General features: G+C 40.0%; 51 protein-coding genes (1 of these 51 running past the window's edge). 45 read left to right on the top strand and 6 right to left on the bottom strand.

Translation table 11 applies throughout. The features are described 5' to 3' along the window. Positions 1 to 397 precede the first annotated feature (397 nt). The 17 genes from ACLTU0_RS00935 (at position 398) to asnB (ending at position 21,178) form a co-directional block, all read left to right on the top strand. A complete protein-coding gene (locus ACLTU0_RS00935; protein ID WP_022229841.1) occupies positions 398 to 2,734 on the top strand; it encodes an ATP-dependent Clp protease ATP-binding subunit in 2,337 nt (778 codons plus the stop codon). Positions 2,735 to 2,828: 94 nt separating this feature from the next. After that, positions 2,829 to 3,005, top strand: a complete 177-nt coding sequence (locus tag ACLTU0_RS00940; protein WP_022229840.1) for a DUF1540 domain-containing protein — start codon at positions 2,829 to 2,831, stop codon at positions 3,003 to 3,005. Positions 3,006 to 3,083: 78 nt separating this feature from the next. Then, the gene (locus ACLTU0_RS00945) at positions 3,084 to 4,025 is read left to right on the top strand and encodes a TIGR01212 family radical SAM protein (RefSeq protein ID WP_022229839.1); all 942 of its coding nucleotides are present in this window, start codon (positions 3,084 to 3,086) and stop codon (positions 4,023 to 4,025) included. 574 nt (positions 4,026 to 4,599) lie between these two features. Then, positions 4,600 to 5,370, top strand: coding sequence for a DeoR/GlpR family DNA-binding transcription regulator (locus ACLTU0_RS00950; RefSeq protein ID WP_022228749.1), 771 nt, complete (start codon positions 4,600 to 4,602; stop codon positions 5,368 to 5,370). A 230-nt stretch (positions 5,371 to 5,600) separates the two neighbouring features. Continuing rightward, the gene (locus ACLTU0_RS00955) at positions 5,601 to 6,083 is read left to right on the top strand and encodes an Lrp/AsnC family transcriptional regulator (RefSeq protein ID WP_022228748.1); all 483 of its coding nucleotides are present in this window, start codon (positions 5,601 to 5,603) and stop codon (positions 6,081 to 6,083) included. Beyond that, positions 6,083 to 7,255, top strand: a complete 1,173-nt coding sequence (locus ACLTU0_RS00960) for an aminotransferase class I/II-fold pyridoxal phosphate-dependent enzyme (RefSeq protein ID WP_308457056.1) — start codon at positions 6,083 to 6,085, stop codon at positions 7,253 to 7,255. Before ACLTU0_RS00955 ends, ACLTU0_RS00960 begins: the two co-directional genes overlap by 1 nt. Before the next feature lie 9 nt (positions 7,256 to 7,264). After that, a complete protein-coding gene (locus tag ACLTU0_RS00965; RefSeq protein ID WP_412321033.1) occupies positions 7,265 to 8,893 on the top strand; it encodes a CTP synthase in 1,629 nt (542 codons plus the stop codon). Positions 8,894 to 8,928: 35 nt separating this feature from the next. Further along, entirely contained in the window at positions 8,929 to 10,677 is a 1,749-nt protein-coding gene (locus ACLTU0_RS00970; protein WP_412321034.1) for an ABC transporter ATP-binding protein, read from the top strand. A gap of 69 nt (positions 10,678 to 10,746) precedes the next feature. Then, entirely contained in the window at positions 10,747 to 12,573 is a 1,827-nt protein-coding gene (locus tag ACLTU0_RS00975; protein WP_412321035.1) for an ABC transporter ATP-binding protein, read from the top strand. 38 nt (positions 12,574 to 12,611) lie between these two features. Next, on the top strand, positions 12,612 to 14,753 hold the full coding sequence (locus ACLTU0_RS00980) for a hypothetical protein (protein ID WP_412275375.1): 2,142 nt from the start codon (positions 12,612 to 12,614) through the stop codon (positions 14,751 to 14,753). Positions 14,754 to 14,761: 8 nt separating this feature from the next. Then, positions 14,762 to 15,604, top strand: coding sequence for a hypothetical protein (locus ACLTU0_RS00985; RefSeq protein WP_337599046.1), 843 nt, complete (start codon positions 14,762 to 14,764; stop codon positions 15,602 to 15,604). An 84-nt stretch (positions 15,605 to 15,688) separates the two neighbouring features. Next, complete coding sequence (locus tag ACLTU0_RS00990; RefSeq protein ID WP_412321037.1) at positions 15,689 to 16,678, top strand: polysaccharide biosynthesis protein; 990 nt, start codon at positions 15,689 to 15,691, stop codon at positions 16,676 to 16,678. A gap of 11 nt (positions 16,679 to 16,689) precedes the next feature. Then, on the top strand, positions 16,690 to 17,802 hold the full coding sequence (locus ACLTU0_RS00995; RefSeq protein ID WP_412321039.1) for an S-layer homology domain-containing protein: 1,113 nt from the start codon (positions 16,690 to 16,692) through the stop codon (positions 17,800 to 17,802). Between the two features lie 72 nt (positions 17,803 to 17,874). Further along, positions 17,875 to 18,330 (top strand): DUF1294 domain-containing protein, encoded by a 456-nt coding sequence (locus ACLTU0_RS01000; protein ID WP_022230913.1) that lies wholly within the window; start codon positions 17,875 to 17,877, stop codon positions 18,328 to 18,330. 69 nt (positions 18,331 to 18,399) lie between these two features. After that, positions 18,400 to 18,777, top strand: a complete 378-nt coding sequence (locus tag ACLTU0_RS01005; protein ID WP_022230914.1) for a BMC domain-containing protein — start codon at positions 18,400 to 18,402, stop codon at positions 18,775 to 18,777. Beyond that, positions 18,774 to 19,241: a EutP/PduV family microcompartment system protein gene (locus ACLTU0_RS01010; protein WP_412275371.1), complete on the top strand. Its 468-nt coding sequence runs from the start codon at positions 18,774 to 18,776 to the stop codon at positions 19,239 to 19,241. The genes ACLTU0_RS01005 and ACLTU0_RS01010 overlap by 4 nt, the downstream gene beginning before the upstream one ends. An 83-nt stretch (positions 19,242 to 19,324) precedes the next feature. Next, positions 19,325 to 21,178, top strand: coding sequence for an asparagine synthase (glutamine-hydrolyzing) (gene asnB / locus ACLTU0_RS01015; RefSeq protein ID WP_412321041.1), 1,854 nt, complete (start codon positions 19,325 to 19,327; stop codon positions 21,176 to 21,178). Positions 21,179 to 21,214: 36 nt separating this feature from the next. On the opposite strand, the gene ACLTU0_RS01020 is transcribed toward asnB, so the two are convergent. Further along, complete coding sequence (locus tag ACLTU0_RS01020; RefSeq protein ID WP_308457041.1) at positions 21,215 to 21,853, bottom strand: single-stranded DNA-binding protein; 639 nt, start codon at positions 21,851 to 21,853, stop codon at positions 21,215 to 21,217. Positions 21,854 to 22,064: 211 nt separating this feature from the next. Between ACLTU0_RS01020 and ACLTU0_RS01025 the strand changes: the two genes are divergently transcribed. Both ACLTU0_RS01025 and ACLTU0_RS01030 read left to right on the top strand, forming a co-directional pair. Continuing rightward, positions 22,065 to 22,250 (top strand): hypothetical protein, encoded by a 186-nt coding sequence (locus ACLTU0_RS01025; RefSeq protein WP_117968601.1) that lies wholly within the window; start codon positions 22,065 to 22,067, stop codon positions 22,248 to 22,250. Positions 22,251 to 22,271: 21 nt separating this feature from the next. After that, on the top strand, positions 22,272 to 24,914 hold the full coding sequence (locus tag ACLTU0_RS01030) for a valine--tRNA ligase (RefSeq protein ID WP_412321043.1): 2,643 nt from the start codon (positions 22,272 to 22,274) through the stop codon (positions 24,912 to 24,914). Between the two features lie 144 nt (positions 24,915 to 25,058). Here ACLTU0_RS01030 and ACLTU0_RS01035 read toward each other — a convergent pair whose 3' ends face one another. Continuing rightward, the gene (locus tag ACLTU0_RS01035; protein ID WP_412321045.1) at positions 25,059 to 26,282 is read right to left on the bottom strand and encodes a 6-phosphofructokinase; all 1,224 of its coding nucleotides are present in this window, start codon (positions 26,280 to 26,282) and stop codon (positions 25,059 to 25,061) included. Positions 26,283 to 26,529: 247 nt separating this feature from the next. Between ACLTU0_RS01035 and ACLTU0_RS01040 the strand changes: the two genes are divergently transcribed. Further along, positions 26,530 to 27,222 (top strand): iron-sulfur cluster assembly scaffold protein, encoded by a 693-nt coding sequence (locus ACLTU0_RS01040; RefSeq protein WP_022230920.1) that lies wholly within the window; start codon positions 26,530 to 26,532, stop codon positions 27,220 to 27,222. A gap of 24 nt (positions 27,223 to 27,246) precedes the next feature. Then, entirely contained in the window at positions 27,247 to 28,257 is a 1,011-nt protein-coding gene (locus tag ACLTU0_RS01045) for a GGGtGRT protein (RefSeq protein WP_022230921.1), read from the top strand. Between the two features lie 60 nt (positions 28,258 to 28,317). On the opposite strand, the gene ACLTU0_RS01050 is transcribed toward ACLTU0_RS01045, so the two are convergent. Next, a complete protein-coding gene (locus ACLTU0_RS01050) occupies positions 28,318 to 29,988 on the bottom strand; it encodes a rhamnogalacturonan lyase B N-terminal domain-containing protein (protein ID WP_412321047.1) in 1,671 nt (556 codons plus the stop codon). Positions 29,989 to 30,207: 219 nt separating this feature from the next. Then, positions 30,208 to 30,846: an S-layer homology domain-containing protein gene (locus ACLTU0_RS01055; protein WP_412321049.1), complete on the bottom strand. Its 639-nt coding sequence runs from the start codon at positions 30,844 to 30,846 to the stop codon at positions 30,208 to 30,210. Positions 30,847 to 31,076: 230 nt separating this feature from the next. On the opposite strand from ACLTU0_RS01055, the gene purE reads away from it, so the two are divergent. From purE to ACLTU0_RS01080, 5 genes are all read left to right on the top strand, one after another. Continuing rightward, entirely contained in the window at positions 31,077 to 31,574 is a 498-nt protein-coding gene (gene purE, locus ACLTU0_RS01060) for a 5-(carboxyamino)imidazole ribonucleotide mutase (RefSeq protein WP_022230924.1), read from the top strand. Positions 31,575 to 31,615: 41 nt separating this feature from the next. Next, positions 31,616 to 32,674 carry a phosphoribosylformylglycinamidine cyclo-ligase gene (gene purM / locus ACLTU0_RS01065; RefSeq protein WP_412321050.1) on the top strand — a complete coding sequence of 353 codons (1,059 nt, stop codon included), beginning with the start codon at positions 31,616 to 31,618 and terminating at the stop codon, positions 32,672 to 32,674. 110 nt (positions 32,675 to 32,784) lie between these two features. Further along, positions 32,785 to 33,381 carry a phosphoribosylglycinamide formyltransferase gene (gene purN / locus ACLTU0_RS01070; protein WP_412321051.1) on the top strand — a complete coding sequence of 199 codons (597 nt, stop codon included), beginning with the start codon at positions 32,785 to 32,787 and terminating at the stop codon, positions 33,379 to 33,381. A 501-nt stretch (positions 33,382 to 33,882) separates the two neighbouring features. Further along, positions 33,883 to 34,596 (top strand): IMP cyclohydrolase, encoded by a 714-nt coding sequence (locus tag ACLTU0_RS01075; RefSeq protein WP_022230928.1) that lies wholly within the window; start codon positions 33,883 to 33,885, stop codon positions 34,594 to 34,596. 37 nt (positions 34,597 to 34,633) lie between these two features. Then, complete coding sequence (locus ACLTU0_RS01080) at positions 34,634 to 35,806, top strand: phosphoribosylaminoimidazolecarboxamide formyltransferase (RefSeq protein ID WP_412321053.1); 1,173 nt, start codon at positions 34,634 to 34,636, stop codon at positions 35,804 to 35,806. Here the strand turns inward: ACLTU0_RS01080 and ACLTU0_RS01085 are convergent. Beyond that, positions 35,803 to 35,997: a hypothetical protein gene (locus tag ACLTU0_RS01085; protein WP_412321055.1), complete on the bottom strand. Its 195-nt coding sequence runs from the start codon at positions 35,995 to 35,997 to the stop codon at positions 35,803 to 35,805. The genes ACLTU0_RS01080 and ACLTU0_RS01085 overlap by 4 nt on opposite strands. 50 nt (positions 35,998 to 36,047) lie before the next feature. Between ACLTU0_RS01085 and purD the strand changes: the two genes are divergently transcribed. From purD to metG, 19 genes are all read left to right on the top strand, one after another. Next, a complete protein-coding gene (purD, locus tag ACLTU0_RS01090; protein WP_412321056.1) occupies positions 36,048 to 37,307 on the top strand; it encodes a phosphoribosylamine--glycine ligase in 1,260 nt (419 codons plus the stop codon). Positions 37,308 to 37,355: 48 nt separating this feature from the next. Then, complete coding sequence (locus tag ACLTU0_RS01095) at positions 37,356 to 37,829, top strand: hypothetical protein (protein WP_117968494.1); 474 nt, start codon at positions 37,356 to 37,358, stop codon at positions 37,827 to 37,829. Positions 37,830 to 37,948: 119 nt separating this feature from the next. Further along, the gene (locus ACLTU0_RS01100; protein WP_022230931.1) at positions 37,949 to 38,431 is read left to right on the top strand and encodes a deoxycytidylate deaminase; all 483 of its coding nucleotides are present in this window, start codon (positions 37,949 to 37,951) and stop codon (positions 38,429 to 38,431) included. A gap of 427 nt (positions 38,432 to 38,858) precedes the next feature. Further along, positions 38,859 to 39,350: a cell division protein ZapA gene (zapA, locus tag ACLTU0_RS01105; RefSeq protein WP_147513888.1), complete on the top strand. Its 492-nt coding sequence runs from the start codon at positions 38,859 to 38,861 to the stop codon at positions 39,348 to 39,350. A 2-nt stretch (positions 39,351 to 39,352) separates the two neighbouring features. Next, positions 39,353 to 41,410, top strand: a complete 2,058-nt coding sequence (locus ACLTU0_RS01110; protein WP_412321058.1) for a DUF3656 domain-containing U32 family peptidase — start codon at positions 39,353 to 39,355, stop codon at positions 41,408 to 41,410. A 16-nt stretch (positions 41,411 to 41,426) separates the two neighbouring features. After that, positions 41,427 to 42,050 (top strand): Maf family protein, encoded by a 624-nt coding sequence (locus ACLTU0_RS01115; RefSeq protein WP_412321059.1) that lies wholly within the window; start codon positions 41,427 to 41,429, stop codon positions 42,048 to 42,050. A 197-nt stretch (positions 42,051 to 42,247) separates the two neighbouring features. Then, positions 42,248 to 43,249, top strand: coding sequence for a rod shape-determining protein (locus ACLTU0_RS01120; RefSeq protein WP_412321061.1), 1,002 nt, complete (start codon positions 42,248 to 42,250; stop codon positions 43,247 to 43,249). Positions 43,250 to 43,280: 31 nt separating this feature from the next. Further along, positions 43,281 to 44,105 (top strand): rod shape-determining protein MreC, encoded by an 825-nt coding sequence (gene mreC / locus ACLTU0_RS01125; RefSeq protein WP_022230936.1) that lies wholly within the window; start codon positions 43,281 to 43,283, stop codon positions 44,103 to 44,105. Positions 44,106 to 44,118: 13 nt separating this feature from the next. Beyond that, entirely contained in the window at positions 44,119 to 44,619 is a 501-nt protein-coding gene (locus tag ACLTU0_RS01130; RefSeq protein ID WP_412321064.1) for a hypothetical protein, read from the top strand. 15 nt (positions 44,620 to 44,634) lie between these two features. After that, the gene (locus ACLTU0_RS01135; protein ID WP_412321065.1) at positions 44,635 to 46,740 is read left to right on the top strand and encodes a penicillin-binding transpeptidase domain-containing protein; all 2,106 of its coding nucleotides are present in this window, start codon (positions 44,635 to 44,637) and stop codon (positions 46,738 to 46,740) included. An 18-nt stretch (positions 46,741 to 46,758) separates the two neighbouring features. Next, positions 46,759 to 47,523, top strand: coding sequence for a septum site-determining protein MinC (minC, locus tag ACLTU0_RS01140; protein ID WP_308455869.1), 765 nt, complete (start codon positions 46,759 to 46,761; stop codon positions 47,521 to 47,523). Positions 47,524 to 47,612: 89 nt separating this feature from the next. After that, entirely contained in the window at positions 47,613 to 48,404 is a 792-nt protein-coding gene (gene minD / locus ACLTU0_RS01145; protein ID WP_412321066.1) for a septum site-determining protein MinD, read from the top strand. 21 nt (positions 48,405 to 48,425) lie between these two features. Continuing rightward, positions 48,426 to 48,830, top strand: coding sequence for a methylglyoxal synthase (gene mgsA, locus ACLTU0_RS01150; RefSeq protein ID WP_412321067.1), 405 nt, complete (start codon positions 48,426 to 48,428; stop codon positions 48,828 to 48,830). Between the two features lie 352 nt (positions 48,831 to 49,182). Beyond that, positions 49,183 to 50,334 carry a DUF362 domain-containing protein gene (locus ACLTU0_RS01155; protein ID WP_308455871.1) on the top strand — a complete coding sequence of 384 codons (1,152 nt, stop codon included), beginning with the start codon at positions 49,183 to 49,185 and terminating at the stop codon, positions 50,332 to 50,334. A 13-nt stretch (positions 50,335 to 50,347) separates the two neighbouring features. After that, positions 50,348 to 50,839: a tRNA (cytidine(34)-2'-O)-methyltransferase gene (locus ACLTU0_RS01160; RefSeq protein ID WP_022230943.1), complete on the top strand. Its 492-nt coding sequence runs from the start codon at positions 50,348 to 50,350 to the stop codon at positions 50,837 to 50,839. A 177-nt stretch (positions 50,840 to 51,016) separates the two neighbouring features. Then, a complete protein-coding gene (locus ACLTU0_RS01165) occupies positions 51,017 to 51,883 on the top strand; it encodes a DegV family protein (protein WP_412321069.1) in 867 nt (288 codons plus the stop codon). Between the two features lie 38 nt (positions 51,884 to 51,921). Beyond that, complete coding sequence (locus tag ACLTU0_RS01170; RefSeq protein ID WP_412321071.1) at positions 51,922 to 53,136, top strand: cofactor-independent phosphoglycerate mutase; 1,215 nt, start codon at positions 51,922 to 51,924, stop codon at positions 53,134 to 53,136. Between the two features lie 36 nt (positions 53,137 to 53,172). Next, on the top strand, positions 53,173 to 54,360 hold the full coding sequence (gene ytvI / locus ACLTU0_RS01175; protein WP_147513896.1) for a sporulation integral membrane protein YtvI: 1,188 nt from the start codon (positions 53,173 to 53,175) through the stop codon (positions 54,358 to 54,360). Then, on the top strand, positions 54,353 to 56,281 hold the full coding sequence (gene metG / locus ACLTU0_RS01180; protein WP_337599643.1) for a methionine--tRNA ligase: 1,929 nt from the start codon (positions 54,353 to 54,355) through the stop codon (positions 56,279 to 56,281). Before ytvI ends, metG begins: the two co-directional genes overlap by 8 nt. 555 nt (positions 56,282 to 56,836) lie before the next feature. Here metG and ilvC read toward each other — a convergent pair. After that, positions 56,837 to 57,671, bottom strand: partial view of a ketol-acid reductoisomerase gene (ilvC, locus tag ACLTU0_RS01185; RefSeq protein WP_022230948.1) — the 3' portion only. The gene runs 206 nt beyond the window's last position; 835 of the gene's 1,041 nt are visible here — the last part of the coding sequence; its start codon lies beyond the right edge, outside the window; its stop codon occupies positions 56,837 to 56,839.

Below are 57,671 nucleotides of genomic sequence, written 5' to 3' on the forward strand. Positions count from 1 at the left end.
AAATTATATATGGGTAATTTTTTAGTATGGCAGAGATGAAATTATAATATAAAGGCAGGTGCATATAATAGATAATACTGAAAAGAATGCTATAAGCTCGCCTTTCAGACGTGAAGATTTTTGACGGCGGGTATAGTTTGAAACCGCTATACATTTACTGTTTTTTAACTGTTGTGTATTCATAATAAAACTTGTCCTTTTTGTGAAATTTATTCTATATATAAAGTATATGAAATAAATTTACAATATATTCCAATTATTTTTGCGAAAAGTGAAATATTTGTAAACATACTTAAAAAGGGGTTTAAAATTTTAGATTGATATGGTATAATAACTTCAAAAATTGTGTATTTTCGGCGGTAAAACCGTTTTAAGATATATAGAAAGGAAAAAAGTGATGACATTATGTGCAAAATGTAAGAAAAACCCTGCGGTTTTCTTCATTACAAAAATGGAAAACGGAAAGACCACAAGCGAAGGACTTTGTCTGTCATGTGCAAAAGAGCTGGGGATTGCTCCGATTAATCAAATGATAGATAATTTCGGTGTGTCTGACGAAGAACTTGAAAATATAAATAATCAGATGTCCGAATTTATGGAGAGTATGGAAGGTATGCCTGGTATGGACGGCGATTTGTCGGAAATGCTCGGACAGATTTCGGGCGGTGAGGACGACGAAGGCGGTGCGGCTACCGCTCCTCTTGATGCGTTTAAAGATTTCTTTAATAATCTTGGCTCTAACTCAAACAGTGACGAAAGTACCGAGGAGAATAAAAAGGCGAAAGACAAAAAGCAGTCGAAGAAAAAACAGAAAAAGACCATGCTTGATACTTACGGCACAAATCTTACCGAAAAAGCCGCAAGAGGCGAGGTTGACAGAGTTGTAAATAGAGATGCGGAGATTGAACGTGTAATTCAGATTTTGAACAGACGTTCAAAGAATAATCCAGTTCTTTTGGGTGAGCCGGGTGTAGGTAAAACTGCCGTTGCAGAGGGCTTGGCTTGCAGAATATATGAAAAGAATGTTCCGCCTAAACTTTTTGAATATCAGCTTTATTTGCTTGATTTTACGGCACTTGTGGCAGGTACGCAGTTCAGAGGACAGTTTGAGGCAAGACTGAAAAGTCTTTTAAACGAGGCTGCCGAAAGAGGTAACGTTGTACTTGTAATTGATGAGATTCATAATATTGTTGCGGCAGGCGACGCAGAAGGGGCAATGAGTGCGGCGAATATTCTGAAGCCGGCACTTGCAAGAGGTGAAATTCAGATAATCGGTGCGACAACTCTTACAGAGTACAGAAAACATATAGAAAAGGATTCTGCGCTTGAAAGACGTTTCCAACCTGTTCTTATCGACGAGCCTTCTATTGACGAAAGTATCGAGATTTTGAAAGGTATTAAGGATTATTACGAAAATTACCATTCTGTAAAAATTTCTGACGATATAATCGAACAGGCGGTAAGGTTGTCGGAAAGATATATAACAGACAGATTTTTGCCTGACAAGGCTATTGACGTAATAGACGAAGCAGGTTCAAGAGTAAATCTTAAAAATAAGGCACTTTATGACGTTAAATTGTTGGAGGACAGACTTGATGTCATAGAGGAAGATATTGAAACGGCTACCGATGATGGCGATTTTGAAAAAATAGCCAACTTAAAAACAGAAAAACTTAAAGTTGAAAAAGATATTGAAACGGCTGAAAACGAGGCTAAAAAAGCAGAGATTACGTTTGACGATATTGCGGCTGTTATCGAGGGGTGGACTAAAATTCCCGTACATCGCTTGACGGAGGACGAATCTACAAAACTTCTTAATCTTGAATCGCGTATTCATGAGCGGGTTATCGGTCAGAATGAGGCTGTTGAGGCTGTTTCGCGTGCGATAAGACGCGGCAGAGCTGATATTACTACAAGAAAACGTCCTGTATCGTTTATATTTGCAGGCCCGACAGGTGTCGGAAAAACAGAACTTGTTAAGACGATTGCGGAAGTTATGTTTGATAACGAAGAATCGCTTATCAGAATTGATATGTCGGAATATATGGAGAAACATTCGGTTTCAAAATTAATCGGCTCACCTCCGGGATATGTCGGATATGATGATGCCGGTCAGCTTACAGAAAAGGTTAGAAGAAAGCCGTATTCCGTAATATTGCTTGACGAAATCGAAAAAGCACACCCTGAAGTGTTTAATTTGTTCTTGCAAATTCTTGATGACGGACGTGTTGCGGACAGTCACGGTAAAATAGTTAATTTTGAAAATACCATTATTATAATGACAACAAATGCAGGGTCTGAATTTAAGTCGGCGGCGGCAGGGTTTAACTCGAATGATGAAGTTAAACTTGACGATAACGTGGATAAGAGTTTAAAACAGTTCTTTAAGCCTGAATTCCTTAACAGAATTGACGAAATTGTAACATTCAAACCGCTTACAAAGGAAAATCTAAGACAGATTATTGACCTATTGCTAAAGGATATTCACGCAAAACTTGCGGAAAAAGACGCAAAACTTGTTGTTACCGATGAAGCGAAGGAACTTATCTTGGAAAAGGGTTACGATAAGCGATACGGTGCAAGACCGCTTAAGAGAGCAATCCAAAAACTTTTGGAGGATAAACTTTCAATCTTGTCGCTTACAGGTCAGATTACATCGGGCTGTGTGATCACCGCCGACAGAAAAGACAACGAAATCACACTTACGGCAGTTTCAAACTTGCTTGAAAATTAGTATGATTTTCCTGTGATATTTTAAACCTAACTGCAAATAATATTTATGTGCCGCAGGGGCGGTATTAAATATTATTTTATGGAGGTAAAATATCATGGCATGTTGTAACGGCGAAAAGAATGAAAGTATTAAATGTACTGTAACACAGTGTGCAAATCACTGTGATTCAGCAGATTATTGTTCACTTTCAAGTATTCAAGTGGGTACGCACGAGGCTAATCCTACAATGGTTGAATGTACAGACTGTAACTCATTTGAATTGAAGAAGTAATAAAAAATTTCAGAACCCTAAAAGGAACTGTAGAAAAATTATGTTTTTTCTACAGTCCCTTTGTTTATGGAGAAAATTATGGAGAATAAATTTAAGTATTCAAACGACAATAAAAGATATCATACATGGAACTATCATCTTCAGCGGAAATTCGGCGGTAAGGTGTTTAAGGTGGCGTTAAACGGCGGTTTTACGTGTCCGAATATCGACGGTAAAAAGGGCGTCGGAGGGTGTATATATTGTTCGTCAAGCGGCAGCGGTGATTTTGCCGGTGATCCGTCACATAATATTCTTACGCAGTTTGAGGAAGTCAAGGAGCGTATGCATAAAAAGTGGCACGAGGCTAAGTATATTCCGTATTTTCAGGCACATACAAATACATATGCACCTGCAAGCGTGTTGCGTGAAAGGTTTGAGCCTGTGCTGAAACAGGATAACGTGGTTGGGATAAGTATTGCGACGCGTGCGGATTGCCTTGAAGATGATGTGCTTGATTATTTGTCGGAATTGAATGAAAGAACATATCTTGTGACCGAACTCGGTTTGCAGACTGTTTTTGACGAAACCGGTGAAAAGATTAATCGCTGCCATACATATGCGGAGTTTTTGGACGGTTATAAAAAATTACAGGATAGAAATATAAATGTGTGCGTACATCTTATTGACGGCTTGCCGGGTGAAACGACAGATATGATGCTTGAAAGTGCAAAGGCGGTGGCGAAACTAAATCCGCATTGCGTGAAATTGCATTTACTGCACGTTTTGAAAAATACTCGCCTTGCAGATATGTACGCAAGAGGTGAGTTTGAACTTATGACTCTTGAAGATTACGTTGAAACGATAGTAAATCAGCTTGAAGTTTTTTCGGAAGAAACGGTTATACAACGACTTACCGGTGACGGCGGACGTGATTCACTTGTAGGTCCGCTGTGGAGTTTGAAGAAATTTGTAGTGCTTAATGAAATTGATAAACTTATGGTGAAACGGGATACTTATCAAGGGGTTAAGTATGGTGAATAGTAAAAAAGAGAAGTCACTGACTTCTCTTTTTTGAATTTTGGGACAGTGTAATACTGTCGTAGGGGCGACCATCGGTCGCTCACGGTAGTGCTGAAAAGTGACGTCAAGGGTGCCGTTCCACACGAAACCACCACTCCGACACTGCGTGCCACCTCTCCTCAAGGAGAGGCATATAAGGCTCCCATAGAGGGGAGCTGTCGACAAAGTCGACTGAGGGGGGAGAAGAAATGGGCGTTGAGGTCATTGTCCTGTACGAAACCACCACTCCGCCCTTGGGGCACCTCTCCTCAAGGAGAGGCATATAAGGCTCCCATCGAGGGGAGCTGTCGACAAAGTCGACTGAGGGGTGGAGAAAAATGGGCGTTGAGGTCATTGTCCTGTACGAAGCCACCACTCCGCCCTTTGGGCACCTCTCCTCAAGGAGAGGCTTTTCGGCTCCCATCGAGGGGAGCTGTCGACAAAGTCGACTGAGGGGTGGCAAGAGAAAAGCATATTCTTTTTATTTTTGCACCGTATTGAAAAGATAGGGAAAATATGATAAAATACATACAACAAATAAGAATGGAGATTAGATATGCTTGCAGTTGAACGCAGAAACAGAATAGAGCAGATAATAAATAAAAACAAGAGTGTACTTGTGGTGGAACTTGCAAAACAGTTTGAGGTTACAACCGAAACAATTCGCGGTGACCTTGAAAAACTTGAAAAACAAGGCGTGCTTGTTCGTACATACGGCGGTGCAACGCTTGTTGATAACAGCGAAATCGAACTTGCAATAACGGAACGTGATACGGTGAATTATGAGGGCAAACAACGTATAGGAAAATATGCGGCTGACCTTATAAAAGACGGTGAAACTATATTTCTTGACGCAAGTACATCGGCATGGCACTTGGCGAGATACATAAAAGGTAAACGTGGTATAACTGTTATTACAAATGCTGAAAAAATCGTGAATGAACTTTCAATGTGTGACCATATTCACGTTGTGTGCGTCGGCGGTGAACTGACGCCGAGAAATATGTCGTATATCGGACGTGTTGCGGAAAAAACAATAAAAGAAAATTATTATGCGAATAAGTGCTTTTTCTCATGCAGAGGTGTAACGCTCGGTCGTGGGCTTGTTGATTCGAGCGAGGGCGAGGCTGAAATAAAAAAAGCAATGCTTTCGTGTAGTGAATCGGCAATTTTCCTTTGCGATAAAAATAAAATCGGTAAAATAGGTGTTCCGAGAATTTCGGGTCTTGACGGTATAGATTGCTTTATTACAGACGCACAACTGACAGATGAATGGCAAGTGGCACTTGCCGAACAGGACGTTAAACTTGTGGAAGTGGAAAAGTAAAAAGTGTGTAGCAATTCGTAGGGGCGATCATCGGTCGCCCGAGTGGCAAAAATACAACCCAAATCGGTGTAAAAACACCGATTTTTTAATTTTTTTTAAATTTGTGAAACTTTTTTGAAAAAAGGTATAGCATTTTTAGCGTAAATACGATATAATTATAAGATAAAATGACTATTCATATGTAAAAATGTGAAAACGGTTACAGAACAAAGTATTGGAGGCTGACTTTTATGGAAGAAATTTTAAACATTCTTGACAAGGAAAAAGGTAATGTATCACGAGCGAAAATCGCGCAGATGCTTGGTATGGAGGAAAAGGAAGTCGCCGACAAGATTGAAAAAATGGAAAAGGAAAACGTTATTGTCGGTTACAAAACCATTGTAAATTGGGATAAGACCGACAAAGACGTTGTTGTTGCGCTTATCGAACTTCGCATAACTCCGCAAAGAGGTGAAGGATTTGATAAGGTGGCAGAGAGAATTTACAAATACCCACAGGTAAAATCACTTTACCTAATGTCCGGTGCATATGACTTGGCCGTTACAATCGAGGGCAAGAGTATGAAAGAAGTGGCATTGTTCGTTGCGCAGAAGCTTGCACCGATGGATTCGATAATTTCAACGGCAACTCATTTTGTGCTAAAAAAATACAAAGAGGAAGGAATTGTATTCGAGGACGATGAAAAGGATACAAGACAGGTAATTACGCTATGATAGATTATGAAAAAATTATTTCACCGGTAGTTTCGGCTTTACCGCCGTCAGGCATAAGAAAGTTTTTTGATATAGTTGCAGAAATGGACGATGCTATTTCGCTTGGCGTCGGTGAGCCTGATTTTACAACACCTTGGGCAATTCGTGAAGCCGGCATATATTCGCTTGAAAAAGGACAGACGCACTACACCGCAAATGCCGGACTTATGGAATTGCGTGAAGAAATCTGCAATTACTATGACAGAAAATTCGATATAAAATATAATCCGAAAAAAGAAGTTCTTGTAACGGTAGGAGGCAGTGAGGCGATTGACCTTATGGTAAGAACGCTTATTAATCCAGGTGACGAGGTACTTATTCCGGAGCCTTGTTTCGTTTGTTATCGCCCTTGTACGGTTATGGCAGGCGGTGTTCCTGTTCCGATTGAAACAAAAGAAGAGGACAATTTCAGACTTTTGCCGGAACAGCTTAAAGAAAAGATTACCGACAAGACAAAACTTTTAATTCTGCCGTATCCGAATAATCCGACAGGCGGAATTATGTCAAAGGAAGATTTGGAGGCTATTGCGGAGGTACTTCGCGGTACAAATATAATGGTACTGTCAGACGAGATTTATGCTGAACTTCGTTATGACGGCGAAAAGCATATTCCGTTTTCAAATTTTGAGGGTATGAAAGAAAGAACTGTTGTTGTAAGCGGTTTTTCAAAGACATTCGCTATGACCGGTTGGCGTCTTGGTTATGCGTTAGGTCCTGAAAGAATTATAAAGCTTATGACAAAAATTCATCAGTACGGCATAATGTCAGCACCGACAACCGCACAATTCGCTGCGATTGAGGCACTAAAGAGCTGTGACGATGACGTTGCGGAAATGCGCCGTGAGTACAATTACAGAAGACGCTACATAGTGGACGGTTTCAGAGCAATGGGACTTAGTTGTTTTGAACCGCTCGGAGCATTTTATGTATTCCCTTGCATAAAATCTACGGGTATGACAAGTGAAGAATTTTGTCAAAATCTGCTTATGGAAGAAAAGGTCGCTGTCGTACCGGGCAATGCGTTCGGCGAGAGCGGAGAGGGATTTATACGCTGTTCATATGCGTATTCGATTGAGAACATTCAAGAAGCACTTAAAAGAATAGAGAAGTTTGTTAAAAGACACAGTAAATAGGAGGAAAAAATGGATACAAAGTATATATTCGTAACAGGCGGAGTTGTTTCAGGACTTGGTAAGGGCATTACAGCCGCATCATTGGGAAGATTGTTAAAGGCAAGAGGATATAAGGTTACAATGCAGAAGTTTGACCCTTATATCAATATGGACCCGGGTACAATGAGTCCGTATCAGCACGGTGAAGTTTTCGTTACAGATGACGGTGCGGAAACAGACCTTGACCTTGGACACTATGAAAGATTTATCGACGAAAACCTAAGCGTAAATTCAAACGTAACAACAGGTAAAATTTATTGGTCGGTTATTTCAAAGGAAAGACGCGGTGACTATGAGGGAAGAACCGTACAGGTAATTCCGCATATCACAAATGAAATCAAGTCAAGAGTTTACCGTGTTGCAAATACGCAGGACACAGATATTGTTATTACGGAAATCGGCGGAACAGTCGGTGATATTGAATCTACACCGTTCCTTGAATCAATCAGACAGGTTGTAAAGGAAGTCGGTAAGGAAAATTGTATGTATATCCACCTTACACTTGTACCGTATCTTTCAACATCTGGCGAGCAAAAGACAAAGCCGACACAGCACAGTGTTAAGGAACTTCTAAGCCTTGGTATTCAGCCTGACGTACTTGTTTTAAGAACTGAAAAGCCTCTTGAAGAAGGACTTGCAGAAAAGATTGCGCTATTCTGTAATGTATCACCTGAATGTGTTATCGAAAACCTTGACCTTGATACGCTTTATGAAGTTCCTCTTGCACTTGAAGAAGAAGGACTTGCAAAGGTTGTATGTAACCGTCTTGGACTTGAGGACAGAAAGCCACAGCTTGACGATTGGACAAAGATGGTTGACGTCGTTAAAGACCTTATGAACGGCGGCAAGGAAGAAGTTACAATTTCACTTGTAGGTAAATATGTATCATTGCACGACGCGTATATCAGTATCGTTGAATCGCTAAAGCACGGCGGAATACAGAATTACTCAAACGTTAATATCAAGTGGATAAACAGTGAAGAAGTTACTGCAAAGACTGTGGATAAACTTCTTAAAGATTCTGACGGTATTCTTGTACCGGGCGGTTTTGGTGACAGAGGTATTGAGGGTAAGATTATTGCCGCTCAATATGCAAGAGAACACAAAATTCCGTATCTTGGAATTTGTCTTGGTATGCAGATTGCGGTTATAGAATACGCAAGAAACGTACTTGGCTACAAGGACGCAAATTCATCGGAACTTAACCCTGACACAACTCACCCTGTAATCGACCTTATGCCTGAACAACGTGACGTTGAAGATTTGGGCGGTACAATGCGTCTTGGATTGTATCCGTGTAAGGTTACACCGAACACACTTGCACAAAAGGTTTATAACAGTGACCTTATTTATGAAAGACATCGTCACAGATATGAATTTAACAACTTCTACAGAAATGAAATAACAGACAAGGGAATGGTTATTTCAGGTCAGTCACCTGACGATAAACTTGTTGAAATGGTAGAAATTCCTAATCACCCATGGTATATCGGTGTTCAGTTCCACCCTGAATTCAAGTCAAGACCTAACCGTCCGCACCCATTGTTTGCCTCATTTATCAAGGCGGCATTGGACAAGAAGAATAAGGCGGCTGAATAATTGGATTGCCTGCTTGACAGAAAGGTAAGATTAACTTGAAATATTATTGGAAGTATATAAAACCGTATATGTTGTTTTTCATATTAGGTCCTTTGCTTATGCTTACGGAAGTTGCGGGGGAAATCGTGTTGCCTAAAATTATGGCGTCAATGATTGACAGCGGTATCGGTGCGGAAGTCGCAGGACTTGGAACGGGATATATTTTGTCGCGGGCGTTGCTTATGATTGCGTGTATCTGTATTATGATAATCGGCGGTATCGGCGGTCATTTCTTTGCGATTAGGGCATCGGTTTATTTCAGTGCGGATTTAAGACAGGGAGTATTTGAAAAGGTACAGAACTTCTCATTTAAGAATATAGATAACTTTTCTACAGGCTCACTTGTTACGCGTCTGACGAACGACATTACGCAAGTGCAGAATATGGTTAGAATGCTTCTGATTATGGCAATGCGTTCACCGGGTATGCTGATAGGCGGTATTATAATGGCTTGTTCGATTAATAAAGAACTTGCGCTTATATTGGCATTCGTTATTCCGATACTGGCGATAGTGATAGGGTTGCTTTTAAAAACCGCGTTTCCGCGATTTGGTGCAATGCAGAAAAAACTTGATAATCTTAATTCGGGTATACAAGAGAATATAACGAATGTTCGAGTTATAAAATCTTTTGTACGACAGGATTTTGAAACAGAAAAATTTGAAGATGCCAACTCAGACCTTATGAATACTACAATGAGAGCCTTGAAAATCGTTATAACGACAATGCCGATTATGACGTTGGCAATGAATATAACAACATTGCTTGTGGTATGGTTCGGCGGTAATTTTGTTGTAGGCGGAAGTATGGGCGTTGGTGACCTTACTGCGTTTACAACATATATTACGCAAATTCTTATGTCACTTATGATGGTGTCAATGCTTTTCTTACAGCTTTCGCGTGCACTTGCGTCATCGACAAGAATTACGGAAGTGCTTAAAACAGATGTAGACCTTACAGATGAAAATGCGGGTCAAAAGGATAAGAAAGTTGAAAACGGCAGAGTTGAATTTAAAAATGTTTATTTCAAGTATTACGAAAAACGTAAAGAAAACGTACTTGAAAATATTTCGTTTACCGCAGAGCCGGGAGAAATTGTCGGTATAATCGGCACAACAGGTTCGGGTAAATCGTCGCTTGTACAGCTTATACCGCGTCTTTATGACGTTACAGACGGTGAAGTGCTTGTTGACGGCGTGAATGTTAAGGATTACGGTCTTAAAAATTTGCGTGACGGCGTCGGTATGGTACTTCAGAAAAATGTATTGTTCAGCGGTAGTATAGAAGAAAATCTTCGTTGGGGTGACGAAAATGCCACAATGGAAGAAATTCGTGCCGCTGCGGACGCCGCACAGGCTGACGGATTTGTAAACGCATTTACGGACGGCTATAATATGGAACTCGGACAAGGCGGTGTCAATGTTTCGGGCGGACAAAAGCAGAGATTGTGTATTGCAAGAGCGCTTTTGAAAAAACCGAAAATTCTTATACTTGACGACAGTACAAGTGCCGTTGACACAGCCACAGAGGCTAAAATCAGACAAGCGTTTACAACGAGTTTGAAACACTCGACTAAAATAATAATAGCACAGAGAATTACATCCGTAATAGACGCGGATAAAATAATTGTGCTTGAGGACGGAAAGATTGTCGGTATGGGAAATCACAATGAACTTATGAAAAATTGTGAAGAATATCGCGATATTTACTATTCTCAAACAGATAAAGAAAAAGAAGTTTCTTAATTTGTACATCTTATCAGCCCACGATAAGAAATGTATTGACTATGTGGGCAGAAAGGCTATGGAAGTAAAATGCCTCCAATGGGACCACCGAACAGGAACAGAAATCAGAAAAAACAGAAACCTAAAAATACAAAGGCAACTGCAAAAAGACTGTTTTCATATTTGGAACAGGAAAAGCATAAAATTGCGGCGGCATTTGTGTGTGTTTTGGTAAGTTCTGCGTCAACATTGTGCGGCTCGTATCTTTTAAGACCGATTATTAACGGACTTATCGATTCGACCAAAACACCTCAGCAGAAAATCACTTCGCTTATGGCAGGACTTGCACTTATGGCAGTGGTTTATGTACTCGGTGTCGGTGCGACATATTTGCAGGGACGTATTATGATTAGCGTTTCACAGGGTACTCTGAAACGTATCAGAGAGCATTTGTTCCGTAAGGTGCAGAAACTTCCTGTCAGATATTTTGACACAAACCCTACGGGGGACATAATGAGCCGTTTTACTAATGACGTTGATATTATCGGCGAAATGCTTAATTCGACTCTTGTACAGATTTTCTCGGGTACGATAACTTTAATCGGTACACTTGCACTTATGCTTTACACAAACTGGGTGCTTGCGGTTGTGACGATTGTAGTATCACCGATTATTGCAAAAATCGGAACTGCCATAGCCGGTAAATCGCGAAAATATTTTATGAAACAACAAACCGACTTGGGTAAAGTAAACGGTTATATCGAAGAAACCGTTACAGGTCAAAAGGTTGTTAAGGTATTTAATTATGAAGAAAATGTCGTAAATGAATTTTCCGAGCTTAATCAAAGTCTTAGAAATTCACAGGTTAAGGCACAGTTTATAAGCGGAATTATGGGGCCTTGTATGAACGCAATGAGCCAGGTCAACTACACATTGACGGCTTGTGTCGGCTCGATAATCGCTTTCGCGTCACGTTGGGGCGGAGGTGTTCCGTTTTCCGCGCTTGACATAGGCGGTCTTACTGTTTTCGTAAACTATTCAAGACAGTTTTCAAGACCTATAAACGAACTTGCACAGCAGGTTACAAATATTATGTCGGCACTTGCCGGTGCGGAACGTGTATTTAACGTAATGGACGAGACGGAAGAAATAGATGACGGTAAAAAACTTGTACTTGATAAAGTACACGGTGACGTCTTGGTTGAAGGTGTGACATTCGGATATAATCCCGATAAAACAATTTTGAAAGATGTTTCTGTTTTCGCCCACCCGGGACAGAAAATAGCACTTGTCGGATCAACAGGTGCGGGTAAAACGACAATAACCAACTTGATTACACGTTTTTATAATATCAATAAAGGAAAAATCACTATTGACGGTGTTGACATTAAGGATATAAGCCTTGAATGTTTAAGAGAAAACATCGCGATGGTTTTACAAGATACACATTTGTTTACAGGCACAATTATGGAAAATATCCGTTACGGCAGACTTTCGGCTACCGATGAAGAAGTTCGACAGGCGGCGAAAACTTCTTGTGCGGATATGTTCATAAAAAATATGCCTGAAGGCTATGATACAATGCTAAAGGGGGACGGTTCAAACCTTTCACAAGGTCAGCGTCAGCTTTTGAATATTGCGCGAGCCGCTTTGTCAAAAGCACCGATACTTGTGCTTGACGAGGCGACAAGCTCCGTCGATACAAGAACGGAAAAACATATCAATGAGGGTATGGACGCTCTTATGGAGGACAGAACCACGTTTGTTATAGCACACAGACTGTCTACAATTCGTAATGCGGACGCGATTATGGTACTTGAAAACGGTGAGATTATCGAAAGAGGTACTCACGAAGAACTGCTTGAAAAGAAAGGCAGATATTTTGAATTGTATACGGGACTCAAAGAACTTGATTAATTTATGCTATATGGCATAGAAAGGAATGGTCAGATAAAATGAAGGTATATCAGTTAATCTATACCTCTGTACAGCATAGCCTGTCCGATCCCGAACTTGGACTTGTCAATCAGTCGGGACTGAGAGTGTTTTCATGCACACAGGGACTTACAAAGCAAAATATTGATGAAACAATAAGATTTGCTACTTACAGACTTCCGAAAAACAATGAAATTAAATATACACAGACACCTTGCGATCCGACAGTGCCTGAACTGTTTCCGAAAATTTTCAGAACGTTCAGACTTTCAGACGGAAGATATGTTGCAATGCAGATTTCTTATGCCGGTTATGATTTTGACGGTCAACCGGGCAATGTGTTTGCTCATGCATTTATATTTGATGATGTTGACGAAAACTTTTTGCCGGAAAGATATATCGGACATAAGCGTTACAGAACGCATCTTACCGAAAAGGATTTAAACGGTCAGATTGTTCATTATTTGAAACCGCTTGATAATATCGCACCGTCTGAAGGTGTCGAAAATAAGGTTATCAACTTTATCGGCGAACATAAGTATGAATTGACTTATGTTTTAGACAGAGCGACAAGGCTTCTGACTTCAGATGATATTAAAAATATATGTATCGCGGCAAATGACGCGGAAACGGTGCAGATGTATTTGCTTGCATTAAAGTGGATTTTACCAATCAGTCTTTCCGAAAACACAGGTATTTCAACGTATAACGTGTACTTACCGTCGGATAAACAAAAACAGATTGTGTTCCACGGAACTATAAAACAGCATAATAATATAACAGGTCAAGCCATTGAGGCGAGAAAAAATTGTATCTATATTGATATAGAAAATACAAAATTTCCGCATAGTGCAAAGTCAATGCTGTTGGGATTTGACATTGATAAACTTCGTGAAATATACAGAAAGTATCATTTCACGTCAATGACACAACTGCTTGACTGGCAGGCAACTTGGGAAAATACAACCAAAACGGGTATAGGCGGAAAACTTATTAAGCTAAAAAAATCGGCAGGCGACAATGCTTTCAAAACACGAGTGCTTGAACTTTATCCGGCTATAAACGACCTTAATATGAAAAACGTAAAATTTGAACTTTCAAAGATTATGTTTGACAATATTGAATTGTTCCCGAACGAAAAAGAACGCGTGACGGAAATTTATATGGGTCAATGTATCGAAAAACTTTGCAAAGGCGAGAATGTTGAATTTGTAAATCCTTTGGGCAATGGCGAAAATGCAAAAGAACAGGCAAATGCGATAAGAGCAAAGCTTTCGATTTATATGAATTTTGTTCGTGAAAATATAGACGATATTTCAGATAAGAATAAAACCGAACTGCTTGGACTGTTCGGAAGTATAAAGCATATGGCAGAGGTTGATACATGGAAATCGTTGTTTACAAATAAAGAAGATTTAAAATTATTCGTGCTTTTGGCATCGCAGATTGTCATAACAGGTACGGGACTTAACGCCTTTACGCAGGTAAAGGGTTGGGAAAAGTCCGATTTGGCAGAATTGGTTGCATATTTTGAATCTTCGACAAAAGATCCGTTCTTGAAGAAAAGCTGTATAAAGTATATCTACAACAATAACTTGGATTGGTCTAAGTACGGTATTTCAAAAACACTTCATGCGAAAACAAAAGGCGAAAGAGAACAGGATTTGCAGAAAATCAGACGTATGCTTTCAAAGGTAGGATATATACCGTATCAGCGTGCGACATATACGAGCTTGAAACCTGAAGTTACGGACGATATAAGAAATAATAATTCACCGCTTTTGATTTCAAGACTGCTTTATGCGGTTTATCGTTGGCAGGGAACTTACGGCAATCAGATGAAAGCCGAAAAGTGTGCAAACAGAGTCAGAAAACTGCTTTTGGAAATGAGAAAAACGCAGACTTCGTGCTTTAATTTTATGATTCCTAAATTGGCACTTGAAATAATCGAGTCACCGGGACATTATCACGAAGTTATGATTAATACGGAAACAATGCCTCCGAGCTTTTGGAATTGGTTCTTAATCGGATATAACAAGAGCAAGGAAGATGAGGATAAAATGCTTGCGTATACGAGAGTATACAGTGCAAGTAAAGCGAAAATGTCGAGAATTCCGGCAAAGAAAAAAATGCGTGAAACTTTTAAAGACGTAGTTGAATAGGAGAGATTATGATGAATATAAAAAAGAAAATTATGGTAATATTTGCAACCGGTATTATGGCATTTTCAGCATCACCATTCGTATTGGCAGCAACTCCGGCACCTGCAAACAACACTCAACAGGCAGAACAAGTTGACACAACCCAGCAAGATACGGCCAATCAAAATAACACAGCCAATCAAAATACACAGGCACAAATTCCGGCAGCCGGAAATGTACAGACTCAAACGGACACTTCAACACAAGTTTCAAATAAGAAATACTTGTCAAAGGGATGGGCTGTATTTTGGTTTATATTCACTATTATAATTAATGCGATTATCAGCTTTTGGATTGGAAACAGATTTTACAAACTTTCAAAGAAAGATAATCACCTTTCATTTGAAATCAGAGCATTGAGAAAAGATATTGAAGAAAAATTCGTAAACAACGTAGGCGGTTTTTCGGAACAAGAAGTTGATATTAAGAATTTAAACGAAAGTCTTGCACTTGATGATGAAGGATTAAAGCCGACTGCAAAACAGCCTGTACTTAATGAAGTCAGTGCGGAGGAAGAAGCACGTTTCAGAAGATGGGAAGAGGCACAGTCTAAACCGAGAAATGAAAGAGTAAAGCCTAAATCAGTATTAAAAGAAGAATTTGACGAAGAACTTGACGACGTTAAGAAAATAAAGAGAAAGAATTATCAGCCTAAACGTAATCCGAGCGAAGATTTCGAGGACGAGAAAGAAAACGAAAAGTCTGAAAAAGTCGATATGGACGCTACAAGAGAAATCAAGCTAAAGGGCGAGGGTGTAAAATCAAAAGCCAAAGAACTTTTGGGTGATATATTCCCATTCAAGGAAGACTAAAATAAGGTAGGCAAGCTGTGGTTTGCTTATGGTCAAAAAGACTGTCATTAGACAGTCTTTTTGAGAATTATGAAAGGTACTGTTATGGATTTAAAAGATGTTCAGCCATATATAGAGGGGAAAATCTGTATGGTTACTGGCGGCGGAGGTTCAATCGGCAGTGAAATAGTGCGTTCACTGTCAAAATTCAATGCGGAAAAAATCGTAATTGTCGATATATACGAAAACGGTGCGTACAGTGTAAAATGTGAAGTCGGCGACAAGGTGACGGTTGAAATTGCGTCTGTTCGCGATTATGAGAAAATGGACTGCATTATGAATAAATACCGTCCCGATATTGTATTTCACGCGGCGGCACATAAGCACGTTCCTTTTATGGAGCTTAATCCCGAGGAGGCTGTTAAAAACAATGTAAAGGGTACAGAAACGGTTGCCGATTTAGCCGAAAAATATAACGCGGACAATTTTGTGCTTATTTCAACGGATAAGGCGGTTGAGCCGGTAAGCGTGATGGGTGCAAGTAAGCGTTGTTGTGAAATGTATGTGTATGAAAAGTCGCTGAAATCAAAACACACTAAATTCTCAGCGGTGCGTTTTGGAAATGTTTTAAATTCCAACGGTTCTGTTATTCCGTTGTTTAAAAAACAGGTTGAAAACGGAGTTGTGACGGTGACGGATAAGGACGTAACACGATTTTTTATGACGATACCGCAGGCGGTTGAGCTTGTTCTGATGTCATTGACGGTTGCGAATGGCGGCGAAATTTTTGTATTTGATATGGGCGGAGCGGTGAGAATACTTGACGTTGCGGAAAAAGTTATAAAAGACGGTGGAAAAGTGCCGTACAAAGATGTAAAAATTGAGTTTACAGGTCTGAGAAAAGGGGATAAACTTCACGAAAAACTGTTTTTTGACTTTGAACAACCGCAAAAAACACGCTATAAAAAAATATTGCGTGTAAACGGCAGCAGTATAGAAAATTTTGCGGAAATGCTTGATAAGCTGTACGAAAAAGCCTACAAAAACGACAGTGACGGAGTTCGTGAAATTATAATGAAAATGACAAACAGTTAAGGGGGAGAGCTATGAAAAAATTGCTTTGTATTATAGGTATCATATTTGCAACAACAATGTCAACAACGGCATTTGCCGAAATGTTTTCTTTTCAGAGCGTTTTGGGAGTGAATGATATATCCGATATTCAAAGTGCGGTTATAGTGGGAGATAACGGAAAATGTGCGGATATTGAACAGGAAGATTTGCAACAGTGGCTTAATGTGTATTGGAATTTTCAGGGCTATGAGCCTGTGATTTTACCGCAGTCGAATAACGGCTATTATTATATTAAGCTATGGAATAAGGACAAAACAAAATCTTATGTTGTGAATGCAAATTCAGGTATATTAGTAGGAAGATACGGTGAACCGAGCAAATCTCACGGAGAGGTTAAGGAAAATTATTTGTGGTATTTTCCGTATATAGGAAATGCAAGAAATGCGTTATATACGGAAAATTCAATATTGCAAACCAAATATTTATATGAAGGATATAACTTGCGTGATGTTACATCTGATGATGTGGCGGTTGTGCCTGAAGACAATATGTTTTCGTCAGACGGTGCGAGCGATTGGGCGAAAGAAGAAATGCAAAAGGCGGCGGCTTGTAATTTACTGCCGGTAGATTTTACAAATGAATATACAAGAAGTATAACAAGAAAAGAATTTTGTGATTTGATTTATCGTCTTACCGCAACGAAATTTAATCCGATTGCCGACTCAAGAAAAGGTCAACAGGACGCAATAAAGCAGGTTATCGCAGAAAGACAGCTTGAAGAAAAAATCAGCGAAGTTTCATATTCCGATTGTGATGATGAAAAAATTAAATTTTTGTCGGGTGCAGGGATAATTTACGGTATGGACAACGGAACTTTTGCACCCGATGATAATATTACACGTGAACAGGCGGCGGCTATTCTTTACAGAACGGCTGAATTTTTGGGAAACAAGACGATTGTCGAGCCGAACGGTACGACATTTTATGATGAAAATTTAATATCCGATTGGGCGAGAGAGTCTGTTTCGATTATGAATTCAATGAAGATTATGGAAGGAGTTTCGGATACTGAATTTGCTCCGAAAGGAAATTACACCGTTGAACAGGCAGTTGCAACAATGGTAAGACTTTATAATTGTTATTAAAAACGGTGTTGCAAAAGTAAAAGAATTGTTGTAAAATACATTAATAACTATGTAATTTGGGAGAGGGTTTAATTGGATATACATGAGGCATTGCAAACCGCAGGACAGTATATTTATATAGGTTTTCGTGCATTGCTTGAGGGGCTGCAAAAGCTGTTCGGAATGTTGGCAGATTGGTTTCAAAGTCTGCCATGGCCGAATGCGATAAAGCTTTTCAGCAATGATACGGCTAATAAATATTTGTTTTTCGGTATTGCAATATACTTGCTTTTGATGAATATATGGGCATTCGCACTGTTTGGTGCGGATAAATCAAATGCAAAGAGAAAACAGAGAAGAATAAAAGAAAGTAAATTGATGAAAGTATGCTTTTTCGGCGGTGCGACAGGCGGTATTATCGGTATGAATGTGTTCCGTCACAAGACGCTGAAAAAGAAATTTTCGGTCGGTATACCGATTTTGTTCGTATTACAGCTTATTTTAAACAGTTTCATACTCGGATTTTTGGGATTTTGGACGTTTTTCTAAAAGGACTGGAATTTTCAAAAAAAGTGTGATATAATAAAATGAGAATTTGTCGGAAAGGAAGATACGGCAGTGGAATTGAAAGATATTTTATCGACAGACGATAAATTGAGAATTATACAGGAACTTGTACCGGGTAAACAAATTACCCTTGCACACGTTATCGCAAGTCCCGACCCTATTTTATACACGAAGCTCGGACTTAATCCCGAAATTGACTTCGGAAGAAGTGCAATCGGAATACTTACAATGAGTCCTGCGGAAACGGCGATTATAGCGGCAGACTTGGCTACAAAAACATCAAATGTTGATTTAAGCTTTGTTGACCGTTTCAGCGGTACGCTTATAATTACGGGCATGGTTGCGGACGTTGAAACGTCACTTCGTGCAATTATGGACTATGCCGAAAGAACTCTTAAATTTACTGTTTGCGAGATAACAAAAACATGAAGAAGATAATACTTATCGGTAGAAGTGAGTGCGGTAAAACCACGCTTACACAGGCACTTAAAGGCGAAAAAATACATTACCATAAGACGCAGTATGTAAACAGATTTGATGTTATAATAGATACGCCTGGTGAGTACATACAAACCAAAAACTTGGGAAATGCGATTGCAATGTATACGTTTGAGGCGGACGTTGTGGGACTTTTGATGAGTTCGAGAGAGCCGTATTCATTGTATCCGCCATGCGTAACACCGCTTTGTAACAGACCTGTTATCGGAATAGTTACACAGATAAACAGTGACGGTGCCGATCCCGACAGAGCGGAAAGCTGGTTGAGACTTGCCGGTTGTGAAACGATTTTCAGAGTTGATTCAAAAACGGGCGAGGGTGTTTGGAAAATAATTGATTATTTGCGTGAGGACGGCGATGTATTGCCGTGGGACGAAGAAGAAACGAGCAGATAGACGAAAATGTCTATCTGTTTTTTTGCACAAAATTTTGCAATTTGCATATGATATAGCATAATATCGAATGGGAGGCAGAGGATATGTGCGGAATATGCGGATTTATAAATTTTAAGACAAACCTTGTCAAGAACGAACGAGAAAATCTTGCTGTTGCTCACCGTATGGCAGAAAAACTGCGTCACAGAGGTCCGGACTCTTGGGGAGAATGGGTTGGCGAACACGCAGTGTTTGCTCATAGCCGTTTGGCGGTTATAGACGTTGAAAACGGACTTCAGCCGATGAAACGTACAGTAGAGGGACACGAATTTGTGATTACATATAACGGTGAACTTTATAACACGAACGACATAAGAAACGATTTGAAATCTCACGGATACGAATTTACCACTGCATCGGATACGGAGGTGCTATTGTATGCCTACATACATTACGGCGAAAAATGTGCCGAAATGCTGAACGGCATATATGCGTTTGTTATCTGGGATTCTATGCGACAAAGAATTTTCGCTTGTCGTGACAGATTCGGCGTAAAACCGTTTTTCTATACACAGAAAAATGATGTGACGGTGTTTGCGTCCGAACTGAAATCACTGTTTGAATATCCGGACGTATCGGCAGTGCTTGATAAAACGGGACTTTGTGAACTGTTTGCGCTAAGCCCCGCAAGGACACAGGGTGTCGGTGTGTTCAAAGATGTAAGAGAACTTCGACCGGCAAGATATATGATAATTAACCGTCACGGAATGACAATAAAGAAATATTGGTCGCTTGTGAGCGGTGAGCATAAAGACAGTTACGACGAAACGATAGAAAAGGTGCGTTCGCTTGTGTATGATTCGGTGAAAAGACAGCTTATTTCAGATGTGCCTATTGCAACATTTCTATCGGGCGGACTTGATTCGAGTATTATAACCGCAATCGGTGCTATGGAAATGAAGAAAAAAGGCGAAAGACTTTCAACGTATTCGTTTGATTACGAGGATAATAATAAGTATTTCAAAGCGTCGCATTTTCAGCCGGACAGTGATACGAAATGGGTGCCGAGAATGGTGGAGGCATTTAATACAAACCATACATATCTTGTCTGCCCGAATAACGTGCTTACGGAGCTTTTGGAGGAGGCACTTTTGGCGAAAGATTTACCGGGTATGGCAGACGTAGACGCGTCACTGCTGTATTTCTGTCGTGAGGTGAAGAAAAATCATACAGTTGTGCTTTCCGGCGAATGTTCGGACGAAATATTCGGCGGTTATCCATGGTTTAGGGAGAAGAAAGCGTTTGAAACACACGGTTTCCCATGGTGCTATGATTTGTCGATAAGAAATAATATTTTGCTTGACAGTGTTCGTGAAACTTTGGATATAGACAATTATTCGCGTATGCGATATGAAGAAAGTATTGCGGAAGTGCCGATTTTTGACGGCGATAATGATGAGGAAAAACGCAGACGTGAAATTTCGTATCTGAATATAAATTGGTTTATGACGAATTTGCTTGACAGAAAGGACAGAATGAGTATGGCAAGCGGACTGGAAGTGCGTGTGCCGTTCTGCGACCACAGACTTGTCGAGTACGTTTGGAATATACCTTGGGAAATGAAAAATCGTGACAATGTTTCTAAAAATGTATTGCGTGAAGCGGCAAAGGGAATCTTGCCTGAAGATGTACGTCTAAGACGTAAAAGTCCGTATCCGAAAACGCATAATCCGCATTATGAGGAGGCGGTTAAGACGCTGCTTGACGGTATTATATCTGATCCGAACGCACCTATTTTGGCACTTTGCGATAAAACTAAATTAACGTCACTTTTGGATGGCGGTTCGTCGGATTACGGTAAGCCGTTTTTCGGTCAGCTTATGGCAGGACCGCAGTTTATAGGATATATTGTGCAGATGAATTATTTGCTTAGAGATTATAAAGTGAGAATACTGTAAAAACAAAGAGCAGACTTTTTTGTCTGCTCTTTGTTTTTATTCCTCTTTTTCTTCTTTTTCAACAAGCTCCATACGATTGATAGATACCTCGTATGCGGTTTTGGTGATTGTTTCTTCTTCGCTGATACGTTTTTGATATGTTCGTGACTGAATACGTCCCCATATTTTTACGTTATCGCCGACGTGAAGATTTTTTGCAAAGCGAGCATTGCGTCCCCATGCAATAATCGGTATGTAGTCGGATTTGTTGTAACTTCTGTTTACCGCAAGCAGAATATCCGTAATTTCACGACCGAACGGAGTTGTGCGGTAAACGGGTTCTTTACAGATAAATCCGTTTAGGAAAAGTGTGTTTGGATTTTTGCTTTCTTCTTCGTCAAAGTGGCAGATGTCTTTTGCAAACACCGTAAGAACAAGACGATTGTCACCGCTTTCGTAACTGTTATAGGAACGGAATTGACCTGTCACCTCAATCATATCGCCGATACAGTATTCACCGTCCATTATAAGTCTTTCAGATACCATAACTCTTACATTATCCGACGCACCGCTTAAACGAGGTACTTTAACGGTAAATGTATAGAATTTTTCGGCGTAAATTTCGTGGTTGAATACAAATTCGTCCTCAATAGTTCCTATGATTATTGCCTGATTGTTTGATAAGTTGTTATCCATGTGTAGAAAACCTCCTCTGCTGTAATTAAATGCTCTTTATCATCAAGTTATATTTATTCGGATATGTCCGCTTTTATGCTTATTAATTAATTATGCTACATATTTTCTTATATTATACCAGTTTGACCTTGACAAAAATACATTAAAATGCGATAATAATTAAATGGAGTATTTTTTCTTCTGAGTATAAATTGAAAGGGTGTGAGTATTTTTGATTATTAAAATAACGGCTTTTATTATCGGTCTTATAGCGATAGTTCTTACTTTCAAAGCTGAACTGATACTTGAAAAAGTTTTCAAAAAAGAGCCGACCCAAGGGTTGGTCCTGCGAGTCAAATACATTGCACTTGCTTTAGCGGTAATTGCCTTTATGGCGGTATTTATATTGGGAAGATAAAATTAAAAGGAGTTAGTATAAATGGAAGATGCAAAGAATATAGCAAAAAATTATAATCCGGCTGAATTTGAGGATAAGCTGTATAATGAGTGGGTAGAAAAGGGATATTTCCACGCAGAAGTGGATAAAAACAAGAAACCTTTTACAATCGTTATCCCGCCTCCAAATGTAACAGGTCAACTTCATATGGGACACGCACTTGACGAAACACTTCAGGATATTCTTATCAGATACAAGAGAATGCAAGGTTACAGTGCGTTATGGATTCCGGGTACAGACCACGCCGGTATAGCAACACAAATTAAGGTTGAAGAAAATCTTCGCGTAAACGAAGGACTTACCCGTTACGATTTGGGACGTGAAAAGTTCCTTGAAAGAGTATGGGATTGGAAAAAGCAGTACGGCGGAAGAATTATAAATCAGTTGAAGAAAATCGGTTCTTCATGTGACTGGGACAGAGAACGTTTTACTATGGACGAGGGCTGCAGTAAGGCGGTTAAAGAAGTATTCGTAAATCTATATAATAAGGGACTTATTTATCAAGGCTCAAGAATTATAAACTGGTGTCCGCATTGTATAACGGCTCTTTCTGATGCGGAAGTTGAACACGCCGAGCAGGCAGGTCACTTCTGGCACATCAAGTATCCTATAAAGGATAGTGACGATTACGTTATAATCGCAACAACACGTCCGGAAACATTGTTTGGCGATACAGCCGTTGCGGTTAATCCTGAGGATGAAAGATATAAGGATTTAGTAGGTAAAATGCTTGTTCTTCCGCTTGTCGGACGTGAAATCCCTGTTATTGCGGACGAATATGTTGATAAAGAATTTGGTACAGGTTGTGTTAAAATCACTCCTGCACACGACCCTAACGACTTTGAAGTCGGTCAACGTCACAACCTTGCACAAATTAAGGTTATGAATGATGACGCAACGATGAATTCATATGCCGGCAAGTATGAGGGTATGGACAGATATGAGTGTCGTAAGGCAATGATTAAGGACCTTGAGGACGAAGGACTTCTTGTAAAGGTTGAGGATCACAGCCATAACGTAGGTCAGTGTTACCGTTGCGGTACAACTGTTGAGCCTATCGTTTCAAAGCAGTGGTTTGTAAAAATGAAGCCTCTTGCACAGCCTGCTATTGATGCAGTTAAGAACGGCGATACACAGTTTGTTCCCGAACATTTTGAAAAGGTGTATTTCCACTGGCTTGAAAATATTCGTGATTGGTGTATTTCACGTCAGCTTTGGTGGGGACACAGAATACCTGCTTTCTATTGTGACGATTGCGGCGAAATTGTTGTTACAAAAGAGGACAGTGCAGTTTGCCCTAAGTGCGGCAAGGAAATGCGTCAAGACCCTGATACTCTTGATACTTGGTTCTCATCGGCATTGTGGCCGTTCTCAACACTTGGCTGGCCTGATAAGACAGAAGAACTTGATTACTTCTATCCGACAAGTGTGCTTGTAACAGGTTATGATATAATTCCGTTCTGGGTAATGAGAATGATGTTCTCGGCACTTGAACATACGGGAGAAGTACCGTTTAAGCATGTGTTTATTCACGGTCTTGTTCGTGACAGCCAGGGCAGAAAAATGAGTAAGTCGCTTGGTAACGGTATCGATCCACTTGAAATTGTTGACCAATACGGTGCGGATGCGTTGCGTTTCACTCTTGCAACAGGTAATGCACCGGGTAACGATATGCGTTTTTATATTGAACGTGTTGAGGCGAGCCGTAACTTTGCAAATAAGATTTGGAATGCGTCAAGATTTACTCTTATGAACCTTGATGTAACTGAAAATAAATTACCTGATTTGAACGATTTACAGCTTGAGGATAAATGGATACTTTCAAAGTATAATGACGTTGTTAAGTTGGTTACTGAAAATCTTGATAAATTTGAACTTGGTATCGCGCTTTCAAACTTGTACGATTTCATTTGGGAGAACTTCTGTGACTGGTATATCGAGCTTGTAAAGCCTAGATTGTTCGATAAGGAAAATCCGACAGGTAAGACGGCTCAGTATGTATTGACATATGTACTTTCAAATACAATGAAGTTGCTTCACCCGTTTATGCCGTTTATTACGGAAGAAATTTGGCAGCACCTACCTCATGAGGGCGAAAGCATTATGATAAGTGAGTGGCCTGAATATGACGAAAAACTTAACTTCCCTAAGGACGTTGAGAGTATAGAACTTATTATGCAGTCAATCAGTGCTATCAGAAACAGAAGAGCTGAAATGAATGTTCCGCCGTCAAAGAAAGCAAAGGTTATTATCGTAACAGATAAAACTGATGTGTTTGAGCAGGGTACAGTATTCTTTGAAAAACTTGCGTCTGCAAGTGAGGCAGTTGTTCAGACGGATAAGAGCGGTATCAGCGATAACGCGGTAAACGTGGTTGTTCCGTCAGCGGAAGTATTTTTGCCGCTTGATGAACTTGTTGATAAGACAAAGGAACTTGAAAGACTTAATGCGGAAAAGAAAAAGCTTGAGGGCGAAATTAAACGTGTAGAAGGCAAACTTAATAATGCCGGTTTCGTTTCAAAAGCACCTCAAAAGGTCGTTGACGAAGAAAAAGCTAAGGGCGAAAAGTATAAAGAAATGCTTGAAAAAGTCCTTGAAAATATTAAGTCAATGGAAAATATGTAATATCAAAAGCAAGCCGAAAAATCGGCTTGCTTTTTGTATGTTTGTGAAATAGCTGATGAATTGGTGAAAGTGTGAAAAAAGAGCTTATTCATTTTTGAATAAACTCTTTAAAATTACATTGTATTGGGCAGTCAACAAGACTTTTTAGTCTATTGTCAAATGACGCGGCAGACCGTCAACCATAAACGGTGTAAGTTCGCCGATAATAAGCGGACGTGCGTAGTCTATAAATTCTTGCGAAACATAGGTGCCGTTTTCGGTAATCCATTCCTTAGGCACAGTCTTTTCAACGTTTGCAATATCGCCGATGTCGTGAGTTTCGGTAAACACTTTATACGGCTCGTTTGATATACGTTTAAATATAACCATTTTACCTGTTTCGCCTGCAAGCGCCGCCGCAACGGCTGTTGCACCTGCGTCGTATGCCTCTGTTATATCACGTCTTGAAACGATATGTGACGCACATCTTTGAAGTGTTGAGAACACGATACCTCTTGACTTCATACCGGTATCTTTACCAACCATATCCGAAAGGAAAAGTGCGGTTTCACCAAGCATTTTGTGACCGAATACGTCAAGTTTCATATCGTCCTTTTGTGTTTCGCATATATATTGACCGTCGGCGTTTCGTATACCTTCCGACAATGCAATAATAGCAGACGACTTATGCTTTTTAACCTCTAAAATATCGCTTACAAATTTATCGTAGCTGAAAGGTGTTTCGGGAAGATAAATAAGGTCGGGACCTGTACAGTCCTCCGTTCTTGCAAGTGCAGACGAGGCTGTAAGCCAACCGGCGTTTCTGCCCATGATTTCAACTATTGTGATTGAGTCGGTCGTGTAAGTGTCGGTGTCAAGAATGATTTCTTTCATTGCGGACGCAACGTATTTTGCCGCACTTCCGTAACCCGGTGTATGGTCGGTTTTATCAAGGTCGTTGTCGATTGTTTTCGGCACGCCCATAAATGTAATATCGCTGTTTATCTTGTTTGCGTATTCGGCAAGCTTTTTTATCGTATCCATAGAATCGTTGCCGCCGATATAGAAGAAGTGCTTAATATCAAGCTTTTTAAGTATTGAAAAAAGTTTTTCGTATACGGCACTGTCTTTTTCATAATGTGGCAACTTGTAACGGCAAGTGCCGAGAAATGATGAAGGAGTGCGTTTTAAAATTTCAATATCAAGGTCGTTTTTGATACAGTCGTTAAGCTCGACATATCTCTCCTGCAAAAGTCCCTCAAGACCGTGTCGCATACCGTAAATCTTACCGCAGCCGGCACGCTTAGCGCCTTGAAAAACTCCGACAAGACTTGAATTGATTACAGATGTCGGTCCGCCCGATTGTCCTACAATTACATTACCGTTCATAATTATTTAGCCTTTCTGTGAGAAAATATATTTTAAAAATTACGCTAACATTATAACATTTTATCCGAATTTGGGCAATAGTAAAACGATAATATTTGAGATATATTTGAGATATGATGTTTTTATGTAAAAAGAAAGTTACAATAAACGATAATTTTGTATATTTTTTTATTGATACAATGAAATTAATATGTTATAATGAAGATAATGAGCGGATTTTGCCGCATAAATCGAAAGGAGTAATAGTATGAAATATTCAGCAGAAGTAGAACATATGTGTCCTTTGACAAAAGGAGCATATCACGGTCCTGCTCCAATCCCTCAAGAGGGTAAATGGACACAGGCAAAGGAAATTAAAGATATTTCCGGTCTTACACACGGTGTTGGTTGGTGTGCACCTCAACAGGGTACTTGTAAACTTACACTAAACGTAAAAGAAGGTATTATTCAAGAGGCATTGGTAGAAACAGTCGGATGTTCGGGTATGACACACTCAGCTGCTATGGCATCAGAAATTCTTGTAGGCAAGACAATTCTTGAGGCTCTTAATACAGACCTTGTCTGTGATGCTATCAATACAGCTATGAGAGAGCTTTTCTTGCAGATTGTTTACGGTCGTACACAAACAGCTTTTTCAGAGGACGGTCTTCCAATCGGTGCCGGTCTTGAAGACCTTGGTAAAGGACTTAGATCACAGGTTGGTACAACTTATGCAACACTTGAAAAGGGCCCAAGATACCTTGAACTTGCAGAAGGTTACATAACAAAGATTGCAGTTGACGATAACAACGAAATCATCGGTTATAAGTTTGTTCATCTTGGTAAGATGATGGAAATGATAGCTAAGGGTATGGACGCTAACGAAGCTTTGGAAAAGGCAAGCGGACAATACGGAAGAGTTGACGATGCTGCAAAACTTCTTGACCCAAGACACGAATAATCTGAAAAGGGAGGTAAATATATAATGGCTTTATTTGAGAGTTATGAAAGAAGAATAGATCAAATCAATGCTGAGCTTAAAAAGCATGGCATTTCATCAATAGAAGAAGCAAAGAAAGTCTGTGATGACGCCGGTGTTGATGCATACAACATCACAAAGAGCATTCAGCCAATCTGCTTTGAAAACGCTTGTTGGGCTTACACAGTAGGTGCAGCTATTGCAATTAAAGACGGTGTTAAGACAGCTGCAGAGGCTGCTGAGAAAATCGGTCTTGGCTTGCAGTCATTCTGTATACCTGGTTCTGTTGCCGACGACAGAAAGGTTGGTATCGGACACGGTAATCTTGGCGCAATGCTGCTAAGAGAAGAAACAAAATGTTTCGCATTCCTTGCAGGTCACGAATCATTCGCAGCTGCTGAAGGTGCTATCGGTCTTGCAAGAAGCGCAAACAAGGCTCGTAAGGAAGACCTAAGAGTTATACTTAACGGTCTTGGTAAGGATGCCGCTCAAATCATCTCAAGAATTAACGGCTTTACTTATGTACAGACTAAGTTTGATTACTATACAGGTAAGCTTGAAATTGTTAAAGAAACAGCTTACTCAAAGGGCGAAAGAGCAAACGTTCGTTGCTACGGCGCAGACGATGTTCGTGAAGGTGTTGCTATAATGCACCACGAGGGTGTTGACGTTTCTATCACAGGTAACTCAACTAACCCAACAAGATTCCAACACCCTGTTGCAGGTACATATAAGAAAGAATGTATCGAACAAGGTAAGAAGTATTTCTCAGTTGCATCAGGCGGTGGTACAGGTCGTACACTTCACCCTGATAATATGGCTGCAGGTCCTGCTTCATACGGTATGACAGATACAATGGGCCGTATGCACTCAGACGCTCAATTCGCAGGTTCATCTTCAGTTCCTGCTCACGTTGAAATGATGGGTCTTATCGGTATGGGTAACAACCCTATGGTTGGCGCAACAGTTGCTGTTGCCGTTGCCGTAGAGGAAGCTGCAAAGGCCGGTAAGTTCTAATTTAAAGAACGGTATTTTAAAAGACACCATTTAGCAAATGCTAAATGGTGTCTTTTTGTACTATTCAAGTTCGATACAGTCGATTGATACAGCCGGGCTAAGATAATCCGAGCCATTGCTACCGCTTATAACGTTAAGTTTAAGTTGGTTCCAATCTCTTGTGTTTGTATTAAATGCTGATGCAGGTACTGTAAATGAATAAGCATAATTGTTACCTCTGTAAGTACCGATTGTCATTAAACGAGTGCCCGGTTGATTCGATGCTGACGGTAATTTAGACGTCCACGAATTTACCGATGGCTGAATACGTCCGCCGATATAACTTCCTGTAATACCGATTCTCAAAGTGTGGTCTTTGGCGGCTTGCTCGGAATTGAGTCTGAAATATACTATAAGTCCGTTATTGACATCTTTAAAGATGTAACAAGGGAATGATGATGCGTCTGATGTGCCGACAATGTAGTTGCCTTTCCAAGATTCAACGCGACTGTCTGCCGGGTGCATTTTAGTCATAAGTGAACCGTTCTTAAATTCAAGCGGTGTACCGTCCCAATCGCCGATTCGCCATGTTACGTCATTGTCTGACGGGTCATCGGTAATTGTTATTGAATTTAAAATTTTTGTACCGCCTGCAGTTACCGTTACATCAGTTGTGTAAACAGCAAGCTCGTTTTTGTAAATTGTCATTGTGTATGTTCCCGGCAGCATATTTGTGCAGGAGAAGTATCCGTTTGAATCAGATGCTTTTGTCCAATATTGAGCCTCATCATTTGAGAAACCTACAACGTACTCATAATCTGATTTCATATTTTTGATACCTACTCCGGCAACTCTGCCTCTGCCGCTTGAACCGACCCAACCGTGAATGCCAAGCGAATCAATCCAATCTGTCTTTAAATTGCCGGTATATAATTTTGATGAAGGTTCGCCGCCGTCAGTGAATGCAAGTACATAAGGACCTTGCAAGCCGTAACGCTTAACATCGGTCTGTGCCATACCGTAGTAAAGTATTTCGTAAAGATTTACGGCAACATCTGTATTATCTCTGATAAGAGAACGATAGAACGGACCGCCGGATGCTTTTTCGTGATTACTGCGTACAATGTATGCACCGACGTTGCCGTTTGATATACCTGTGTAATTATAATCCATTACTCTTGTATCTGAATAATGCTTTGAATATGTGTAACCGGTTGAGGTGTCGGTGAATATATCCTTTGCCTCAAGGGTTGAATACGAACTATACCAACTGTTAGAAGTATTCAAAACAGGGAATAGTGACGGTTTAAGTCTGACAATGTAGCGTGTTACGGTTACACTGTCATCGGCGATATATCTAAACATATAGATGTTGTTTTCGCCTTTGCGTGCAACGTAGTATTGCTCTAATGTTCCGTAAACTACTTTGACCATTATTACTGAACTGCTTGGCTGTGAAATTGTTACGTCCGACTGACCAAGACCGGTTTCGACGTGTGAATTTTTGTTTGTGTAGCCGTTATAGTCAGTTCCGTTGTAAATAAGCGATGAAATATCACCGTTTGAACGTTTTACTTTAAACACAAGGTTTGCACCCGTGTCTATGGTGTAATTTGTACTGTCCTCGGTGTAACCGAAATCAGCCAAAGCTGAACTTGGTATGATGAATGCGGAAATCATCAAAGCCATAAATATGGCAAGTCTTAACAGTACACCCCTCTTTGAACTCTTTAGTTGTGATTCGTTTTTCATAAAACTCTCCTTTCGTTTCATGCTCTCCCATTTCCTTAAACTCCACATGAGCTAAGAATAACACGGCTTTGTGCAATGTGTCAATATATTTTTTGCAAGCGAAGAAAAATTGTAGAAGTAGCACAAAAACGAAAAAATGATTGGTATAAAATAGACAAGAATATTTTGTGATTTGGTGTAATATTAGTATAATGTTACGACTTAAATTTGGACGAATAATTACTTGTCTGTTTTGTCATACAATCTGACCAATGTGGAAACAGCTTGGCTGATTGTTATGTTTGCTTTTGGATTAAAATTTTCGTCAGTGTTGTTTAAGATATTCAATGTTTTTAAACTGTACACAGAAGACACTGCCCATGATGATATTTCGCTATTGTCGGCGTATGACATATCTACCTTGGCAAGCGGAAGTTCAATGTCTAAGTAGTTTGCGGCACGGCAAAGAATTGTTGCGGCTTCTTCACGCGTGAGTTTGTCGTTTGGTGAGAAGATATAATCGCCCTTACCCGATACTATTTTAGCGGAATATAATACGGTAATTTTGTCATTGCCGTTTGTGTCATCAAATGGAGCGCGTTCATATTTGAATATGGGCAATTCTTTTATCGGGTTTACAAAGTTGTATACAAAATTACAGAATTGTTCACGTGTAATATCATCGTTAAAGTTGTAGTTTTCGTTGTTGATAATGCCAAGTGATACCGCTCTTGATATGTCGCTTTCAAATGCGGTGACTTCACTGTTTTGCTCAATTTGAGTTGCGTTGTTGCTTTCTTCTGTTTCATTGCTTGCAAATACAGATGTACCTGACATCATCGCCAATGCAAGAATAATTGTTATTGCTTTTTTTAACATTTTAATTCCACCGTTCCATTTGCTTAAAATTCGGTAATTGCAAATACCTTTAAATTTGATTATTTAATTTTATCATATTGGTTAGTTAATTGCAATAAATGTTTACAGATGAATTTTTAGTTAATATAAGTTAAATGAATATGCAAGAAATATTGACAACAGGGTCGATTTTTGATACTATTATTATGTATTACTATAAGTAAATTTTAGGGAAGGACAGGTGAGTTTTTATGACTCCTAAAGTAGCATTAATAATGGGAAGTGACTCTGATTTTGAAAAATTAAAGAGTTGCGTTGCAAAGCTTAAAGAATTTAAAATTGAGGTAGATGTGAATGTAATTTCTGCACACAGAACACCTGACAAAGCGGCAGAATTTGCCAAGAATGCCGAGAAAAACGGTATTGAGGTTATAATTTGTGCGGCAGGTATGGCGGCACATCTCGGTGGAGTTATAGCGGCTCACACAACAGTACCTGTTATAGGTATTCCGATTAAGTCAACACTTGAGGGTATGGACGCACTTTTGGCAACAGTCCAAATGCCTCCTGGTATCCCTGTTGCGACGGTCGGTATAGATAACGGCACGAATGCGGCGATTTTGGCTGCACAAATGCTTGCTATTAAATATGATTATTTGAAAGACGCTCTAAAAGACGCAAAGGTTAAAATGGTTGAGGGCGTCGAGAAAAAAGACGAAAAAATTAAAAAAGCAGTTGCAGAAATGTAATTTGATATTTAAGTGAAAACAATTTTAAAGGAGATAAAAATATGAGTGAAAATGCGTACAAACAAGCAGGTGTAGACGTTGAGGCGGGCTACGAATCAGTAAGACTAATCAAGGACGACGTTAAAAAGACAACGATTGAGGGCGTACTTGGCGGAATCGGCGGCTTCGGCGGACTTTTTGAAATGCCGAAAAACTACGAAAATCCTGTACTTGTTTCGGGTACTGACGGTGTAGGTACAAAAATCAGAGTTGCTTTCCTTATGGACAAGCATGATACTATCGGTCAAGACTGCGTTGCAATGTGTGTAAACGACATTGCTTGTTCGGGTGCAAAGCCGTTGTTCTTCCTTGACTATATCGCAATCGGTAAGAATGTTCCGGAAAAGGTTGCACAAATCGTTAAAGGCGTTGCGGACGGCTGTGTTTTGTCGGGTTGCGCGCTTGTAGGCGGTGAAACTGCAGAACATCCGGGAATGATGCCGGAAGATGAATATGACGTTGCAGGATTTAGCGTTGGTGTTGTTGAAAAGAGCAAAATCACTGACGGTAAAAATGCAAAAGCAGGTAACGTGCTTATCGGTATCGCGTCAAGCGGTGTTCACTCAAACGGCTATTCACTTGTAAGAAAAGTTTTCGGTCTTAATGACAATAACGCAAAGGAAACTCTTAATACATATTCAAACGAACTTGGCAAGACAATCGGTGAGGAACTTTTGACACCGACAAGAATTTACGTTAAACCGCTTCTAAAGCTTATTGACGAAGTAGGTATTAATACCGTTTCTCATATCACAGGCGGCGGATTTATCGAAAATGTTCCGAGAATGTTGCCTGACGGTTTGAAAGCCGTTATCAAAAAGGGTTCATGGGAGGTTCTTCCTATATTTAACCTTATGCAGAAAAAGGCTGATATTCCGGAAAGAGATATGTACAACACATTCAATATGGGTATCGGTATGATAGTAGCTGTTGATGCGGATAAGGCTGAAAAGGCTGTTAAGTGCCTTGAGGACGCAGGCGAAAAAGCGTATATTATCGGTGAACTTGTTGACGGCGAAAAAGGTGTGGAGATAGTCGGTAATAATGAGGTTATCTCGTAAAAAATATGAGGCATCTCTCGGGTTTAAAAGAAACTTGAAGTATAAACATACATCAGCGTTCCTTTTGCTCCCGATATATACCACATCTTTTTCACGAGGAGGTTTAATTTATGAAAAAAATAGGTGTTCTTATTTCGGGCGGAGGCACGAATTTACAGGCTTTGATTGATAAACAAGGTACTGTTTTGAAAAGCGGTAAGATTGTGTGTGTATGCTCAAATAACAGTAAGGCGTACGGTCTTGAACGTGCAAAAAATGCAGGTATTGCGACTAAAGTAATCCGCAAAAATGCCGATTGCCGCGGTGATAACGACGAATTTAACCGACAAATTTGTGCGTATATGAAAGAAATGGACGTTGATGTGATTGTACTTGCAGGATTTTTGGCGATTTTGGGCGGTGACTTGCTTAAAGAATACGCAAATAAAATTGTCAATATCCACCCGTCACTTATACCGTCATTTTGCGGTGACGGCTTTTACGGATTGAAAGTACATCAGGCGGCACTTGATTACGGCGTTAAAGTGACCGGCGCAACGGCACATCTCGTAAATGAAATCACAGACGGCGGTAGGATTTTATTACAAAAAGCGGTTTATATTGAGGATGGCGATACGCCTGAAATTTTGCAAAAACGTGTTATGGAACAGGCAGAATGGATTATTTTGCCTCAAGCCGTTGAATTGGTTTGTGCCGATATGGTGTGATGAATAGCCGTAAAAATAATAGGTTGGAATTTTATGATTATTCACAAAACGGTGCGTATTTTGTGACTATATGCGCGAAAGACAAACAAAAAATATTTTGGAATAATCAACAATGTTCCGTAGGGGCGGTCAGCGGCCGCCCGCAAGACAAATTAAATCATTTAGGTTTGATTGTTAAAATCGGTATTGAAAAAATTCCACTGTATTATCAAAATATAACGGTGACAAATACGTCATTATGCCGAATCATGTGCATTTGATAATACGCATAGATAACAATGATATTAACGGGCGGCCAATGACCGCCCCTACTCTCTCGCAAATAGTCAATCAATTTAAAGGGTATTGTTCAAAACAAATTGGACACCCTGTATGGCAAAAGTCATTTCACGACCATATAATCCGAAATCAAGCGGATTACAATCGCATATGGGAGTATGTAGACACAAACGCAATAAAGTGGGAATCGGACTGCTATTACAACTAAAAAGGAGAAGTATAATGAAAAAAATTGATATATATGAAGAACTAAAAAGCAACGACTATCCAGGTCGTGGTATTGTAATCGGAAAAAGTGCTGACGGTAAAAGTGCCGTTACGGCATATTTTATAATGGGCAGAAGTGTAAACAGCCGTAACCGTGTATTTATTGAGGACGGCGACGGTATTCGTACACAAGCGTTTGACCCGTCAAAGCTTGAAGACCCGCATCTTATCATATATGCACCTGTTCGCGTGCTTGGTGACAAGACTATCGTCACAAACGGTGACCAAACAGATACGATTTATGAACATATGGAAAACGGTCAGACATTTGAACAGTCATTAAGAACTCGTGAATTTGAGGACGATGACCCTAACTTTACACCGAGAATATCGGGTATTATTGAACCTAACAAGGGCGGATTTGATTATTCAATGTCAATACTAAAGAGTGCTGATGGCAATCCGCAGTCTTGTCAAAGATATACTTTTTCGTATAACAATCCGCTTGACGGTGAGGGTCACTTTATCCATACATATATGGGTGACGGCAGTCCGCTTCCGTCATTTGAGGGTGAGCCTAAAAAGGTTGCAATTCCAAACGATATTAATGAATTCACAGACGGTCTTTGGAATTCACTTAATGCGGATAATAAAGTTTCGTTGTTTGTAAGATTTATCGACCTTGCAACAGGCGAAACAAAAACAAAGATTGTAAACAAAAACAAATAATATTTACATAAATAAAAAACGAAAGGACGATAAAATAATGAATGAAATGCAATTAAAGTACGGCTGTAACCCTAATCAAAAGCCGTCAAGAGTGTTTATGGAGAATGGAGATTTACCGTTTGAAGTGATTTGCGGAAGACCTGGTTATATTAACCTTTTGGACGCGCTTAACGGCTGGCAGCTTGTAAAGGAATTGAAGAAAGCAACAGGACTTCCTGCCGCAACTTCTTTTAAACACGTTTCTCCTGCCGGTGCGGCTGTGGGACTTCCGTTGTCTGACACATTGAAGAAGATTTATTTCGTTGATGACGTTGAACTTACTCCGCTTGCCAACGCATATGCACGCGCAAGAGGTGCTGACAGAATGTCGTCATTCGGTGATTTTATCGCTCTTTCGGACGTGTGTGATAAGGCTACCGCACTTCTTATAAAGAAAGAAGTTTCAGACGGTGTTATTGCTCCGGGTTATACAGACGAGGCACTTGAAATTTTAAAAGCAAAGAAAAAAGGCAATTACAACATCATAAAGATTGATGAAAATTATAAACCTGCCGAAATCGAAAGAAAGCAAGTTTTCGGTGTCACATTTGAGCAAGGCAGAAATGAACTGGATATTAATGACGAATTGCTTGGAAATATAGTAACGAATAACAAGGAACTTTCAGACGAGGCAAAGAGAGATCTAAAGATTGCGCTTATAACATTGAAGTATACACAGTCAAACAGTGTTTGCTACGTTAAGGACGGTCAGGCAATCGGTATCGGTGCAGGTCAGCAATCAAGAATACATTGTACACGTCTTGCAGGCAATAAGGCTGATATATGGTGGCTGAGACAAGCACCGAAAGTGATTGGTTTGCAGTTTGTTGACGGAATTAAGAGAGCCGACAGAGATAATGCGATTGATGTGTATATTTCAGATGAATATATGGATGTACTTGCAGACGGCGTATGGGAAAAGACATTTAAAGTAAAGCCGGAAGTGTTCACAAAGGAAGAACAAAGAGCATGGCTTGATAAGAATACAGATGTTGCACTTGGTTCAGACGCATTCTTCCCGTTCGGTGACAATATTGAAAGAGCCAAAAAGAGCGGTGTTACAGTAATTGCACAACCCGGCGGTTCAATTCGTGACGATAATGTTATTGAAACGTGCAACAAGTACAATATGTGTATGAGTTTCACAGGTATAAGATTGTTCCATCATTAATCCCAAAGACGCATAATCAGTTCCATATGCACTTCAAAGTAATGGGGCGGTACACGCGTACAGCACCCATTGCATTTTGGCACATCTGAAACTAATTCTGCGACTTTTACTGGTTGGGTATATTTCGTATTCAACGGCTCGGGGCAGTACCAACGTACAGCACCGCTCGCCGTTTCAAACGAACTGCACACAATTCTGCGATTTTAATTGGTGAGTATTTTAATTAAAGGGAGAACGAATTATGAAAATATTAGTAGTAGGCGGCGGCGGACGTGAGCATGCTATTGCTTGGAAAATAGCACAGTCGCCAAAGGTAGATAAAATTTATTGTGCACCGGGTAACGGCGGTATTGCGGAACTTGCGGAGTGTGTTGACATTGCCGCAACGGATATTGAAAATATGGTTAAGTTTGCAAAGGACAATGCGATTGATCTTGTTATGGTTGCACCTGACGATCCGCTTGTACTTGGTATGGTTGACGCAATGGAAAAAGAGGGTATTCGTGCATTCGGACCTCGTGCAAATGCCGCTATAATAGAGGGAAGTAAGGCTTTTTCAAAGGAACTTATGAAGAAGTACAATATTCCTACCGCAAATTATGAAGTGTTCACAGACAGTACGTCTGCGATTGATTATATCAAAGCGCAAAACACGTTTCCGACAGTTATAAAAGCTGACGGACTTGCACTTGGCAAGGGTGTTATCATAGCACAAAACCTTGAGGAGGCTGAGCAAGCCGTTCACGAAATGATTGACGACGGAAAGTTCGGAAAGAGCGGAAGTCGTGTAGTAATCGAAGAATTTTTGACAGGTCCTGAAGTCAGTGTACTTGCATTTACCGACGGTAAGACTGTTAAACCTATGGTATCGGCACAAGACCATAAGAGAGCATATGATAATGATGAAGGTCTTAACACAGGCGGTATGGGTACATTCTCACCGAGCCGTTTGTATGATGACGCAAAAGCGGAAGAATGTATGAAAAATATTTTTGTTCCGACTATTAAGGCTATGAGCAGTGAGGGCAGACCATTTAAGGGCGTGCTTTATTTCGGTCTTATGATGACTGCGAACGGTGTTAAGGTTATTGAATATAACTGCCGTTTCGGTGACCCTGAAACACAGGTTGTTTTGCCGAGATTAAAAACTGACCTTGTTGAAATTATGGAGGCTGTTATTGATGAACGCCTTGATGAAATCAACATTGAATGGGAAGATAATGCGGCGGTATGCGTTGTTATGGCGTCGGGCGGTTACCCTGTAAGCTATAAAAAAGGCTATGAAATCAGCGGTCTTGATAACGTAGGCGATTTGACTGTGTTCCACGCAGGAACAGCGGTAAAGGACGGTAAAATCGTTACTAACGGAGGACGTGTTCTTGGTGTTACGGCTGTCGGCAAAGACCTTGACGAGGCTATTAAAAATGCTTATGCAGGTGTTGCAAAAATTTCTTGGACAGATGAATTCCATAGAAGTGATATAGGTATAAAGAAATATTAATTCTGTAGGTGAATGGCGTTTTTGATTGCTCTTTGCGGAGGGATAATTATGAATAAAACTAAAAGGATGTTGAAAAATGCGGCAATATCGGTTGGCATAGGTGCAGTACCGGCTTTTGTGGTATTGTGGCTTTGCAATTTATTTATGAAAGTAAATGAACTTACGTACATGGCAAGGATGACAATGTACAAAATACGCATAACTATGCCTTTGATGATAGGTATTACCGTAATGCTTTTTGCAATGGTGTCTTTTATAAGCAGAGATGAGAAAAGAATTAACAAAGAGATTGAAAAAGAAAAACGTTCACACACTTCAAGTATTACCAATGCTAATATGTTTGGACTTGTCGATGATGATTGGGATAAAGGATTTTTGTCAATATACGGTGAAGAAATTAAGCCCGGAAAAGACCACGGCACAGCATATATGGTTTTTAAATTCCTTTCGATTTTCTTTTTGTGGGCAACTGCCTTTATGGTTTTGGGTATGCTCTGCATGATGTTGTCGGCTGTAAGATAAGAGATACGGCAATTAAAGTCGTTCGATTGAAAAAATCGGACGGCTTTTTTCTTGACTAATGATTTTAGGAATGTTAAAATTGTTATATGATGAAAGATTTCTTTGCTGGAGGATTGAAGATGAAAAGACAAGATTATATATCGTGGGACGAATATTTTATGGGGATTGCGTTACTGTCGGCACAGAGGAGCAAGGACTCGCATACACAGGTTGGTGCGTGTATTGTAAATCATGAAAATAAAATATTGTCGCTTGGGTATAACGGTATGCCGACAGGGTGTTGCGATGACGATATGCCTTGGGAAAGAAATGGTGAAAACCCTGTAAATACGAAATATATGTACGTTTGCCATGCCGAACTTAATGCGATTTTAAACAGAAGTTCAGGCTCGCTTGAGGGCGCTAAGCTGTATGTAACGCTGTTCCCTTGCAACGAATGTGCGAAGGCGATTATTCAAAGCGGTATCAAGGAAGTTGTGTATATGTCCGACAAATATGCCGATGAGGCTAACACTATTGCGTCAAAGAAAATGTTTGACATGGTAGGTATTAAATACAGAATATATGAAAAAACGGGCAGAAAATTAACGATAGAATTATAAAAGTGAGCCTGTCGACAAAGTGTCGACAGCTCCAAAAATCACATCTTTCAATGTGATTTTTGAGTATTTTCAGAGAAAAATCATAAAGTTCCTCCAAAGTCGAAACTTTAGATCTTAAGCCATTTCTGCCGCACAGGTCGCCAGAAATGATTACTAATTGAGGTTAGCTTTTTCAGTAGTTTTGCCTACGGCAAAACTGCTCTGCGAGCATCGGATGTCTTTCCGATACGCCATCAAACTCCCAAAAATAAAGTATACAAAACCATAATGGTTTTGTATATAATCTGTAAGAACGGCGTGACCGTTCTTTTTTTATAAAATATTTTGAAAAAAGTCAAAAAAACTCTGTTTTTTTAATTGGTTTTATTGTATAATAAGAGTATATTAGGTATTTTATGCGAAAAAATTAAGAAACGGAGATGAAGTCATGGCGGTGAACAGAGTTTCAATAACCATTAATTCACGTCAATATACAGTTGTTGCTGAGGAAAGCAGAGAGTATATCGAAAGATTGGGCGAACATATAAATGAAAAGGTTAAAAACGTTTTAAATGGCGGTCAAAATGTTCTTGGGGAACGTCCTATTGTTTTGGCGGCGCTTAATATTTGTGATGAATATTTCAAAGCACTTGAATCGGACGATTCCGTAAAGGTCGAAATAGAAAAATTAAATTCAAAAATTGATAATTTAAAAAAAGAAAACGACTCGCTAAAAAGAGAACTTGACGACGCAAAAAGCGGACAGGTTACGATTGATGAAACAGAATTGAATGCCGAATTAACATCGACAAAAAAAGACCTTGAAACAGCAAATAAAAACAATAAAACTCTTGAAGAAACTATTAAAAGTTTAAAAGAAAAACTAAAAGCATACGAAGAAAATACAGTTGTATCAGACGGCAAGAAGAAGGTTAAATGAGTATGGAACTTTTAGCACCTGCCGGCAGCAGACAGGCACTTACGGCGGCGGTACAATCGGGAGCGGACGCGGTATATCTCGGCGGTCCGCAGTTCGGCGCGCGTTACAGTGCCGAAAACTTTACAATCGAAGAAATGAAAACGTGGGTGGATTACTGCCATTTGTACGGTGTTGACGTTCACGTTACGGTAAATACGCTTGTTAAGGAAAAGGAAATTGAAAGCCTTAAAGAATATTTGAAGCAACTTAATGAAATCGGCGTTGACGCACTTATTGTTCAGGATATGGGCGCTGTGGAGATTATCAAAAAGACTGTTCCGGATATGACTTTGCACGCAAGCACGCAGATGACTGTTACAAGTCTTGAGGGTGTAAAATATCTTGAGGATATGGGATTTTCAAGAGTGGTTTTGGCACGTGAACTGTCGGAAAAAGAGATAGAGCATATTTGCAAAAATGCAAAAGCGGAAATTGAAGTTTTTGTTCACGGTGCAATTTGTATGTGTTACTCCGGACAGTGCCTTATGTCGAGTATTTTAGGCGGCAGGAGCGGTAATCGCGGTCGCTGCGCTCAACCGTGTCGATTGCCGTATGATTTGCTTGAAAACGGCAAAACGGTTAAAAGCGGATATGTTTTAAGTCCTAAAGATATGGCACTTGTGAATGACTTGGGGACACTAAAACGTATAGGCGTAACATCACTGAAAATCGAAGGACGCTTGAAAAGAGCGGAATATGTATCCGCTGTTGTGGGCGTGTACCGAAAGTATCTTGACAAGGGCGGAAACGTGTCAAAAAAAGATATGCAGGAACTGCTTGACGCATTTTCAAGAACAGGTTTTACAGACGGATATTTTAAAGGCAATCTCGGTAAAAATATGATGAGCCACGATACTCCGAGTAACAGCGCGGAAAATAAATTTACCGATGAGGCGAAAAAACGCGCCGCAGAGGACTCAAATATCCGTAAAATCAATACAGGTATTATGGGGACACTAAATGTTGATGCCCCGCTTGAACTTACAATGTACGATAATGACGGACATTACGCGTATGCACAAGGGACACTAAAATCCGAAAAAGCACTCCATAAACCTATGGACGAAAAAAGACTTCGCGACCAGCTTTTAAAACTCGGAAGTACACCGTTTGAATGTGACGATATAAATATTACGATAGACGACGGAATTACAATTCCGATTAAGGAAATAAACAGCGTAAGACGTGAATGCTGCGAAAGCCTTATAAATCAAAGACAAATGCGTGAAAAAGGCAGAGAACTTGACTTTGAAATTGAGCATAGCAACCGTAAAAACACGAATATAATACTCACTTGTGAAGTTAGTGATGAAGAACAGTTCAAAGCCGCAGTTAAAAATAACATAAAAAGAATATATGCCCCCAATGATTTGGTGGGGACACTAAAAGATGTGCCTGACGATGTTGAAATAATATCAAAATCGGCGGATATATTTTGTGAAGAGAATATAAAGACGGATGGTGTACTTGTTTCGTCACCGGCGGCAATTTACAAGTATAAAGATAAAGAGATATACGGCGATTTCAGATTGAATGTTTTTAATTCGCAAACGGCACAGCATTACGGCGATTTGAAAACGGTTACATTATCTCCTGAACTTAATTTACATGAAATTGCCGATTTATGTGAAAATACAAACGCTGATCTTGAAGTTATAGGCTACGGACATATTCCGCTTATGATGATGAAAAACTGCCCGATAAAGGCTATGGGAAAATGCCAAAAGGGCAAAATGATATACAAGCTGAAAGACAGAAAAAAAGAGGAATTTCCGATTGTCTGTTCAAAAGGCTGTATAGCAAAACTTTTAAATTCAAAGCCTATATTTATGGCGGATAAAATCGCGGATTTAAAAAAACTTAAAATAAACAGTATCAGATTGATATTTACTGTTGAAAAATTCGCTCAATGTGATAAAATAATAGATATGTATAAGAGAGCTTTAAACGGCGAAAAAAATGTGCAGAGTATGACGGAAAACACATACACAAGAGGACATTTTTATCGCGGTGTGCTTTAAGAAAGGTTATAATGCAATGATAGATTTTATACTTGCGTCGGGTTCACCGAGAAGAAAAGAACTTTTGGAGCTTATGGGACTTGAATTTAAGGTGATTGTTTCGCAAGCGGACGAAGATTCCGTTTCAAAAGATTTGAAACCCGAGCTTTACGTGCAGGAGCTTGCACTTTTAAAGGCGAGTGCAACCGCGAAAGAGGTTTTACGCAATAAAAATGCGGTTATAATTTCAGCAGACACAATCGTAACGCTTGACGGACAAATACTCGGTAAGCCGAAAGACGAAGATGACGCATTTAATATGCTTTCAAAACTTTCGGGACGTGAACATGAAGTATATACGGGATATTGCGTTATGCGAATAAGCGACGGAAAAGCCGTTTGCGGAAAAGTTAGGACAAAAGTAAAGTTTAAAGATTTGAGCGATGACAAAATTCGCGGATATATAAATTCGGGCGAGCCTATGGATAAGGCAGGTGCATACGGAATACAGGGACTCGGTTCACTTTTGATTGAAAAGATTGACGGCGATTATTTTAATGTTGTCGGTCTGCCGATAAGTGCACTTGCGGACACGCTTGAGGACGAATTCGACATAAAGCTGTTGACAGGTATGTCAACAGCCCAAAAATCACATCAATAGATGTAATTTTTGAGTGATTTTTAAAGAGAAAATCATAAAGTTCCTCCGAAGTCGAAACTTTAGATTTTTGCCATTTCTGCCGCACAGGTCGTCAGAAATGATTTTTAATGAGGTTGCACCTCAAACACCCAAGAACAAAGAATACAAAACCATTCGGTTTTGTATGTGATTGATATTATAAAAGGAGAACAACGAAAATGGGGATATTTTCAAAAGATATAGGAATTGACCTTGGTACAGCAAACACACTTGTGTATGTAAAGGGCAAGGGAATAGTAGTAAGAGAGCCGTCTGTTGTGGCGATTGACAAGTACGAAGGTAAGGTGCTTGCGGTCGGTAATGCGGCAAATGAGATGATAGGCAGAACGCCTGAAAACATTGTTGCGGTACGTCCGATGAAAGACGGTGTTATTGCGGATTTTGACATAACTCAAGCTATGATAAGAGCGTTTATAAAAGAGGCTGACGTGAGCAACGTATTTAAGCCGAGAGTTGTTGTTTGCATACCGTCGGGCATAACGGAAGTTGAAAGACGTGCAGTTGAAGAGGCGGTTATTCAAGCAGGCGCAAAGGCAGTTGCACTTATCGAAGAACCTATGGCGGCTGCTATGGGTGCCGGACTTCCTGTGAATGATGCAACAGGTAATATGGTTGTCGACATCGGCGGCGGTACAACAGAAGTTGCGGTTATTTCGCTGGGCGGTATCGTTTCGTCAAGATCAATCAGAATTGCGGGAAATGCTTTGGATAGTGCTATTATCAATTATTTGAAGAAAGAAAATCAAATCAATATAGGTGACAAAATGGCTGAAGATATTAAGGTAGCCATTGCATCTGCATATGAAGATGACGAAGAAGGCGTTTACGAAGTAAGAGGTCGTGACGTTGCGACAGGCTTGCCGAAAACGGCACAAATCAAGGAAAGCGAAATCAGAGCAGCTATAAGCGAGAATGTGGACGAAATGATTGAAGCTATAAAGCTGACATTGGAAAACACACCTCCGGAACTTGCGGCAGACGTTATGGAACGTGGAATAGTGCTTACAGGCGGCGGTGCGTTGATTAAAGGCCTTGACAAACTTATCACCGAATCCACAAAAATTCCCACACACGTTGCCGAATATCCGCTTGACTGTGTTGCAATAGGAACAGGTAAGGCTCTTGATAATATAAAAGAACTTATCGAATCATCAAAATAATTTTGGATTGTATAACGGAAGGTTAGAAAATATGTCATCATTTTTTAAAAGAAAAGGCGTGATTGCGGCGGCGATTATAACCGCCGTAGTGCTTGTATGTGCCGCTATTGCTCATTTCGGCGGTACAAATCCCGTATCCAAAGTGCTTAGAACTGTATTTTCACCGTTTCAGAACGGTTTTTCGTATATAGTGAACAAGGTTACGGATACGACTGATTTTATTCGTGAAATGAACGGCTACAAGGAAGAAAACGCAAGACTTGTAGGTGAAATTAATGAGCTGAAAAAACAAAATAAAGATGTTGCAAATTACAGAGAAGAAAACGAACGTTTAAAAGAAACGCTTGAACTTCAAAACAGTCTTGAAAATTATTCAACCGTTGCCGCGTCTGTTATTGCGTATTCGTCAAATAACTGGTACGACACAATACAGATAAGCAAAGGCTCACTTGCTGGTGTAGCTGTCGGAAACGCGGTTATAACACCTGACGGAGTGGTAGGAAAAGTTGTTGAAACAGGTCCTACATGGTCGATTGTTTCGACAATATTGAATCCCGATAACGCAATGGGCGTAAAGGTTTCAAGAACAAGCGATGTTGCGGTTGTTGAAGGCGACAGTGAATTGTACAGCCAAAACTACTGTAAAATGACGTTTATTGACAAAGGCTCAAACCTTATAATAGGCGATATTCTTGAAACGTCAGGTTCAGGCGGAATTTATCCGGCAGGACTTTCTGTCGGTGTAATTCGTGAGATAAATTCGGACGCTATGGGTAATTTGAATTATGCAACAGTAGAGCCGCTTGTTGATTTCAACAAGCTTTATGAAGTGCTTGTTATAAACGGAACATATTGATTGGAGAGAAAAAGTGAGAAATTTTAAGATTTTTCTGTGGATTTTTGTGATTTTTCTTGTTCAGACGGTAGTGCTTTCACCTATCCATATATTCGGTGCGGTACCGTCTGCGGTATTGGCGTTTGTGATGTGTGTGGCAATTCTTGAAAATGAATTTCGCACTGCTGTTATAATAAGCGGAATATGTGCCGTTGTTATGGGCGCAATCGGAGGAAGAAATTTTACGGAGATTACGTTGTTTTATGCGTACAGTTCGATAATCGTATTCGCGGCAAGAAAACGTCCGAGATATGTCGGTAATTTTCCGAAAACGATTGTATGGACCTTTATTATGTCGGCAATACTTGAAATATTGTTGTTCGTCATAAGAGAAATGACGTTTGATGTGTCGGTAATTTTCAGTGATGCATTGCCGACGGCGGTATTTAATACGGTTATTGCAGTTATATTATATCCGATACTAAAAAAGACATTGTATAAAGAAGAAAAGAAGAAAAAGCTTTTGATAGCTTAAGGAGAATGTATATAAATGCCAAACAGTAAAGCGAGATTTATTATATTAAAAATAGTCATAGCTGTTATGTTTGCGGCGGTGATATGGAAGCTTTTTGATTTACAGGTATTAAAGGGCGAACAGTATTATGAAATCGCTAATGACAGAATGACTACCAATATAGTCGAAAAAGCACCGCGAGGTGAAATTCTTGACAGATACGGAACAACTCTTGTATCCAACAAAGTCGGTTATTCTGTTGTTATGCAGAAAACCGATGTTAAAGACGAAGAATTTAACGATATTATAAAAAAACTTGTGGATATATTTTATTCGACTCAATGTGAATATTATGATGATTTACCTATTTCGTTCGCACCATATCAGTTTAAGTTTGAGGACGAAAACGAGGACGGCTCCGTGGAGGACGAACGTGAAGCGTGGTTTAAGAATAATTCACATCTTGGCAAGGGTATAGAAGAAAATATGTCTGCCGACCAAATAATGCAGGCATACAAGGAGATATATAAAGTCAGCGACGTTTACAGCGAGGACGAGCAAAGACGTATCGTGGGTATCCGATACGCTGCGGAGGCAAGCGGTTTGTCACAGACAACATTGTTTACAGTTGCGGACGATATATCCGTCGATGCGGTAACGCAGATAAAGGAACGTCAGGACGAATTTAAAGGCATAGCTGTTATAAACGACTATATCCGTCAATATGACGCTCCCGGACTTGCAACGCATATTTTAGGTCGTACAGGTAAAATCAATGCCGAAGAATACGAGGCAAACAAAGATTTGGGTTACGGCTATAATGACATTATCGGTAAACAGGGCATTGAAAAGTGGGGCGAACAGTATTTAAGAGGTATTGACGGCACTACAGGTACAACTAAGGAAGTAAACGGTAAAGAGATTACCGTTATGAACGATGCAGAGCCTGTTCCGGGCGATTATATCGTGCTTACATTGGATTCGGATTTGCAGAAAGTGGCGGAAAAATCGCTTGAAGATACAATACAAAATATTCGTGCGTCAAGCGGTGTGAAAGCAAAGGACGGTGCAGACTGTGACGCAGGTTCTGTTGCTGTCATTGACGTAAAAACAGGCGATTTGCTTGCAGGTGCGTCGTATCCGACATACGATATGTCGAAGTTTAATGAGGATTATGAAACTTTGATTAATAATGACGCAAAGCCTATGTGGAACAGACTTGTAAGCGGACTTTACAGTCCTGGTTCGACATTTAAACCTTTGACGGCGATTGCGGCACTTGAAACGGGTAATTTGAATGTAAATGAAATTATCGAGGACGAGGGTATTTATAAATTTTATGCCGACTATCAGCCGACTTGCTGGATTTGGGGCGAATATAAATTGACTCACGGTAAGCAAAACGTCAGTGCGGCACTTGAAAATTCGTGTAACTATTTCTTCTATGAAGTCGGCAGACGTATGGGAATAAATAAACTTGATGAGTATGCAAAGAAGTTCGGTCTTGGTGAAAAAACGGGTATCGAGCTTGACGAAGAAGTGGCAGGTCATATGGCAAGCCCCGAATATAAAAAAGAGGTAGTTGCAAGTGCTACCGATCGGGAATGGTTTGGCGGTGACACTCTTCAAGCGGCAATCGGTCAGTCATACAGTTTGTTTACACCTATTCAGCTTGCAAACTATGCCGCAACAATCGCAAACGGCGGTACAAGATATAAAGTAAATCTTATAAAAAGCGTTCGTTCATCGGTTGACGGCGGTGTTGTAAAAGAATTTAATCCGGAAGTTGTCGAAAAAGTCGATATGGACGATGAAGTTATCAATGCCGTAAAACAAGGTATGAAACGAGTTGTTGACGAAGGTAGTGCGAGTGAAATTTTCGCAAATTACGGTATAGCGGTCGGCGGTAAAACAGGTACGGCACAGGTCGGAAACGGTTCAAATAACGCTGTGTTTATTGCTTTTGCACCGTTTGACGATCCGCAAATCGCGGTATCGGTTGTGCTTGAACACGGTGTTCGTGGTACAAATGCCGCGCAGGTAGCAAAAGATATTTTTGATAAATATTTCAATCTTGACAGTGCAGACGCAACCGCAGAGCCTACAACCACAACAGATGTGCAAGGCGGATTATTGAGATAGTTTATAATATGGGGAGGTTTGATTGAATTGGAAAAAGAGCTTATAAAGCTGAAAGGTACGGCTGACGGGGTGAAGATATATCTTGACAGTGAATGTGAATTTTCTAAGTTGATGAACTCCCTGTATGAAAAAATAAGACAGTTCAGAAAGTTTTTCGGCGGCGGACGTTGTAATATATATGTTGTCGGCAGGGAACTTTCAACGAGTGATAAAATGCGTCTTGACGCGGTTATTACGGCTATGTTGCCGGAATGTGAGATAAATTACGGTGAAAGAAAAGTGATAAAAGCCGAAGATTCGTTTGAAGAAACTCTTGAACTGCCTAAGGAACTTCTTCAGGAAAACACTGAAGAAATACATAATGAGAGTGAAGAAGTCCGCGAAATCGCGGAGGAAGAAACGGAACTTGAGGAGATAAAGGAAGTCGTAACGACTAATTTTAAAAGCAGTCGTGCGAGGTTTTACGAAGGCGTTGTTAAAGCAGGCAAAACAGTTTTTGCGGACGGACACCTTACCCTTTTCGGCGACGTTGAGGAGGGCGGAATGATAACGGCGGTCGGTAACGTTATCGTTATCGGAAGTATAAAAGGCAGCGTTGAGGCCGGGTGTATGGGTAATGACAATGCCTATATATTTGCGCTTGACTTTAAGCCGACAGACGTAAGAATTTCAAAAACTCACTGCAATTTTGATGAATTTGATACGCCGAATACCGAAAATCCTAAAAAGGCATATTTAATAAATAATCAAATTTGTGTAGATGATTTTTTGGTAAAAATATAGACAAAGAGAAAAAAATGTGATATAATTACGCAGAAAAGAGTTTTGGATAATTTTACTACGCATAAATTCATATTGAAAGGATAAGGAAAATGGGAAAAATCATCATAGTTGCATCCGGAAAAGGCGGTACGGGAAAGACAACTGTAACCGCAAATATAGGTGCGGCATTGGCTATGAGGGGTAATCTTGTTGCACTTGTCGATATGGATATGGGTTGTCGAAACCTGGATATTACACTCGGGCTTGAAAGCAGTATCGTTTACGATATATTTGACGTAATCGAAGAAAACTGTGACTTAGACGAGGCTTTGATTAAGGATACAAGATATGAAAACTTGTATTTTATACCCGCTCCGCAAACGCGTGACACTTCGTCTGTCGAAGATGAGGCGGTAAAGGGGATATGGGAAAAACTTTCTTCAAGGTTTGATTATTGCCTTGTAGACGCTCCGGCAGGAATTGACGGCGGTTTTTTATATGCGGCTATGGGTGCGGACAGTGCCATATTGGTCACAATGCCCGAAGTTACGGCACTTCGTGACGGTGACAGAGCAATATCCGTGCTTGAAGATATGGGTATAGAAGATGTCAAGGTTGTCATTAATCGCGTAAGATCGGATATGATTGACAAGGGAATAATGATGAATATGGACGATTGTGTAGATATGTTGGGTGTACCTGTGCTTGGAATTGTTCTCGATGACGAGGAACTTATGGTTGCCGCTCTTAAAGGCACTTTGGCGGTTTCGGCTGAAAATTCAAGGGCAGGACAAGCATTTTTAAATATTGCCGCAAGACTTATGGGCGAAGAAGTGCCTATTATGGAATTTGATGAAAAGGAAAGCTTTTTTGATAAGGTTAAGAAGCTTTTCGGAAAATAGAGTGAATGAGGAGGTATTTTTGTGAACATCGCTTTAATAGCACATGATAAGAAAAAAGAATTAATGGTACAGTTTTGTATTGCTTACTCGGGTATTCTGTCAAAACATTCTCTGTATGCAACCGGCACAACAGGTAAGATGATTATTGAAAATACCGGTCTTAATGTATATAGATTTTTGTCAGGACCGCAGGGCGGCGATCAGCAAATCGGTGCGAGAATTGCATATAATGAAATTGACTTGGTGCTTTTCTTCCGTGCTCCGCTTAATGCCGAAGGGTATGAGCCTGACGTATTTTCGCTTCTGAGACTTTGCGATATGCACAATATTCCGATTGCAACGAACTGTGCAACGGCAGAAGTGCTTATTCACGGTCTTGAACGCGGTGACCTTGATTGGCGTGATATTGTCAATCCAAAAAACTAAAAAAGCTGATATTGAAAAAAGGTGATTTTTGCAAATCACCTTTTTTTTATCAAAAATACACCGTTTAAAAGTTACATCAAAGTAACGTATTTTTGATATGTGAAAATAATACTCTGCTTTTGACTTTATGTCAAGTCTTTTTTTTACTTTAAAGGGAGTAAACTGTCTATAAAACGAAAAAAGATATAATTTAATGGAGTGTGCCGTATTTTAGCGAAATATATATGCAATAAAATGGCACTATGCCTATAAAAATTACTGTTTTACGGTTGAAATATTACTCGGAATATTGTATAATGATAGAATAGGCAGAGGTTTACAACATTTAGAAACCTAAGAGAGGAATTAAAGAATGAATAATAAAGTTTCCGTCGTAAAATGTGACAGATATTCCGAAGTGCAAAATGCCGTAGAAAATGCGGTGTCTTTAATCGGTGGGATTGGGAAGTTTGTGAAAAAGGGTGATAATGTTGTCATAAAGCCCAACCTTGTTTCCAAGAAAAAGCCTGAGGAGGCGGTTACGACAAATCCCGAATTTCTTCACGCGGTTATAGTGATGGTCGAAAAAGCCGGCGGAAACGTGACGATTGCCGAAAGTCCCGGCGGTCCGTATAACACTACGGCTTTAAAGGGCGTTTATTCAGTCTGCGGTGTGGATAAGGCTGTCGAGGGAACAAACGCAAAATTGAATTTTGATACAAGTTTTACGGAAGTGCATTTCCCTGAGGGAAAGACCGTAAAGAAAATTCCGATAATAAATCCGATTTTGAATGCAGATGTTATAATTTCACTGCCGAAACTGAAAACTCACGCAATGACGAGTTATACAGGTGCCGTTAAAAATCTTTTCGGCACAATTCCCGGAACATATAAAGCGGAACTGCATTTCAGATTGAATGAGAGAAAGTCATTCTGTTCAATGCTTGTGGATTTGCACGAATGTGTAAAACCGACATTGTCCATTATGGACGCTGTTTGGGGTATGGAGGGCAACGGTCCGACGGCAGGTCAGAACAGACATATAGGACTTGTTATGGCATCAGAAAATGCACACGCGCTTGACTTGGCGTCATGTTATTTGATTGATTATGCACCGAATGAAGTTGATACGGTGCGTGAGGCGATTGAACGCGGACTTGTGTGTGACAGTGCGGAAAAAATTGATATAGCGGGCGAAGATATTAAACCGCTTGTTATGAAGGATTATTTAAAGCCTGAAAGCCATTTTAATTTGATTAAATTGATTTCACTTCCGGACGCACTTAATGCACGACTTATAAATGCACTTGCGTCAAAGCCGGCAATGGATTACGATATATGCGTAGGTTGCGGAGAATGTGCAAGATGTTGTCCGCCGAAAGCGATTGATATGTCAACGGGTAAACCTGTTATTGACACGAAAAGGTGTATAAAATGTTTTTGCTGTCAAGAACTTTGCCCCAAAAAAGCGGTAAAGATAAAACGACCGCTGTTAAATAGATTTATGATTAAATTTCTAAAGTAAAGGATATGATTTTTTGTTTAATGTAGTTCTTGTTGAACCGAGAATACCGCAGAATACAGGCAACATTGCCCGTACTTGTGCGGCGACAGGGTGTAGACTTCATATTGTACGTCCGACGGCTTTTCAGATTACCGATAAAAATTTGAAAAGAGCGGGTTTGGATTATTGGCATTTGCTGAATGTATGCTATTACGATAATTTGGCGGACTTTTTTGAAAAAACAGAGGGTGCAAGATATTTTTATGCAACAACAAAAGCACCTCATACATATGTTGAGGCTGAATTTAAGGATAACGATTATATATTGTTCGGTCGTGAGGATGCAGGACTTCCCGAAGAACTTTTGTACGAACACGAAGAACGTTGTATAAGAATACCTATGATAGAAGAGGCGAGAAGTCTTAATCTTTCAAATTCCGTTGCGATTGTTGTATACGAGGCACTTCGTCAGCAAGGGTTTGATAATTTAAAGGATTTAGGACAGCTGACTCAATTCCATTGGTAATTAGACTTGATTAAATTGCCAACAGCACCATTTTTTGCTTAGGGCGGTAACCGTACAGCACCGTGAGCTGCAAAACGGCACTGTGAACAATTTTCTCTGCGTCTAAAGCTTTTAATCAAGAGAATAAAAAACAATTTTAAATTTTATTTATACCGAATTTATATGAGAGGAGCAAATATGGCAGATATAAAAATAATAGTGGATTCCGGTTCGGACATTCCGCAGGATATAGCCGACAAATATAATATAGGCGTTATATCATTTTTAAGTATTTTCGGCACTGAACAATATGTTCAGAGAACTGAAATAACAAATGAGCAATTTTTTGATAAACTTGAGGAGTACGACGGTATTCCGACTACTTCACAGACACCGTTCGGTGATATGCTTGACTACTTTAAACAGCAGTGCGAGGAGCATGAGAGCGTAATATATTTTGCACTTTCATCAGCCGCAAGCGGTCAGTACCAAACAGCAAATCTTGTTAAGAGTGAGATTGAAGAAGAAAATCCGAATGCGGATTTTCACATTGTCGATACGCAGAAGTTTTCTCTGTACATTGCACAAACCGCCGTTCATGCGGCGCAAATGGCTAAGGACGGCAAAAGCGTTGACGAGATTATAACGGAATGTGAAAAGTACATAAAAACATGGAGATGTTACCTTTTGGTTGATACGTTAAAATATCTTGAAAAGGGCGGCAGACTTTCAAAAGCAGCCGCATTTGTCGGCACAATGCTTGACATCAAGCCAATACTTACAATAGAACACGGACTTGTTGAAAGTTTAGATAAGCTGAGAGGTAAGAAAAAGCTGCTTGATAAATTGATTGCAAAAATTCAAGATGATTCTGATTTTGACGCGGAAAATCATAAGTTCTTAATCGTTCAGTCGGACGAGGATAAGGGACAGGAGGTTTGTGAAAAACTTCGCGATGAATACGGCGAAGATTGTATAGAAATGTATGGTGAATTCGGTCCGCTTATCGGTACTCACGTCGGACGTGGGGCAATAGCAATATTGGTGAAAATCGTGACTGAATAAACTTTAAACATAAAGATAAAATGAAAGGAAGATAAAAAATGAAGTATGTAGTAATACTTGGCGACGGTATGGCAGATTATCCCGTTGACGCATTTGACGGTAAAACAATTTTAGAGGTGGCTGATAAGCCTACAATCGACTATATGGCACAGCATGGCGAGATGGGTATGGTTAAGACTGTTCAAGACGGTATGAAACCGGGCAGTGACGTAGCCAATCTATCTGTTATGGGTTATGATACAAAAAAATGTTACAGCGGTCGTTCACCGCTTGAGGCGGCGTCAATCGGCGTTCCGCTAAAGGACAATGACGTTACATTCAGATGTAACCTTGTAACTCTTTCTGACGAAGAAAATTACGAGGATAAGACAATGCTTGATTATAGTGCGGGCGAAATCACAACAGAAGAGGCTGCCGAGCTTATCAAGGCTGTTGCAAAAGAGCTTGATATTGATATGATTAAGTTCTATCCGGGTATCAGCTACCGTCATCTTACAGTTTGGGAGGGCGGTTCGACTAATGTTGAATTAACACCTCCTCACGATATTTCAGACAAGAAGATAACAGACCATCTTCCAAAGGGTGACGGTGCGGATACACTTCTTGAAATGATGAAAAAAAGTGAAAAGATTTTAAGAGAACACCCTGTAAACAAAAAGCGTGTTGCAGGGGGCAAAAATCCTGCAACATCAATATGGGTATGGGGCGAGGGTACAAAACCTCAGCTTGATAACTTTGAAGAAAAGTTCGGTCTAAAGGGCAGTGTTATTTCCGCTGTTGACCTTATCAAAGGTATTGCAAAATGTGCCGGAATGAATTCGATTGACGTTGAAGGTGCAACAGGTAACTGTGACACAAACTGGGAAGGTAAGGCACAAGCCGCACTTGACGCAATTTTAAACGGCAGTGACTTCGTTTATGTACATATGGAGGCACCTGACGAAATGGGACACCAAGGTGCGCCTGAAAAGAAGAAATTTGCTGTTGAAACAATAGATAAAAAGGTTGTCAAGTTCCTAAAGGACGAGCTTGAAAAGAGAGGCATTGATTACAGAATGATGATTCTTCCCGACCATCCGACTCCGATTAAGCTAAAGACGCACGTTTCTGACCCTGTTCCGTACATCATCTATGACAGCACCAACGAAACGGATAAAAATGCTAATCTTACATATACTGAAGAAAACGGTAAAAAGACAGGTATTTATATCGAAGAAGGATATACTTTGATGAATAGATTCCTTGGAAAATAATGATACATTCTCGTGATTTACGAAGGGAATGATTTTATGAAACTGAAAAAAAATTGGGTAAAAATTGTACTGTTTGTATTGGGTGTTGTGATATTGGCTGTGGCGGCATATATATGTCTGCCTAAAATATTGCAGCTGTTAGGTTTTCTTGTTAAGTTGTTTTTGCCGTTTTTGCTCGGCTATCTGTTCTCAATGGCGGTAAATCCGCTTGCGGATACATTGCAGAAACGGCTGAAAATACCGCGAGGACTGTCGGCGGTGCTTGTAATAGTACTGATAGTCGGAATTTTTGGTGGTGTTCTCACATTTGCAATATGGAAAATTGTTGATGAAGGACGAATGTTATATACGCAGTTTCCGACTATTTACGAAAACATTCAAAACAGTACAAAGGCACTGGGCGAAAAATGGTCTGTTGTATATATGAATTTGCCAAGCAACATTCAACAGGCGATTACTTCGGCAGGTGAGACGGTTTCAAGCAAAGCCGCTGAATTTATCAATATGAAGTCAACGCCTATGGTTGATTATGCGGGCAATTTTGCAAAGGCTTTGCCGAGCGTGTTTATAGGTATAGTCGTTTTTATTTTGTCATCGTATTTTATGGTTTCGGAAAACAAAACAGTTATGTCGACTGTGCAGGGCGTGTTCAGTCCTAAATTTGTGGACAGGCTGAATCTTATAAAGACGGAATTAAAAAAGTATCTCGGCGGTTATATTAAAGCGCAGGGAATACTTATGTGTATCGCGTTTGCGATTATGTTTATCGGACTGAGTATACTTGATATTGAGTATGCACTTCTTATTGCGTTAGGTATTGCGTTCTTGGACGCATTGCCATTCTTCGGCAGCGGTCTTGTTTTGTGGCCGTGGTCGCTTATTTCGTTTTTGAACGGCAATATTAAACTCGGAGTTGGTCTGATTGTTATATATGCCGCAGTTGCGCTTATGCGACACTTTACCGAGCCGAAACTTGTAAGCTCAAGAATAGGTATGAATCCGATATTGACGCTTATGTCTATGTATATCGGTTACAGAACACTTAGTATCGGCGGTATGATTTTAGGCCCGATAATACTTATGCTGATAATCAGTTTTTATAAAGCGGGTGTGTTTGACGCACCGATAAGACTTTTAAAGAGAATAGGCAGATTTATAAAAGAACAGTGCCTATTGTTCAAAGATTTTGTTATTAATTTAATGGGGAGTGACTGGAATGAGTAAAGAAAAGTTTTATATTACTACTGCCATTGCGTACACTTCAAAGAAACCTCATATAGGTAATACATATGAGATAGTTCTTACGGACGCAATAGCACGTTTTAACAGATTTATAGGTAAGGATGTATTTTTCCTTACAGGTACTGACGAACACGGTCAGAAGATACAGGAAATCGCTGAAAATGAGGGTATAACACCGAAACAGCACGTTGATAAGATTGCGGGACAAATTAAGGATATTGCCGATATGCTTAATATCAGCTATGATAAATTTATCCGTACAACCGACGATTATCACGTTAAGGCTGTTCAGCAGATTTTCAAAAAGCTTTATGATCAAGGTGATATTTATAAGAGTGAATATGAAGGTTGGTACTGTACACCTTGTGAATCATTCTGGACTGAAACACAGCTTGTAGACGGTAAGTGTCCTGATTGCGGCAGAGAAGTTAAAAAGGCTAAGGAAGAAGCCTATTTCTTCAAAATGAGTAAGTATCAGAACAAGCTTATGGAATACATCGAGTCACACCCGGAATTTATTCAGCCGGAATCACGTAAAAATGAGATGGTTAATAACTTCCTAAAGCCGGGATTGCAGGATTTGTGCGTGTCAAGAACGAGCTTTACATGGGGTATTCCTGTTGAGTTTGACCCCGGACATATCGTGTATGTGTGGATTGACGCACTTTCAAACTATATTACGGCGCTTGGTTATACACCGGAAGAAAAGGGCGAATTGTATAATAAGTATTGGCCTGCAGATGTGCATATTATCGGTAAGGACATTCTTCGTTTCCATACAATTTATTGGCCGATTATGCTTATGGCATTGGGCGAACCGCTTCCGAAACAGGTGTTCGGACATCCTTGGATGCTTGTCGGTGATGAAAAGATGAGTAAGTCAAGAGGTAACGTAATTTATGCGGAGGACCTTGTAAAGCATTTCGGTGTTGACGCGGTAAGATATTATTCACTTCACGAAATGCCTTTCGCACAAGACGGTACAATCACTTATGAAGTGTTTATCAGCCGATTTAACAGTGACCTTGCAAATACACTTGGCAATCTTGTAAACAGAACTGTTGCAATGATTAATAAGTATTTTGACGGTGAAATTCAGAGCGGTGACGTACACGGTGATTTTGATGATGATTTGAAAGCTGTTGCAACAGGTGCGATTGATAATATTATTAAGAAGATGAATACTCTTCACGTTGCGGATAGTATGGACGAAATCTGGAAAGTTGTTGACAGAGCGAATAAGTATATTGACGAAACAACTCCATGGGTGCTTGCAAAGAATGAAGATGATAAGCCAAGATTGGGTACAGTGCTTTATAATCTTGTTGAAACAATCAGAATTATTGCGGCATTGTTAAGCTCATATATGCCTGAAACATCAAAGAAAATCGCCGAACAAATCGGTGCAGATGATTTGAGTTTTGAAAGTACAAAGACATTCGGTGAAACAAAGGCGGGTACAAAAGTAGGCGAGGCTGTTCCGCTGTTCCAAAGAATTGACGCAGAAAAGAAACTTGCCGAACTTGAAGAAGAATTCGGTCAGCCGGAAGAAGAAAAGATTGAAATTGCACCGTATAAAGATTATATCGAGTTTGAAGAATTTGAAAAACTTGATATTCGTGTCGGTAAGGTACTTGAATGCGAAAAAGTGCCAAAGTCATCAAAACTTCTTAGATTTACATTGCAAGTCGGAAGTGAAACAAGACAAATTCTTTCAGGTATAGCAAAGTTCCATAAGCCTGAAGAATTAATCGGTAAAAATGTATTGTTCGTTGCAAACTTGAAACCGAGAAAGATGATGGGACTTGAATCTTGCGGTATGATTTTGTCAGCTGAATTTGAAGATAAACTTACTGTTTTGACTACTCTTAATGATATTCAAAGCGGTGCTGAAATCGTATAATTGATAAGGTAAAAGCCGTCAAAGTAATACTTTGACGGCTTTTTGTGTGAAACGACATCACGCTTGGCGTGCTTCGTAGGGGCGACCATTGGTCGCCATTAAATGTGCCACCCCTCAGTCGACTGCGTCGCCAGCTCCCCTCGATGGGAGCCTTATGAGGCGAGGTGTCACAGAGTGGTGGCAAGAAAAGCATAAAAAATATTGGTGTTGTAGGGGTGACCAGTGGTCGCCCTTAAAATGAAACAGATAGTGCCACCCCACAGTCAACGTTGTTGACAGCTCCCCATGATAGGAGCCAAACAAGCCTCTCCTTGAGGAGAGGTGTCACGAAGTGACGGAGTGGTGGCAAAAAAAGCATAAAAATGTAGTGGCGACCATTGGTCGCCTTTAAAATAAAACAGATAGTGCCACCCCTCAGTCAACGTTGTTGACAGCTCCCCTCAAGTGGAGCCAAAAAGCCTCTCCTTGAGGAGAGGTGTCACGAAGTGACGGAGTGGTGGCAAAAATGCAACAAAAAAGACTTCACTTTCGTGAAGTCTTTTTAAATACATCAAATTAGTTATTGATAAGCTTATCGTCTTCGCTGTTCCAGCTGTAAAGCTTACGGATTTCTTCACCGACTTGTTCAAGTTGATGTTCTCCCGCAATCTTTCTCATAGCCTTGAAGTGAACTTGACGACCTGCAGGTGACATATCAAGTAGGAATTCCTTAGCGAATGAACCGTCTTGAATATCAGAAAGAACTTTCTTCATAGCCTTCTTTGTTTCAGCAGTAACAATCTTAGGACCTGTTACATAGTCACCGTATTCAGCAGTATTAGAAATTGAGTATCTCATACCCTTGAAACCGCTTTGGTAAATAAGGTCAACGATAAGTTTCATTTCGTGGATACACTCAAAGTAAGCGTTTCTTGGGTCATAACCTGCTTCAACAAGTGTTTCAAAACCTGCTTGCATAAGAGCTGTAACACCGCCGCAAAGAACTGCCTGTTCACCGAATAGGTCTGTTTCTGTTTCTGTTCTGAATGTTGTTTCAAGAACACCGGCTCTTGCACCGCCGATACCCAAAGCGTAAGCAAGTGCTAAATCCTGTGCCTTACCTGTTGCGTCTTGTTCAACAGCGATTAGACAAGGAACACCCTTACCTTCAAGATATTCTGAACGTACTGTGTGACCAGGACCCTTAGGAGCGATCATTGTAACGTCAACGTCTGCAGGAGGAACGATTGTTCCGAAGTGAATGTTGAAACCGTGAGCGAACATAAGCATATTGCCCGGTTCAAGATTTGGTTCGATTTCGTTCTTGTACAAGTCAGCTTGCTTTTCATCGTTGATAAGAATCATGATGATGTCAGCCTTCTTTGCAGCCTCTGCTGATGTATATACTTTC

The sequence above is a fragment of the Hominilimicola sp. genome (assembly GCF_046972485.1).
Lineage (GTDB): Bacteria > Bacillota > Clostridia > UBA1381 > UBA1381 > Hominilimicola > Hominilimicola fabiformis.

Coding starts and splice junctions, on each gene's coding strand:
- ACLTU0_RS00935 (WP_022229841.1), top strand. CDS start 398: ATGACATTATGTGCAAAATGTAAGAAAAACCCTGCGGTTTTCTTCATT.
- ACLTU0_RS00940 (WP_022229840.1), top strand. CDS start 2,829: ATGGCATGTTGTAACGGCGAAAAGAATGAAAGTATTAAATGTACTGTA.
- ACLTU0_RS00945 (WP_022229839.1), top strand. CDS start 3,084: ATGGAGAATAAATTTAAGTATTCAAACGACAATAAAAGATATCATACA.
- ACLTU0_RS00950 (WP_022228749.1), top strand. CDS start 4,600: ATGCTTGCAGTTGAACGCAGAAACAGAATAGAGCAGATAATAAATAAA.
- ACLTU0_RS00955 (WP_022228748.1), top strand. CDS start 5,601: ATGGAAGAAATTTTAAACATTCTTGACAAGGAAAAAGGTAATGTATCA.
- ACLTU0_RS00965 (WP_412321033.1), top strand. CDS start 7,265: ATGGATACAAAGTATATATTCGTAACAGGCGGAGTTGTTTCAGGACTT.
- ACLTU0_RS00975 (WP_412321035.1), top strand. CDS start 10,747: ATGCCTCCAATGGGACCACCGAACAGGAACAGAAATCAGAAAAAACAG.
- ACLTU0_RS00980 (WP_412275375.1), top strand. CDS start 12,612: ATGAAGGTATATCAGTTAATCTATACCTCTGTACAGCATAGCCTGTCC.
- ACLTU0_RS00985 (WP_337599046.1), top strand. CDS start 14,762: ATGATGAATATAAAAAAGAAAATTATGGTAATATTTGCAACCGGTATT.
- ACLTU0_RS00990 (WP_412321037.1), top strand. CDS start 15,689: ATGGATTTAAAAGATGTTCAGCCATATATAGAGGGGAAAATCTGTATG.
- ACLTU0_RS00995 (WP_412321039.1), top strand. CDS start 16,690: ATGAAAAAATTGCTTTGTATTATAGGTATCATATTTGCAACAACAATG.
- ACLTU0_RS01010 (WP_412275371.1), top strand. CDS start 18,774: ATGAAGAAGATAATACTTATCGGTAGAAGTGAGTGCGGTAAAACCACG.
- asnB (WP_412321041.1), top strand. CDS start 19,325: ATGTGCGGAATATGCGGATTTATAAATTTTAAGACAAACCTTGTCAAG.
- ACLTU0_RS01020 (WP_308457041.1), bottom strand. CDS start 21,853: ATGGATAACAACTTATCAAACAATCAGGCAATAATCATAGGAACTATT.
- ACLTU0_RS01030 (WP_412321043.1), top strand. CDS start 22,272: ATGGAAGATGCAAAGAATATAGCAAAAAATTATAATCCGGCTGAATTT.
- ACLTU0_RS01035 (WP_412321045.1), bottom strand. CDS start 26,282: ATGAACGGTAATGTAATTGTAGGACAATCGGGCGGACCGACATCTGTA.
- ACLTU0_RS01040 (WP_022230920.1), top strand. CDS start 26,530: ATGAAATATTCAGCAGAAGTAGAACATATGTGTCCTTTGACAAAAGGA.
- ACLTU0_RS01045 (WP_022230921.1), top strand. CDS start 27,247: ATGGCTTTATTTGAGAGTTATGAAAGAAGAATAGATCAAATCAATGCT.
- ACLTU0_RS01050 (WP_412321047.1), bottom strand. CDS start 29,988: ATGAAAAACGAATCACAACTAAAGAGTTCAAAGAGGGGTGTACTGTTA.
- ACLTU0_RS01055 (WP_412321049.1), bottom strand. CDS start 30,846: ATGTTAAAAAAAGCAATAACAATTATTCTTGCATTGGCGATGATGTCA.
- purE (WP_022230924.1), top strand. CDS start 31,077: ATGACTCCTAAAGTAGCATTAATAATGGGAAGTGACTCTGATTTTGAA.
- purM (WP_412321050.1), top strand. CDS start 31,616: ATGAGTGAAAATGCGTACAAACAAGCAGGTGTAGACGTTGAGGCGGGC.
- purN (WP_412321051.1), top strand. CDS start 32,785: ATGAAAAAAATAGGTGTTCTTATTTCGGGCGGAGGCACGAATTTACAG.
- ACLTU0_RS01075 (WP_022230928.1), top strand. CDS start 33,883: ATGAAAAAAATTGATATATATGAAGAACTAAAAAGCAACGACTATCCA.
- ACLTU0_RS01080 (WP_412321053.1), top strand. CDS start 34,634: ATGAATGAAATGCAATTAAAGTACGGCTGTAACCCTAATCAAAAGCCG.
- purD (WP_412321056.1), top strand. CDS start 36,048: ATGAAAATATTAGTAGTAGGCGGCGGCGGACGTGAGCATGCTATTGCT.
- ACLTU0_RS01095 (WP_117968494.1), top strand. CDS start 37,356: ATGAATAAAACTAAAAGGATGTTGAAAAATGCGGCAATATCGGTTGGC.
- ACLTU0_RS01100 (WP_022230931.1), top strand. CDS start 37,949: ATGAAAAGACAAGATTATATATCGTGGGACGAATATTTTATGGGGATT.
- zapA (WP_147513888.1), top strand. CDS start 38,859: ATGGCGGTGAACAGAGTTTCAATAACCATTAATTCACGTCAATATACA.
- ACLTU0_RS01110 (WP_412321058.1), top strand. CDS start 39,353: ATGGAACTTTTAGCACCTGCCGGCAGCAGACAGGCACTTACGGCGGCG.
- ACLTU0_RS01115 (WP_412321059.1), top strand. CDS start 41,427: ATGATAGATTTTATACTTGCGTCGGGTTCACCGAGAAGAAAAGAACTT.
- ACLTU0_RS01120 (WP_412321061.1), top strand. CDS start 42,248: ATGGGGATATTTTCAAAAGATATAGGAATTGACCTTGGTACAGCAAAC.
- mreC (WP_022230936.1), top strand. CDS start 43,281: ATGTCATCATTTTTTAAAAGAAAAGGCGTGATTGCGGCGGCGATTATA.
- ACLTU0_RS01135 (WP_412321065.1), top strand. CDS start 44,635: ATGCCAAACAGTAAAGCGAGATTTATTATATTAAAAATAGTCATAGCT.
- minD (WP_412321066.1), top strand. CDS start 47,613: ATGGGAAAAATCATCATAGTTGCATCCGGAAAAGGCGGTACGGGAAAG.
- ACLTU0_RS01155 (WP_308455871.1), top strand. CDS start 49,183: ATGAATAATAAAGTTTCCGTCGTAAAATGTGACAGATATTCCGAAGTG.
- ACLTU0_RS01165 (WP_412321069.1), top strand. CDS start 51,017: ATGGCAGATATAAAAATAATAGTGGATTCCGGTTCGGACATTCCGCAG.
- ACLTU0_RS01170 (WP_412321071.1), top strand. CDS start 51,922: ATGAAGTATGTAGTAATACTTGGCGACGGTATGGCAGATTATCCCGTT.
- ytvI (WP_147513896.1), top strand. CDS start 53,173: ATGAAACTGAAAAAAAATTGGGTAAAAATTGTACTGTTTGTATTGGGT.
- metG (WP_337599643.1), top strand. CDS start 54,353: ATGAGTAAAGAAAAGTTTTATATTACTACTGCCATTGCGTACACTTCA.